Origin of the sequence: Nostoc edaphicum CCNP1411 (assembly GCF_014023275.1) — a bacterium.
In the GTDB taxonomy this organism is placed as follows: domain Bacteria; phylum Cyanobacteriota; class Cyanobacteriia; order Cyanobacteriales; family Nostocaceae; genus Nostoc; species Nostoc edaphicum_A.
This window is the reverse complement of the sequence record NZ_CP054698.1, coordinates 1,671,341-1,729,011: the sequence shown is the minus strand read 5'-3', so window position 1 is coordinate 1,729,011 and position 57,671 is coordinate 1,671,341. Positions and strand designations below refer to the sequence as shown.

Here is a 57,671-nt window from a genome sequence, read left to right as displayed (position 1 = left end):
AATGAACCGGCTTCCAGAAATTCTCAAATTCAGGAGTTTCTAGATGTCAACCGGGGCCCAGGAATTCAGCATATTGCTTTGCGGACAACTAATCTTGTAAGTGCGATCGCTAAATTTCGTGCCAGTGGTTTATCCTTACTCTCAGTTCCCCAAACCTACTATTCACAGCTGAAACAGCGTCCAGGACTGACACTATCACCTCTAGAACTGGAAGCGATCGCCCAACAAGAAATTCTCGTAGACTGGCAAGAATATACTCCCCTAGAGGGACGAAATCCCGCACCCTTATTACTGCAAATTTTTACTCAGCCAATTTTTGAGCAGCCGACATTTTTCTTTGAGTTTATTGAGCGTCGTTTCCAAGCTCAAGGTTTTGGGGAAGGAAACTTTCGCGCCTTATTTGAAGCCATTGAAAGCGAACAAATCAAACGCGGGACTTTGCAATAACGACTTCTAAGCTAAAAATATTCAATTTGTATAACCGAATGAAACATAACTCTAGTGGGGTGTACATCTTATACTAATTCACGATTTGCTAACGCCCCGCTCCGCTAACGCAATTAAAAAACTTAGATACAGCAAAGCTTTCAGAGGTTACATTTGTATCAGATTCTTCGTGAAATGGTATTACCATTGGTGTCAAGTTAAGGCTGATATCAAGTCCGGTTAATTTAGTTATGATTACCGAATCTATGCAGAAACCCAAAAACTCCTCCCCTGCTCCCCTGCTCAAGAGCAGGCTTTGAGAGGTGTGGTGAGAAATCCGGGCTTCCTCTGTGACTCTCCACCCCCCTTCTGCTGCCTTAATGATAAGTCTTTAACCGGACATGATATGACACACTGCCTCTTTCCTTCTGCCTCCTGCCTTCTCTTGTAAATCAGTTGAGAGGGTCGAAACGATTTACTATAATTGATACTCCAATCATTGGCAATCCTATAAGGAAGCAAATTAACCATTGATTTAAATTCAGTGGCGCAGTAGAAAATAAGCTATTCATTAAGTTCCACTGACTAAAAATAATCTGCAAAACTATTGTAGTAGCAATACCAATTCCCATTGCTGAGGCATCACTAAATGTCTGCCTGACTCCCCGAATCGTATTAACTAGAGCCATTCCTAATTGACTAATACTTAAAAGATAAAAAATTCTCCCGGCGACTAAAGCCTGAATTGCCATTGTTCGGGCTAAATCGATATTTCCTGTAGTTTGTCGTATCCATTCAAATACACCAAAAATCAAAATCCAGTTAAAGAGAGAAACTGTCAGAATCCGCTTGACTAAACTTTTAGAAAGTAACGGTTCGCGGGGGCTGCGGGGTGATTGTTCCATTACCCGTTCAGACTTTGGCTCAAAGGCTAAGGGTACTGTCATGGCAATAGAATTAACCATATTCAGCCACAAAACTTGTAAAGATAAAATGGGCAATTCTCTGGCAAATAAAACACTAATCAAAATCGTCATCGATTCGCCACCATTAACCGGTAGAATGAAGGCGATCGCTTTGAGCAAATTTCGATAAACAGTCCGCCCTTCCTCGACAGCAGCTTCTATTGAGGCGAAGTTATCATCAGTCAAAATCATATCTGAGGCTTCTTTGGCTACCTCTGTACCAGCACCTCCCATTGCAATACCAATATCTGCTTGTTTTAGGGCTGGTGCATCATTGACACCATCCCCAGTCATGGCAACAACCTCTCCTTTAGCTTGGAGGGCTTCAACAATGCGAAGTTTCTGTTCGGGAGCAACACGGGCAAATACTGCCCCATCTTCTATCGCTGTAGCCAGTTCTGATTGATCCATTTGAGCCAGTTCATTGCCTGTAAAAGCTAGAACTTCACCATTTTTATTGAAGCCCATACTTTGAGCGATCGCTCTTGCAGTTACAGCATGATCGCCTGTAATCATTTTGACTTGAATCCCAGCATTTTGACAGGCTTCTACAGCCTTGATAGCCTCGCTTCTGGGTGGATCAATCATCCCTTGCAATCCCAAGAAAACCAAATCCTTTTCGATATCTGCATGATCGAGTGAATCTTGAGTATGGGATACAGATTTATTCGCAAAAGCTAGCACCCGTAACCCAAGATTCGCCATCACATCAACTTCTTGATGTATGGTTTCTGCATTTACAGGGGTAAGGTTTCCCTCAGCATTTAACATCTGCTGACAACGTTTCAGAATTGCCTCTACCGAACCTTTAACGTAAATAGTTTTAACTCGTGAAGAATTTTCTCTACTCCCATCTTCATGCAAAGTTGCCATATATTGAAACTCAGATTCAAATGGGATGACATCCAGCCTGGGCATTTGGGCTTCTAAGTTATTGCGATTCAGTCCAACTTTATCAGCAACGGCGATCAATGCTCCCTCTGTCGGATCTCCAAAAACCTGCCATTGTCCTTCCTTTTGTTCTAGATAGGAGTCATTGCATAACAAACCGGCTTTGAGACATTCTGCTAAAGCTGGAAGATTCTGCCAATCTATTGGCTGTTCATCTAATAAAATTTCTCCTTCAGGTGCATATCCCGTACCAGTAGCCGTATATTGTTCACCGCCTACATAAATTGCTTGTACAGTCATCTGGTTTTCGGTTAGCGTACCAGTTTTGTCAGAGCAGATAACTGTAGCACCGCCAAGAGTTTCCACCGCTGGCAATTTCCGAACGATCGCATTTCGCCGCGCCATCCGCGAAACCCCGATTGCTAGTGTCACAGTTACTACAGCTGGCAATCCTTCAGGAATCGCACTCACAGCAAAGGCAACAGCCGCTTCAAACATTTCTGCCCAGGTATTGCCGTATGCCAGCCCAACTGCAAATGTCAACGCTGCGATGCCGAGAATGATGTACAGCAAGGTGCGGCTAAATTTATCAAATTTTCGAGTTAAGGGAGTTTTCAGACTCGTTCCTTGCTCAATGAGTTGGGAAATGCGTCCGGTTTCCGTGGCTTCTCCAATGGCCACCACAATCCCACTACCAGTACCAAAGGTGACAAAGCTACCAGCATAAGCCATATTGAGGCGTTCAGCTAGGGCTGTATCTGCATTCAATGGTTGTGTATTTTTTTCCGTAGCGACTGACTCACCCGTAAGTGCTGATTCATTCACTTGCAGATTTCGGGATTTGATCAAACGCAAATCCGCTGGTACTTTATCGCCAGAAGTCAGTAGTACCAAATCCCCTGGTACTAACTCCATTGAGGGAACTTGTACCTTTTGGCCGTTGCGAAGGATAGTTGCATTGGTTTGTACTGAAGAAGCTAAGGCTGCGATCGCACTTTCGGCTTTCGATTCTTGAATAAAACCAATAATCGCGTTAATTAGGGTTACACCCCAAATTACCCCAGCATTTACCCACTGTCCGATTAAGGCTTTGATTGCACCCGCAATCAGCAAAATGTACAATAACGGCTGGTTAAATTGCAACAAAAACCTTAATACTGGGCTAGTTCCACGTTTACCCTTAAGTTCATTAGTACCAAAACGTTCTTGCCGTTTCACCACCTCATCTGAAGTTAAACCTGTTTCTAAATTTGCGTCTAAATGTTGAGCTACCTTCTGTGCCGGTAGATTGTGCCATTCACGTGGCTGCATAATTTTTTCAGATGTTGCTGTCATTTTGTTTGCGCCAAAATTGACTATTAGCTGATCAGCAAAATTATGATAAATAAATGTGATGCAAATGTGAGCAAAATGCTGTGTTGCTCATTTACAGTATTTTAGCGGATATCATAGAACCCAGAAATGTTGAATGCTGATACAAAACTTTACATAGATAGTTACACTAACTCTAAAAAGGCTAAATTAGTCAACATAACATCATCTCCTCAAACCAATGAACATAGCTGATTTTCTGACACATACAAGATTGCAAATAGCGGAATTTATCTAATAGTGTATGTCCCCATTGTGCGGGAATAGATAAAAGCTGTAAAATCAGATAAGCTATTAAACTAACGTAAATTTGTATGGTGATACCGTTGACGTTTTTGGTAATTAATTTGTCAAGTTTTAAGTGCATCTTTAAAAAACTTCCACAAGAGTTCAACTCCCCAACGTAATCGATAAATATCCCTAATTTCATCATCATTAACAGCTGCATCTCCCGACTTTGGTAAATTAGTCACTAAGCGGAACTCAGTTTTCGTTTCTAAATCACAAAAAATTAATGACTCTATAGGCAATAGCCTCATCAGATGCACCTACTTTGACTAATCCAGTTGCATCCTCAAATTCTAGTAACGAAATTGTTTTTTAATCCGCAAAACAAAATATTTGTTTTCTTGTACCAATTCTTGAATGAATTTTAATCCCGCAAAGCCTCTATCCATTACCCCCTACAGCATTAGTTGGGAGACTAGACATCATCTTGGAACCAAATTTATAATCATGATCATGTCCAAAATTGATCAAGTTATCTTCTGGGCTACCTGTAGCTAAATTCAAAGAACTAAAAAGTTTGACTTGATGATGACCCAAAACCCATAACAATTTACTTGTCAGGGTAATAATTGTTGAATCAATAGGACAAATAGCATATTTATCGTGTAATTTTTTTGTGAATTTTCTTCTGTACTAATTCATTTAATTTTTGGTAAATTCCTTGAAATTGTTTTTGGCTTCGATGTAAATTTGCTTTAGAAAAAGTAGAAATATCTACCTCAAATCCTGTATTGTTTAATCTCTTAAATAAATCTCGCATACTTGTTAAGCTATTATCCAGAGCATAGGATAGCCAGCACTCAAAGAATAGACGACTATTCAATACTGGATAATCATTTTTTGGCAGGCTTTTCAAGATATCTTTGACAATTTTGGGAAATGAATTTATAATCACAATCAAACTAATATAGTTTAAGCCTTCGCCCAAAAATACCATATTTTGGGCTATTTTTATCGGATTTTTCTTACCGTTCAACACTTCTGCATAGAACCCCATTAATTTTGCAAGGTTTGTAGTAAGCACTTAAGTGCTTAAAAATTCAGGACTAAAGTCCTTACTACAAACTTTTATAACCCTTCAGAACTAATTGGACAGACCACTAGTACAGCACGGCGGAAATAAACCACCCATTCCCAATCAACAAAACCCTTACGCTGTCTTCATTTTTAATTTTTAATTTTTAATTTTTAATTCCGCCTTGCGGTACTAGTACTAGTTTTGCGTAAATAAACCACCCATCTGAAATGTCTAAAATTTTTACGCAATTGTAATTACAAATTACATAGCTTGCTTCTCGCCCTTAGCGAGTATTACGAATTACGAATTACGAATTACGTAACTTAGTCCCGCACCTTTTACAAAAACCAGCATCTAGATCATGAAAAGCCAAACCACAACCTGAACAAACTGTTTCTACCTGATTAGCAGTTTTTACAACTCGCTTAATTAAATCCCCTATTTGCCAAGGAATCAGAGCAATTCCCGTAAAAATCATTAATACAGTTAGCAAACGCCCTAATTCCGAAATTGGAGTAACATCGCCAAATCCAACAGTTGTCATTGTGACAACAGAAAAATAGAATGCATCCAAAAATGTACCATAATTTTGAGGATTAACTGGATGCTCGACTTGATAAATTAAGCCAGAGTAAATAAAAACAATTGCAAATAATGTAAATAATATTCGCGCAAAAATCATTCCATCTTCGGTGCTGACACTGGCGAATAAAAATTTCCGATCAATAAATCTGATTAATCGTAAAATCCGAAACCATCGGAGTAGGCGGATAAAGCTGATATCTACCATTCCGAGAAAAAATGGCAAAATCGCCAATAAGTCAATAATCGAATAAAAGCTAAAAATATACTTAATTTTGTTTTCTGCACTCCACAGCCGGAGTGAATATTCCACTGCGAAGATGATGACGATCGCAATATCAGCTACATTTAACTGAAACCGCATATCATCAGGAATATTATATGTTTCTACCACAAAAATTCCTGATGATATTAGCACCAAAGAGGCAAGTGTTAAATTAATCGCTTTACCTATTGGTGTTTCCAGGTCTTTTAAGTAAAAATCTGTTTCTTGTCTGCTCAGTAACATATTCGACCATTAATACATCTTAATTCCCAGTTATAACATTAGAAATACGATATTATTAACCATTATCCTTATGTTAACCCCAGCTTATATGAACCCAGAATATTTTATGCGTTTAGCATTGGCAGAAGCAAAAGAAGGCGATGCGCCTTATGGTGCAGTGATTGTTAAAGATAACGAAGTTGTTGCCGTGGCTCATAATACTGTGAGGAGAGACAACGATCCATCAGCCCATGCGGAAATCAACGTTATTCGTAGTTTAACAGCTAAACTTAAAAACCCCTCTTTAGAAGGTTATAGGATATATACAACTGGCGAACCTTGTCCGATGTGTGCAACAGCTTGTATTTGGAGTGGTTTATCAGAAATTGTCTATGGTGCTTCAATTGAAGATTTAGTTAGCGTAAATCAATCACAAATTAGTATATCTTGTGAAGAAGTAATTGCTAAGTCATTTAGGAACATCAAAGTCACAAAAGGAGTTTTAAAAAACGAATGTTTGGAGTTATTTAAATAAATCTGCAAATAAATAACTTACATTAACAATTACAAGATAATGTATTGTTACGGCTTCTGTAACGCACTGAAAAACCCAAAATGACGCTGTAGTTTAAGCGTTAACACACACTAAAGTTATATAAATTACGAATTACGAATTATTTAACTTAGCTCATTCAAATAGGATAAATAGGTATTTGCCCAAATTGCAGCTTGAGTGCGATCGCGCAAATTTAATCTGTTTAAAATATTCGTAACATGATTTTTTACCGTACCCTCAGAAATGTAGAGTTCCTGAGCAATTTCTCGGTTACTAGCCCCTGTAGCAATTAGTCGCAAAACTTCTTTTTCTCTAGGGGTAAGTTCAGCTAAACTAGATGGTACAGGCGGTGACTGGGTTGATGTACCATTAGAAAACTGAGTCAATAGCTTTTTAACTATACCTGGGCCTAATTGAGTATATCCTTTGTAAACTGCACGAATCGCAACAGCTAATTCCTCTGAGGGTGTATCTTTCAATAAATAACCCATTGCCCCATTTTGCAATGCGGCTGATACATATTCATCATCATCAAAAGTCGTCAGTACTAAAATTTTAGTTTTGGCAAAACGTTTTTGAATCTCCCGCGTGGCTGCAACTCCATCCATAATCGGCATTCTGATATCTAGTAATATTACATCTGGCTGAAATTCTGCAACCAAATTAATCGCCTGTTCACCATTTTCTGCTTCTCCCACTATCTCTAAATCTGCTTCTAATTCTAATAAAGCTCTTAATCCTTGACGAATTAAACTTTGGTCATCTACCAGCAACACTTTAATCATCATGTCAACCTCGTTAAGGGAATATCAACTGTAATTTTGCAACCAGAACCAAGAGCGCTATTAATATTAAACTCACCTCCAATTGCTAAAGTGCGATCGCGCATACTATGAAGCCCAAAACCAGTAGTATTTTGTCTGACATCAAAACCTCTACCATTATCCTCAATTGTCAATCGTAAACTTCCTCTTGTCGTAGTGAGTTCCAATCTAACCTCAGTCGCATAAGCATATTTAGAGATATTTGTAAAAGATTCTTGAGTAATCCGATAAATAGCAGTATTGATTTCAGGCGGCAGAGAATATTCAATGTTTATTTGATAAATTGGTAAAATGCCATTAGAGCGATGAAAATTTTCTGAGAGGCTAGCGATCGCACGCTCTAAAGACTGTTCTTGTAAGGGATTAGAACGCATAGTAGAAACAGATTGGCGGACATCATTTAGTGCTTTTGAGCCTAATTCCTTTGCTGTTGCCAGAAATGTTTCAGCTTTCCCTGGGTTAGATTGCCATAATTTTAACGCAGTCTCTAATTGTAGATTTAAAGCAGTTAGAGAGTGTCCTAATGAATCATGAATTTCACGAGCAATACGGTTACGTTCTTCTAAGGTAGCTTGATTTTCAATTCTTAGGGCATATTGACGGAGTTTTTCGTTAGCGATCGCTAGCTTTTCTCGACTGTGCCGTTCAGATAATACTGCATTCATCATCAACAACACAAAAACTAAACTTAAGCCAAATACCAGCGACCAATTCAAGCTCAGAAATCGAAATCGTTCTTGCGCCTGGGGTGATGCTTGAAAACTGAATAGCTGGTATTTTAGTTGTGTTGTAACTAGAAATAATGTAAATGATAAAGCTGTAACGAATAAACGCCCAGGCAACTGGAAAATTAGACAGCTACGAGTAACTAAAATTATGTAGAGAAAGGGGAAAAGGCGTGCAAATCTCTCGCCAAAAAGCCCAATCACTAAAATTAATAAAATTTCAATTACTGTGTAAAATATCTTAGCTTTCTGGCTATTTCTGGGTAATTTTAAGCCCATTAAGGCAAAAACAATCAGACTATAAATTGACAGTTCTGGCAATATGCTACAAACTGACAAGTCTGGAAATACACCACAAATTGATAGTTCTGGAAGTCTAGGACGAGAACGCCGTAATGGAGGTGGTATAACTGCTATCAAAGCAGTAATTGCCAGTAGTGTCCACTCCAGATAAAGTAGAGACGGAAAAGGGTGTTTTTTAATTTGAATTGGAGGACTCATTAATCGCCTTGCTCCAGTTATAAGTTATAAGTTAGAAGTTCTGAAGAATTGAGCAGCAGCGGAAGCCACTTTAGCTTTTCGCGGAATGAGTAATTAAGAGTAATTGACAGGTGAAACCCATTAATTAATAAGCTAAATAATGACTTAATAAATTAATCATAATCAAAATCTTCATTATTCCTAACTACTAACTCCTAACTATTTATTGTCAATCATCTTTGTGAAAATTCAATCATGACTAAAGTCATGGGTATAACCATGACTTTCTCCTCATGTAACTACTGAAGATAAGTTCTTATGATGGTGGCATCCAACCAGGAAAAACCCACAAGAAAAGTAATGAAACTCAAAGCATTATCGCTAGTCGCTGGAGCGATCGCTCTAACTTTAACTGCAACCTCATTTGCTGTTAACGCCCAAACAGCCTCTCCTTTATCCCTGCAACTCGCACAAACTCCACAAAAAGAAAGGGGCCCTTGGAAAGAATTGGGTCTAACAGATGCCCAAAAAACCCAAATCCAGGCAATTCGCCGCGATAGCCGCACCAAATTTGAAGCAGTTTTGACCCCAGAACAAAAAGCTAAGTTAGAGGCGGCGAAACAAGCACGTCAGGCTCAACGGCAAGCAGGTCAAGGTCAACGGCAACCCGGTCAACGTCGAGGAAAGGGTGGTTTTGCTGAATTAAATCTGACTGAAGCACAGAAAACCCAAATGCGACAAATCCGCGAGTCTGAAAAACAACAGATTCAAGCAGTCTTCACCCCAGAACAGCGCCAAAAACTAGAGCAATTCCGTCAAAATGCTCCTTCCCGCCGTCAACAAGGCAATCCTCAATAATTATCTTTCAAAAAATAGTTAATAAATCTGGGGTGGGCAGTGCCGCCCATCTCATCCCAAGATAGATTATGATGCAATCCTTTGCCGCTTCCTCAAATCCCGCTCCTCGTCTGCAACAGGTTTTAGATTTACTCGATCGCATTGCTGAAGCACAGGGGCGAGATGTTCCCCAAATTGTGGAAATAGCGAAATTGTCTGTCCTTCCGACTGGCACTTTTGGCAGAACTTGGGCAGACTTCCTCAATGAACATAATTTAAAACCCTTCACTACAGGTAGCCGCCGTAAACAACTCCATGACGGGGTTCATGTCCTCACAGGCTATAGTACAGACTTCATTGGTGAAGCAGAAGTACAAGCATTTTTATTAGGAACCAAATTTAGCATAACTAACTTGTTGCTGGGGTTAGGACTGTTGCGAGTTATCCATAAAAATTTAAATTATCAACAAAAATTTACCTGGGACAGACTTTGGCAAGCATACCAGCGCGGTTGTCACTCTAACTTTGACCCAGATACTTGGCAACCAGAATTACTCTGGCACTTACCCTTAACTGATATCCAGACATTGTTTGCCATAGTCAAAAATTAACAGACTTCTTGCAGAAGATGGGAAAGGGGAAAAACTTCATCTCCTTTCCCTTTCCCTATTTATTCCCATGTCCAATTTAGTAGACTTTCAAGATAGTTTTGAGTTATGAGTTAATCAAAACTCCTAGCTTGATTAAAATGTCCAAAGAATTCGCAATTGGTAGTAAAGTCCGTGTTGTGGCACTACCAGCCTATGTCAAAACTGCTGAACCTATGCCCATGCTGCGCCCACCCAATGTAATTCACATTGGCGAAGAGGGTATAGTCATTGACCGCAGACCCGGTGGATATTGGGGTATTCGCTTTGCGAGGGGGGCCTTTCTCCTTGATAGTCAATACATCGAAAGCACAGATACCCCTCCCGAATCTCACTTAGAATAAGATTTCTCGCAACCAAGAATTGTAAACTTGTGTAAAGTTGTGATTTTGGTTTGCACCATGATTTCCCGCCGCACTTTTTTAAGCATATTATTTGCCAGCTGTATTTCTGTCATCAGCTGGCTGAATTTTACCCCTGTTGCTGATGCTCTTGGTGGTAAACTTCCGGCAATTAATCAACCTGCACCAGAGTTTACTTTGCCAACCAACACAGGTGATGGCAAAATATCCCTCTCTGATTTACGCGGTAAGTGGCTAGTACTCTACTTTTATCCTAAAGACTTCACCTCTGGTTGTACTATAGAGGCTCGTCGTTTTCAGCAAGACTTACCCCAATACCTCGAAAAAAATGCCCAAATTATTGGCGTAAGTGCTGATGACATTGATTCTCACGCAAAATTTTGTGATTCAGAGGGACTAAAATTTCCCCTGTTGGCTGACACTGATGGTTCAGTGAGTAAAGCTTATGGTTCGTGGCTTGGCTTTTTATCTATGCGCCACAGTTTTATCATCGATCCTCAAGGTGTCTTGCGCGAGACTTTTGTCAAAGTCAACCCAACCATTCACAGTTCAGAAGTGCTGGCACGACTAGAAAAATTACAGTCCGCAGCTTCTTAGACCTAAATTAACAAGACTTGGGACTTCAGCCCGAATCGGTACTAAGTTAAGATGTAGCCCTCCTAGCTGCCGCCTCCAGTGGCTTGACCGAGGCAAAGCCTCTCAGAAGATATTCCCAGCCTTTGGGCTGGGAACGAGGCGATAAAAGCTTTTGGGCTTTTCTTAGTACGGCTGCCAAATTTAAAGCGTCAATCTAAAACCCCCGAATGTCGCATCTACAATGCTATTACCGAGAAGTTTAACTTCAAGTCCTCCAATGACTGTGGTTATATCTGCCTCAGATAGTTCCCATTGTTCAACTTGATTTTTAGGTTGCAAGTCAGTAATTTTGATTCGGGACATACTTTTTCCCTGATATTTTTGAAAGTCTAGGAAAATTTTCGTCCGATTGCTTGCCAACCTCATCAACCAAAAGTTATAAAGCTTAGTGTTTACAAGCTTTTTAAACAGACATTATAGTGGTTCTCGACAAGCGTGAAGTACAATTTTGACCTCTCTCCAAACCTCTCTCCTAAAAGGAGAGAGGCTTTGAATTTTTCCCCCTTCCCGCGACGAGTTGGGGGTTAGGGGGTTAGGTCTATTTGCATACCTGTACCTCACCTGATTGAAAATGGCTATAATCTCATTAATCTCATTTTTCTATTCCTTTAACGCACAATAAACCCATATTTTTTGAGTACATTTTTAGCTTGGCTGTCAGATAGAAACTGGACAAATTCCTTGGCGGCAGAAGCATTTTTGCTACTTTTAATTATTGCTACTGGATAGACAATTGGTGAGTGAAACTTATCATCCGCAGCGACTACTACTTTTACTTTGTTGGAAATTCTAGCATCAGTAGCATAAACTAAACCCGCTTCGGCGTTACCACTTTCTACAGCTGCCAAAACTTGACGCACATTGTTAGCAAAGACCAATTTTGACTTAACCCGATCGTAAAGGTTCAATTTCTTTAAGACTTGCTCACCATATTGACCGGCGGGCACACTTCTAGGTTCACCGATCGCAATTTTTCTAATCTTACTGTCTGTTAAATTGTAGAAGCTACTAATGCCAACAACATCCTGAGCCACAATCAAGACTAGACGGTTATTTGCCAGGTTAGTACGGCTACCTGGTAGCAACAGTCCTTTTTCTTCCAAAGCATCCACTTGTCTTTTAGCAGCAGAAATAAAGATATCCGCTGGCGCACCTTGCTCAATTTGTTGCTGCAAGGCACCAGAAGCCCCAAAGTTATAAGTAATATTGATATTTGATTTACTTTGTTGGTACAAAGGCTTAATTTCTTCTAGTGCATCTTTTAAACTGGCGGCTGCGGACACAAGTATGCTGGTGTTCGACTGTGCTATTACAGGAGAAGGAGTAAATAATGGTAAACCAATTGCTAGCAGCAAGCCAGCAACCGCTACACCCAGAAAGCCAAAAATTTGTCTTCTTTTCATGAAAAAGGCGTTTAAGAGGTTTCTTGCATAAAATTGATGTTAGGTAAAATAGTAGCAAATATACCAACTTTTAACCAACTATATCAGTAAATTTATGCCCGAAAAACAACAAGGGTGAATCACATTCCAAACCTCAGAATAGGTAAAGCGGGCTACGAAATCTTTTCGTAGCCCGCTTTACCACTCTGTAGCTTATGAAAGCGCTGGTACTGCTTCCAACTTCTCGGCTTTGTTCTTCAAGATGGTTGGTAATTCGCTGCTGAACGCTTCACCTTCTACCACTTGCGATCGGAAACCATCGGGCCCGACTGGAACATCCCCCGTGATGGTGGTGCGATAGAGCACACGCTCGACTTCCAGATGATCTAGATCCTGAGGGGCCAAATGCGAGGTGGCGCGGTTGTCCCAGAACGCAATGTCACCATTGTTCCAGCGGAAGCGGGTGGTGTACGCTGGTTTGGTGATCTGGTTGAAGAACAACTCAAGCAGCAGGTCACTCTCTTGTCGTGATACGTCAAGAATGTGCGAGGTAAAGCCAGGGTTCACGTATAATGCGCGTTCACCAGTTTCAGGATGAACTCTTACTACTGGGTGAATTGAAACTAGCGGATTGGCTGCTATGCGCTGGGCAATCTTGCTGTTGCTAGGCAGATTCAAACGCGCATTGAAGCGATGTTCGGCTTTTAATCCGTCTGCTAGTGCCCGCAGAGGTGCTGATAAACCTTCGTAGGCTGCAACTAAATTAGTCCATTGTGTGTCACCACCGAAATTGGGAACGTTAACCGCACGCAAAATTGATGCCGCAGGCGGGTTGACAACTGCTGTCACATCTGTGTGCCAGCGACTCTCGTAGCTGGAACGGCGCAGACCATTGCGGCGTTCGTAGCGGCTACGGTCAATGGGCAGAATTTCTGAGAAGCCTTCAATCGGCTCATCTTCGTGCGGATGCGCGTAGGTCACTTCGCCAAAACGAGCCGTGAACGCAACCTGTGCAGCATGGTCGATGTTTTGACCACGAAAGAACACGACTTTCCACTTCAATAGTGCTTGACGAATTTCTTTGACTGCATCATCGTGCAAAGGACGCGACAGGTCTACTCCGCTGATTTCAGCACCGATGAAACCTGCTACCTGTTTGACTTCAATGTGTTTGTTGCTCATGTGAATTCTCCATAGTTTGATCCATAAGGCAGTATTCGCACTCGTCCGTTTCGTTTGGTATGTAGCCATTAAGTGCAAGCAAGATACCAAAGGAAGCGATCGCAGTTGAAAACAATCATACTGTAACTCGATAGATTTACCGTAGTATTCAATTATCGTATTTTAAACTACTGGATTTTCCTGTCTTCTGCCTTTTTCAAAATCACTGTCGTTCAAAGATAAATATAATTGAAGCTGGTTTTTTGCTTATGGGGTGAGACGGCTCCAGTAACTTTAATAATTGATAGTTCCTGAGATGGAACTCAGCAATCCATGATTCAACTGTTCTGAAGTACCAGGGAGCAGGATGACATGACCCATCTCCGACTCCTGTCCAAGAAGTTTCGCGCCACCCACTCTCATATGGAGAATCACCACAAACAAGATGAGGATGAAGTGTTTGAATAATTATTTTGCCCTTAGACTCCAACATACTCTGACCTGCCTCAGCGATCTCACCAAGAGCACGTTCCCCAAGAATGGAAAAGTTGCAGATGAAGCAGGAGAACTGGTTAATACTGCCAAATCTCTGTGACGGAAGATCCGAATACGAAGATACAACAAAGCGGATATCGCCCATGTACCGTGCTGATTCGATAAGATTGTTAATGGCATCAACTCCCCAGCCATTAAACCCGCGATACCAGAGTTCACGGCATAACCACCCTTCACCACACCCGATATCCAAGAACGTTCTCGGTTCAAAATCAACTACAGCTTCTACAATCGCTCTATCTGTGACAAGAACACGGCTCTCAAGAAGCTTGTCACGAACTATACGTGTCCACGGTTTGGCATTCACTACCCATGAATGAAGAATTCGTTGTTCGTTCTGATCCATAAATTGAACTAATCAATTGCTACGTCAAGAAATAAATTCTTGAATCAGGGACTGGGGATTGGGAAAATTTGAAGGAGATTGAGATCCCAACCGAATCTTACTCGTATTTTCTTCCCCAGTACCCAGTCCCGGATAGCCCATTACTCACCTTCAAACTGTGCGGAAATTGGGGAATCTTCGCTACTTACATGCGTACTTACAGTACTTTCATATAAACTTTATGAAATATTTTTATTTTCAACACAAGTATTTCATGTTTTGATCAATTTATACTATAGGATAAAAAATAAACAATTGCATGTATTATGAGGTTGTTTTGCTAAAAGCTGCAAAATCCTTCTAACTCATTCTGTAGACATATCAAGAGGTTTACTTTTATCATTACCAACAGGCTATGAAAAATTGATGAATAACCTTTTATAAATTAAATATAGATAGAGTTTTTTCACTTAGTGATTTTAGTTCGCAGAATAGTAATATTAATTTGTAATTTCTGAGTTAATCTCAAACCGAGTCTGGCGATTAAATGGCATAAAAATAAAATAGTTTTAAACCTTGCAATACCTCTGAGAGTAGTATTGTAACTACAGTATATGTATGTTAAGAATCAATCGAATCTAGCGGTAATAATAACTTTTTGCCCACGTTTATTAAGGCTTTGAGGAAATTGAAAATACATGAAAAAGCAATCGCCGCAGAACTGGATTATTCCTAAATCTTGGTTACGTATTATAGTAATTATCCTAGTAGTAATAGGTGTATTTTTTCGCTTCGTTAATCTTGATCAAAAACTTTATTGGGGTGATGAGATTTTCTCCTCATTACGCACATCTGGCTATATGCAGTCAGAAATGAAGGAGCAATTAAATAATGGTCGTTTGCTCAACATAGAAGATTTACGTAAGTATCAGTATCCTAATTCTGGGAAAAATACAATTGATACAATCAAAGGGATTATTATAGAAGACTCACAAATTTTGCCGCTATACATTTTGATGGCCCGGTTTTGGGTAGAATTGTTTGGCAATTCTGTAGCAGTGATTAGAAGTTTTTCGGTATTTATTAGTCTGTTCACCTTTCCTTGTCTTTATTGGCTATGTCTAGAATTATTTGAGTCTTCACTAGTAGGGTGGATAGCCATCGGGTTAGTAGCCGTTTCACCGATTCATGTCGTGTATGCACAAGAAGCACGAGCATACAGTTTAGGGATAGTAGCCATCTTATTATCAAGCGCAGCACTGCTGCGAGCCATGCGCCTTAAAACAAAGGTTAGTTGGTTAATTTATGCAGCAACATTACCACTAGGGTTTTATACTCATCTATTTTTTAGCTTGGTTGCTTTCGCACAGGGAATTTATGTAGTTGCAATCGAACGTTTCCGATTGAGCAAAACATTGATTTATTATCTGCTAGCATCGCTTGCGGGGTTTATAACTTTTGTACCTTGGATTTGGATTATTATTACCAACCCTCATGAAGAAGCAGTAGCTTGGACGAATGCTAAACAAACATTATTTACATCAGCTGCAAGGTGGGCTGGTATCTTTAGTCGCACGTTTATTGATTTAGGTATTAGCCCTAGCGATCCAGGAAAACTTAAGCTCGTCTTAATTCCTTTTATTTTAATTATTTTAGCTCTAATGAGCTATTCAATTTATTTTCTTTGTCGAAGAACCTCTAAAGAAGTTTGGTTATTTGTCTTAACTTTGATTGGAGCATTAGGGGTTCCCCTATTGATAACAGATTTCGTCTTTCAAAAGCGATATGCTACTAGTAGATATACACTTCCTTCCGTTTTAGGTATACAGTTAGCTGTTGCTTACCTATTTACCACTAAGATCACATCTATTTATACTAAAACTTGGCAAAAAAAGCTCTGGTCATTTTTAGCATTTATGGTAATTATCGGCGGAATTATATCTTGTACAATCCACTCTCAATCTAAGATTTGGTGGAACCAATTTCCTGAAAAATACCAAGAATATCCTAAAATTGCTAACATTGTTAATCAAGCTAATAAACCGCTTTTAATTAGTGATGATAATAACTTACTTCCACCAATACAAATACTTGGTTACTTAGTTGATCCAAAAGTGCGATTTCAAATCGTAGGAAAAAATCAGTTACCAGAGATTACTAATGGCTTTAGTGATATATTTTTGTTCTTGTACGAGCCATCTGACTTCTTGAAGGCTGGAGTTGAAAAAGTTTATAACTCAAAGTTACAGCAGGTAAACGACTATCTCTGGAAAATAACAAAACCTAACTAAAATAAGGATACGGGCACATTTAGCGGTTGAGAGACTACAAAGTGGAACCTAAAAGCAGACAGTTGGTATTTGAATATCCCTCGTAGATTAAAAATTAATATCAATTCGCCGAATAAGTGGCACAATTAGAGCCAAAATATACTTTAATTAAAATCACAATTAAGTATATAGTTATACTGCCGCCGCTTATGTCATCGCCCCTTGAGCGCCCACTAAAATTTGAAATCACACTGCCATCCTCCCATCCTCAGTTATTAGAAGGATTAGATATATGGCTGCGCTTAGGTTTGATATCCGATACCCAAGTTAGGCAGCTATGCCGAGAGTTTCTGGTGTGTCCGGTGGTGTTGCAAACCCAGGCTAAAGCTAAAAACAAGGTAGTATTTGCAACTTACGAACCCGTACAGCAGTTGCCTACAGCAGCTTTACAATCTAGTAGCCGTAGACAACCGCAACCAAAAGCAGCTCAACCCAACTTTATCAGCACAATGTTGCAGTCCTTGGGGGCAGAACTGAGTGTCCGTTGGCTGCTTTTTCTAGGGGTATTTCTGGTAGTGGTATCTTCTGGGGTACTGGCTGCAAGTCAGTGGGAGAGGTTTCCCGCTTCTGGACAGTATGGAGTTTTATTTGCTTATACTTTGAGTTTTTGGGGGTTAAGCTTTTGGGTGACTAGGCAAAATAACCTCAGATTGACAGCGCAAACTTTGCTGATTGTCACGCTTTTGTTAGTGCCAGTAAATTTTTGGGCAATGGATAGCTTTCGGTTGTGGCAAAATCCTGTGGATTGGATTGTGGTTGCGATCGCCTCGCCGATTCTCACTGCTATAACTGTTTTACTCTCCAAAAATCGGACTATTTTTGCCAATTTACATACTGGCAAATTACCTTTAGCAAATATTTTGGGGCTGAGTTATCTGCATTGGGGTTGGCAATTAAGAGGATTTCCCTTGATTGCCGTTTATGTGGCAATGATCGGCACAACTATTATTACCGTCTATCACAATATTTACCAACAGCCGAATACTGTCAGCAAGCAAGATGGAAGCGATGGCAGGAGCTTAAATATTACTTTGTCTGCTGCTGTAATTATTTATGCTTTGATAGTTCTGCTAGTACGGGCAATTTTTGTTGCTGGGGTAAATGTTACCCAGTTGGGGTTAGCTATTGGTATTTGTGGCTGGTTAGTGACTTGGTTGGTACAGCGGGGATGGGAGAGGGCAGTAACATTAATATCCTCCTCATCTTCCTCATCTCCCTCATCTCCCCCATCCCCCTCATCCCTCTTACTCTGGGAAAAACTCGGTGGCATTTTAATCTTTCTGGGTTGGCTGGTTTCGGTAGTTAATTATCCTTGGCAAGCGATCGCTGTGAGTGGTTTGGGTTTGTGGTTTGTGGGAAGTCGCTTGTGGCGCTACAGTTTAAAGGTAGACTTCGCAGCGGTTTTCGTCATTGGCTTACAGACGATTTGGCTAGGTTGGCGATTAGTACCTGATAGCTTCCAGAAATTAGCGATCGCAACTGGTACTCAACTCACCAATTCTCAAAATGAACCTTGGGCGTTACTTGGTGTCGCTTTATTTCCCTACGTAGTTTTGATGGTGGCGCTCACAGATAGCTTGTATCGCAGGCAAAATCGAGAATTAGCTAAATTTGGCGAACTCCTCACCCTCTTATTTGGAACTTTTTTAACAACGATCGCTTTAGTAAACCCCACATTGCGATCGCTAAACCTGCTATTTTCTACCGCCACTCTCGCATTCGTCACCAAACGCCACTCCATTGATTCTTCCCCCTCTCTTCCCCTGGTGTATCTAACTCACATTATGGGGGTGCTGACATTTTGCTCCACCATTAACTGGCTGTTACCAACCCTAACTAATCAAGCCTGGGCAAGTATTTTATTAGCTTTAATGGTTGCAGAATGGGGATTTAGCCTGAGCGATGGACAATGGCGACGTAGTGCATGGGATATCGGTTTAGGGTTAGCCGCCGCTAGTTTTTTCTTATTGTGGATAAATGCAGAATCATCTTGGTATGGCATACCTGATAGCCAAGCTCATTGGGGAGTCTTATGGCTAGTTACGCCTTTAGCTCTCACAGGTGTTGCCAATCGGACAATTATCGAGCGTCAAATTCCTAGCCGTTACTTGAGTGTCTTGGCTGTGGCAGTTGCCCAGTTACTTACTTTACAGCTACCAGGAACTCGATTAATCGGTTTGGCTATGGGTGCAGGATTGATGTTTGCAAATACGCGCTATTTGCGAAACCAAACATCTGCGGTAATTACTGAAGGCTTTGCTCTGAGTTTCATTGCAGCGCTGCTATGGGCTGGTGTGCCTGGTTTACCTCGCCTCGCCCTAGCTGGTTGGTTTGTTGTAGGAGCGATCGCAACCCTAAGTCTATGGTTAGTGCGGACAGTTTTGAGCCAACGCGGTAACGAATTAGGAGTTATTTATGCAGCCGCAAGTGATAAATGGGCGATCGCCTTGTGTGGTTTTGAGTTGTTCGGTTTGACACTATATTCAGTGCTGATTTACCGAGGGTTTGCTACTTCAGGATTTTTGTACTTAATTGCCACTGCGATCGCTTTGGCAGCCATTGTTTATCGCAGTTGGCGCGAACCGACCAATTGGGCATTTTATGGCATCGGTTGGTGTTTGGAATTGTTGACTGCTCAGGTGTTGGGATTTGGGGAACGATCAATTGTTAGGATAGCGATCGCAAATATCGCATTAGGTTTAATTGCTCAACTTTTCGGAGAGTGGTGGCGGCGACGCCATCAATTAGAAAGGCTTCCTAGCAGTTTTCACATTTTGCCATTAATTTATGGCGCATTCAGTGTATTGCTACGTTTGAACACCTTCACCGAGTGGACTGGTTTATATTCCTTGGGTGTAGCTTTAATTATTATTGGCGTGGGGCGACGACGCGAGAACTTTAAACCCCTGCTGTACTTAGGAATTATTGGCGTATCAATTTCTGCTTATGAACTTTTGTTCTATCAAATGTTGCAAGCTTCAGGAGGAGCATTAGGTGATGGATTGATTGCCATGTCTGCTCTTGGCGCCAGTATCATGTATGCTTACCGCATTTTGTCTCCTTGGCTTGTTAGCTACTTACGCTTAACTCCTCAAGAATTGAAAGGAATTGCCCATATTCACTGGGCTTGGAGTAGCTGTTTATTAATGGCTGCCATTCCTCTTCCTATTGGAGTTAACCGTTTGGTGGGATTGGGAACGGGGGTATTTTTGATTCGTTATGCCATCTTTCAGGGACGAAATTCGCAGACTTCCCCCCGTATCTTCGGAGGAATCACAATCGCCGAGATGTGGGTTTACCTTGGGTTATTAGAGGTAGCCGGTATGAGGGTTTATTGGCGCGAGACAGCAGTAGGAAAATTTTGGGCTGGGCCATTAGTTCCTTGGAATGGTGCGATCGCCTGTGTAGTAGCCTATTTTCTGTACATTCTGCCTTGGGAAAGTTGGGGTTGGTCAAAAAGACCTTGGCAGCTTGCTGCTTACATCACACCACTGATAATTTTATGGGAAACCAGACTGCAAACTTACCCGATTACTTTGGTACTCGTAGCTGGATTTTACATCTTCCTGGCAAAAGTGGGTGAAAACATCCGTTTTACATATATCAGTGTAGCGTTGATTGATTGGGCACTTTTCCGTTGGTTTGATTCCTTACGCCTAACTGATGCTTTGTGGTATGTAACACCAATTGGGTTATCACTGCTTTATATTGCTCAAGTAGATACCCAACTGAGGCTACCAGAGTATAAAGTTGCTCGTCATATTCTGAGAGTGCTAGGTAGCGGTTTAATTTGTGGATGGGCAATTTTATTTAATCAAGACACAGCTTGGATACCCGGAATTTTCAGCCTCATCGCCATTTTTGCCGGATTAGCTTTACGAGTCCGAGCTTTTCTTTACATTGGTACAGCCACTTTTTTAATTACTACTATCTATCAATCGGTAATTTTCAGTTTGCAGTACTCTTTTTTAAAATGGATTGTTGGCTTGCTAGTTGGCATCCTACTGATTTATATCGCCGCCAACTTTGAAACCCGTCGCGCTCAAATAACTTCCTTAATTCGTAACGCTATTGATGAATTTCAATCATGGGAATAAGGCTGTTTAGGGTATGGTAATTCTGCATGTACTTTCAGATTTCATCGACTGCGATTTTACAGTCAGCGACTCATCTTGTAGTTATTGGTACGAAGGGCGTTGTCCTCAAAGTGGCGATTGCCTAAAACTACCCCGTACCTCAATGTCCGAAGCGATCGCCAACGGACTAATGAAACACCTTGCCAACAATGAAAAACTCCACCCACAAGGGGATGGAGTTTTTGGGCATGGGGAATCGGGCATAGGGCATAGGGAAGATGTTACCAATGCCCCATGCCCAGTGCCCCAAGCGACGGGGCGACTATCCCTCTCCACACACAAGGGAATGGAGTTTCCCGTCGCTTTCAATGAATGTTATTCTCGTGAAGGCAAGATGTATGGAATCCTATTGGTTGAACTGCCTAATGGCGAACAACGGGTACTCAAAGCCTTTTCCGGTCTTTTGAATGGTTGCAGTTTAGTTGAGGGCTGGGTTTCACCAATTCCAGGACGAGACGAGGTTGCTTTAGAGGAAGCCCACACTTTGGCACAGTTGGACGCAATTAAGCAGGAAATTCTTAGCTTGAAGCAACTGACCGAACGCCAGCAGTATGAAACTCTGTTTCATGAGTTTGAGCAGCAGTTGCAAGCAATGAGCGATCGCCATCGCCATTGCAAACATCAACGACAGGAAAAACGTCAGCAAATCTGCAATACACTCACTTCAGAAGCCCTGACTATTGCTCTTGAACAACTCGATGAAGAGAGTCGTCAGCAGGGAATTGAGCGACGACAACTTAAACGCCAGCAAAACGCGGTATTACAGCCTCTACAACAGTTAATTGCAGCAACGGATGCGCGAATTAGTGAACTGAAACAACAGCGTAAAGCCCTATCCCGTCAACTCCAAGCTCAGATGCACGCTACCTACAGCCTGACAAATTTTTCTGGGCGATCGCAATCATTGCAAGAATTGATGCCAGGAGGTTCGCCCACTGGTACAGGAGATTGTTGTGCCCCAAAACTGCTCCATTATGCTGCAACAAATAATCTCAAACCATTGGCAATGGCAGAATTTTGGTGGGGTGCGTCTTCAGTAAATCAAGATAAAATCCAGGGAGAATTTTATGGAGCGTGTACGGAGCGATGTCAGCCATTAATGGGGTTTTTGCTCTCAGGATTAAGACCTAACCCCCCAGCCCCCTTCCCTGCAAGGGAAGGGGGAGTAAGAAGCCTCTCTTTACCCATTATTTATGAAGACGAATGGCTGATTGCTGTAAACAAACCTGCTGGATTACTTTCGGTACCTGGTCGTTATCGCGATCGCCAAGATAGTGTGTTGAGTCGCTTACGTAATTTGTTATTTGATGGCATGGCACTTGTATCTGTGCATCGCCTAGATCAGGAAACTTCCGGGATTTTGTTGTTAGCACGCGATCGCCAAACTCATCGGCAACTCAGCCAGCAGTTTCAGCAACGGCAGATTCACAAGGTTTATGAAGCCATACTTTCCGGTGCTGTGAAAGTTGAGCAAGGTGTGATTGATTTACCACTGTGGGGAGATCCGGAAAATCGCCCTGAGCAAAAAGTTGATTGGCAACATGGCAAACCCAGCTTGACACACTTCCAGGTAATGACGAGAGAAGGAGACTACACCCGCGTAGAATTTACGCCGCGAACAGGACGCACTCATCAGTTGAGGGTTCATGCCGCTGATGCGCGAGGACTTGGGGTAACTATTTTAGGCGATCGCCTTTATGGATGCTGTGCAGTTACTAGTCGGTTACATCTGCACGCCAGAGAACTTCGCTTCGAGCATCCGCAGTTAGAGAAAACCCTGCATTTACAAGCAATTACGCCATTTTAAACTGTAATATCATGTCCGCTTAATTGCGTAAATCCCAAAAACTACAAAGATAAAAGGCTACGCTTTGTTTCCCCTAACAGCTAGTACATCACGGCGGAAATAAACCACCCATTCCCAATCAACAAAACCCTTACGCTGTCTTCATTTTTAATTTTTAATTCCGCCTTGCGGTACTAGCCTATTGCTTTTTAAATTTGTATGTGATAATTTCTGCTTGTAGTAATTCAACGGTTATCCGACCAGTTTACCGTATTTACGAAAATTAATATCACAGCTAAGAGACTTCCCAATAAAAATATCCAACTACAAATGATTGTGAGACTATCCCACAAAATTGGATGATTTATTCCTTGGAAATCCCTAAATGAGCAGTAAAAACGAGAGTGCTGGAATTGACATCTAGACTCTCATTCTTATCTTTAATAAAAGGAGTAATAAAAGAGTTGTTGAATCAGTTCAAAAAGTTCTTATTTTTATTGCCACAACGCTCAACCAAGTCCCTTAGTGCCTTATTGGTTGCTAGTTCCTGGCTAGGTTTGGCAATTTCTGGCTGCACTCCCAGTAACTCTGCAAATACTAATACCACTGCCCAAAATGTCAGTAACCAGACTCAAGAGAAAACCAGTTTGATTCGCCTGGGATACCAAAAGGGAGGTGTAGTACCAATTGCACGTCAACGAGGAGAGTTAGCAAAGAAGCTTGCAGCTCAGAATATTAAAGCGGAATGGGCTGGCCCGTTTGACCGATGTGCTACTTTACTCCAAGCAATTAGTGCTAATCAAGCCGATATTGGCGGGTGTGGAGATATTCCTGGGTTATCAGCTATTGCTGCCGGTCAGGATATTTGCATTGGGGCTGTCCAGCGTCCCAGACCTGAATCATTGTCCAGTGCGATCGTTGTACGAGGCAATTCTCCTATCCGTAAACCCGCTGACCTTGTAGGTAAAAAAGTTGCCGTAAATCAGGCTGGTGCAGGTGAGTACCTGTTATTGAAAGTATTGGAAAAAGAGAATATTTCTAAAGATAAAGTTCAGCGCGTTTTCTTAGCGCCAACTGATGCCGCACCCGCTCTATACCAAGGAACCGTGGATGCTTGGGCAGTTTGGGAACCATATATCTCAGTTGCCAAATTAGAGCATGGTGCTAGAAGAATCACCACAACCCATCCAGCTCCCACTTACAACGTAATGCTTGTGCGTAATGAGGCTGCGGCTAAATCTCCAGAAGCAGTGAAAGCAGCTTTTAGCGGTTTAGGTGAGGAATATGATTGGTTGAATACAAATACGGCAAAATCAGCAGAATTTCTGGTCAAGGACATCAAAATCTCCCCAGCCGTAGCCAAGCAGGTAATTGAGAATCAAGGGCCACAGCTACTTGTCACACCTAATGCTGATGATGTTGCCAAAATTCAGAAGACTGCTGACTGGATGCTGGAGCAAAAGATTCTACCAAAAAGGGTAGATGTTGCTGCGACTATCTGCCCCACGGCTAAGTAGGAGCAGGGGAGGCAGGGGAAGCAGGGGAAACAGAGAAGAATTATTTTATCGTTCTCTAGCTCTCTCGTTCCCAGCCTGGAGGCTGGGAATGTATTTAAAGAGGCTCTGCCTCTTGTCAAGCTACTGGAGGCGGAGCCTCCCAGAATGGGTTTCCAGCCTCTAGGCTGGGAACCAGTTAGAGCAAGGGCTGTATCTTTTCTTAGTGCCATTCAGATCGTAGGGGAATTTTCCTAATTCCCCTTCCCGAATAAGGTTTGTAATTTTTGAGGTGATACATTATGCCAATTGAATTTATTGGGATGATTGGAACGCGACAAATATCTGAGTTAGATGAACCGACAGTTTCAATCACGGGCGGTTCCATAGATCCCGCTTATGTTCGCAAGTTTGCTAAAGCACATGAAGATGGTGGCTTTGATCGGGTACTGGTTGGTTATGGCTCCACTGGCCCCGATGGCTTAACTGTGGCGTCGTTCGCGGCGGCTGCAACAGAACGGTTGAAGTTTTTAATCGCCCACCGCCCTGGTTTTGTGGCTCCTACACTCTTCGCACGCAAAACGGCAACTTTGGATCATTTTACTAATGGTCGCATTGCTGTACATATTATTACAGGTGGCAGCGATGCCGAACAGCAACGGGACGGTGATTGGTTTGACCACGATACTCGCTATCGCCGTACAGATGAGTACCTCGATATAGTGCGCCGGGTGTGGACAAGCAATACTCCCTTCGACTATGAGGGCGAATTTTACCGTGTGAAAGATGCTTACTCAGATGTGAAGCCTTTACAACAACCCCACATACCTCTGTATTTTGGCGGTGCTTCTGGTGCAGCTGTACCTGTGGGTGCAAAGCATAGTGATGTCTATGCCATGTGGGGAGAACCCATTGCGGCGGTTAAAGAACGGATACGCGAAGTAAAAGCGGTCACACCACCAGGGCGATCGCTACGCTTTAGTGTCTCGCTGCGACCGATTCTGGGTGATACGGAGAAGAAGGCTTGGGAACGGGCGCACTCGATTCTATCGCGTGTTAAGGAAATTCGGGCTGCAAAAACAGAAAATCAACCGATAACTCCTTATCTTAATTCAGCACGCCCGCAAGCTGTGGGTTCCAATCGGTTACTACAGTTTGCCCAAGAAAGCGAAATTTTCGATAAGCGCTTGTGGACGCCAATTGCTGCTGCTACTGGTGCTTATGGTAATACTACTGCCCTTGTTGGTACACCGGAGCAAGTAGCAGAGTCTCTTGTAGATTACTATGATGCAGGGGTAACTACTCTATTGATTCGGGGATTTGATCCATTAGGAGATGCGATCGCTTATGGTCGTGATGTGATTCCCCTAGTCCGCGCAGAAGTGCAACGGCGGGAGCAACAAGCCAGTATTGTCGCTTAGTGCAGCGTTGCGTAAAATCGTAGTGTTTTTCAACGCAGAGGTACGCAAAGTAACCGCAGAGGTACGCAGAGTGTCTTTAAGTAGTAATTTAACTACACCACTTTCTACTCCCTGTTTCACCTGAAAACTGCTGTAAATAATTTGATTATTTCAAAATTGCATGACCAAAGTATTCATTCTCGATGCCAACCAACAACCGTTATATCCAGTACGCATTAGCCGTGCTAGGCTGCTATTGTCACAAGGTAAAGCTACCGTATTCCAGCGATATCCCTTTACTATCATTTTAAAAGAGTCCCTTTCTCATCTCAAACTTGAGCAACTTGGCTTCAAGATTCACCCTGGCACTAAAATAGTTCGTAATTCATAGTTACGAATTACGAATTACGAATTAGTTAATCTTAGTAGCCTCCCAAATAGAGGAATATAGATGACGAACCACACCATCTTAGAACCATTGCCAGAAGACCAATGGTTTATTGAAAGCCAGGAACTACGATCCTTTGTAGCAACAGTGCGGGAAATTAGCGCTAGTACTGTTGACGATCGCACACAAACTCTAGCTAGATTAGAACCCTATTTTCAAGAACTCCTTGCCCAACAGGAATGGCTACCGGAAAAGTTTGCCCAAGTCAATCCCGAAAGCCGGATGGGCAGCGGTATTGGTCAGTGGCTACTTTATCGCGCCAAAGACCGTTCCCTGTCAGTTTTCAGCTTGGTGATTCCTCCAGGTTCCACGACTCCCGTCCACGACCATTTAGCCTGGGGATTGATTGGTTTATACAAAGGCAATCAAGAAGAAACAGTCTATCGCCGTGTAGATAACGGTGATGCTGAAGGACACGCACAATTACAAGTAACTGAAGTGCGTATGCTTCAACCAGGGGATATCTACCGCCTCTTACCCCCAGATGGTGATATCCACGCTGTCAAAACCACATCCCAAAACGCATCTGTATCCATTCATATCTTGGGTAATGATACTGGTTGCGTCTTGCGTCACCAGTTCATCCCAGAATCTCACAGCGTCAAATCCTTTCGCTCTGGATATTCCAACGCTCCCTGTAAAGAGGAGGAAGAAAAAGAACATGCCCAAGTACGATAGACCACAACCCCCAGTATTCGAGCGAGTTGAAGACGAACGTCTGCACCGCAAGCGACGCCTAGCCGCTGCCTTTCGCCTGTTTGGTAAGTTTGGGTTCAGCGAAGGAATCGCAGGCCATATTACGGCTCGCGATCCGGAGTTTACAGACCATTTTTGGGTCAATCCATTAGGCACATACTTCGGTCATATCCGGGTTTCTGACTTGATCTTAGTTAACAGAGAAGGTGAGGTGGTTAAAGGCGATGCTCAGGTAAATCAAGCTGCTTTCGCCATCCATTCTCAGATTCATGAAGCTCGACCTGATGTAATTGCAGCAGCTCACGCCCATTCACTTTATGGTAAAGCCTGGTCGAGTTTGGGGCGTCTCCTTGACCCCTTGACTCAAGATTCTTGTGCTTTTTACGAAGACCATGCCCTGTTTGACGATTTCACAGGTGTAGTTTTAGAAACTTCTGAAGGTCAACGACTGGCGCAATCTTTGGGCCCAAAGAAAGCCATAATCCTACGTAACCACAGCATTTTAACTGTGGGACATACGGTAGATGAAGCTGCCTTTTGGTACATTAGCTTAGAGCGATCGTGCCAAGCCCAACTGCTAGCAGAAGCTGCCGGTAGACCGACTATTATCAAACACGAAACAGCCCGTTTAACACAAACTCAAGTGGGATCACATACAAGTGGGTGGTTCAGTTTCCAGCCCCTTTACGACAGAATTGTGCGCGAAGAACCTGATTTGCTGAATTAACGCTGTGTTTTTTGGCACTGGGATAAATAAGTGGGGAAGGAGTAATTGACCATCGAGACTCCCTCCTGCCTCTATTTTTTGTGTCAAATTTCCCTAAATTTATTTATATACTCCGGTAAACCTATAAGTTTATAGTATTCATATAACTCAAAGAAATCATTTTGATGATTAACCTAATCTTTCGCCGTTTCATTGCCAAGTGGATATCGTGGATCAAATTCAGGAATATCCCATTTAACAACCAACAGAAGTTATTCTTCTCTTCTTCTCCTTTACCAATAGCAGGGGCTTTTGTTACAGGGCTGTGTTTAAGCTTGCTATTTGCTGCTTGTTCATCGACATCTACTGTTAATTCTTCTAATCCCAGTGCCACACCTGTTAGTAATTCGGCTTCCAGCAAAGCCACAGTAGTCAGATTTGGCTATCAAAAATCGAATATTTTGCTGAAAACCAAAGGTGTCTTAGAAAAACGTTTGTCACCAGATAGTATATCTGTAGAATGGATCGAATTTCCTGCGGGGCCACAATTGCTAGAAGCGATGAATGTCGGTAGTATTGACTTCGGACATGTAGGAGAATCACCGCCGATTTTTGCCCAAGCAGCGGGAGCATCATTAACTTACGTAGCTGGTATTGCTGCTAGTCCTGCTGGTTCAGCAATTCTTGTTCCCCAGAATTCCTCAATTCAAAAACTTACTGACCTGAAAGGTAAAAAAGTTGCCTTTCAAAAAGGTTCTAGCGCCCACTTATTGTTAGTCCAAGCTTTAGAAAAAGCGGGATTGAAATATACAGACATTGATCCTAAATATTTGCCTCCCGCTGATGCCCGTGCTGCATTTGTTAAGGGTAGTGTAGATGCATGGGTAATTTGGGACCCTTTCTATGCAGCCGCTCAAGAGGCAACTAAAGCCAGAGTCCTGGTTGATGGAACAGGAATTAATAAACAGGGAGGATATTATTTGACAACCCGCAAATTTGTCACCGAAAATCCCCAAACAGTGAAGGCAGTTTTAGAGGAAATTCAAAACTTAGAAGAATGGTCTAAACAGCATCGAGAAGAAGTAGCACAAACTCTCTCATCTGTGCTAGGAATTGACATAATAACCATGAGAAAAGCTACTAACAGGCGAACTTTTGGTATTGTGCCAATTGATGATAATCTGATAAATTTACAACAAACGGTTGCTGACACATATTATCAGTTAAAGCTGGTTCCTAAACAAGTGAATGTCAGAGATGGAGTGCTAACAAAAGAACAATATGCTGCATTTTCACCAAAGATTTAGACCAGAATAATGAAGAAGAATACAGAAGTCAGAATTCAGAATATTGCAACACATCCTTGGGTAAAGACGCGATTCATCGCGTCTCTAAAGATGGTCTATTTGTCGCATTCTTTTTTCCAATTGGTATCAGCTTTCGGCTATCGTTTGCGCAAGTCCTACTGAATTCTGACTCCTGAGTTCTGAATTCTGAGTTCTGAATTCTTCTTTATAAAACAACTGACAATTTTTGAAATGTAAATCTTGGAATTAATTATGACTAATCCAACAGAACTATTGCGATCGCGCTATGGTGAAATTCCCTTCAATCCTGAAATTGAATGGAATGATTCTCTGACAGCACTGCTATCTCACCGTTCAATCCGGTCTTATCTATCCGATCCTCTACCACCAGGAACTCTGGAGTTACTCATTGCAGCCGCCCAATCTGCATCCACTTCCTCTAATTTACAAACCTGGAGTGTGGTAGCAGTTGAAGATCAACAGCGCAAAGAGGAGTTATCCAAACTAGCGGGAAACCAAGCACATATTAAGCAAGTGCCTTTATTCTTGGTTTGGTTAGCAGACTTGGCGCGTCTAAGTTACGTTGCTGACAGTCGCGGCATATCTCATGATGCGCTGGAATATTTGGAAATGTTTGTAATGGCAACAATTGATGCAACATTGGCAGCGCAAAACGCCGCAGTTGCAGCTGAATCACTTGGTTTGGGAACAGTATACATTGGCGGAATCAGGAACCGCCCGCAAGAGGTAGCAGAGATATTAAATTTGCCGTCCTCGGTGTATGCTGTATTTGGGCTGTGTGTAGGCTATCCGAATCCGGAAGTAGAAGCAGCGATTAAGCCAAGGTTGCCCCAGTCAGCGATACTTCACCGTGAAACCTATAAATTTGCCGAGCAAGAAGAAGCGATCGCTCACTACAACGACATTATCAAAGAATTCTATACTGAACAAAAGATGAATGTCTCTGGCGATTGGTCAGAACACTCAGCCCAACGCATCGCAACTGTAGAGTCATTGAGAGGACGCGATCGCTTGCGTGAAGCTCTCAATAACCTTGGTTTCAAATTACGGTAAAGAGTGCTGAGTTGCGAGTGCTGAGTACCAAGTACTCTTCTTCTTACTCAGCACAGGTGTTGCATATTTGCGGGATGATTTTGCTAGTGTTGTGGGATGGGCAATCTTGCCCATCCCTTGTATTTCAGGGCGCTCGTGTCGCCCACCCTACAATAATCATCCCTTGATTCAGCAATGCCTTTTAATAAAGTATCGTGGATTTCCTGTGTTAAACCTTCTCTTTTGAAGAAGAATTCAGAAGTCAGAATTCAGGACTCAGAATCAAGACGCTCGCAGACTCGCTAACGCTTCGCTATCAGTCGGGGATTCAGAACCGCGAATGATTGAAGACCACCAAATTTTCAATTTAGTGGGGGTCTTAAACCCAATTATTCATCCGCCAGTCATACAGAATTCATTCTGAATTCTGATTCCTGACTCCTGAATTCTGTTCGATAAAACTCTCAATGCGCTACAACAGAAAAAACTCTCTGTTAAACCTGTGAAAAAACGAGTAACACTCACCTTCCCGAAACGCGCCGTGCAAATGCCTGTCACTTATGTACTGGCTAAAGAGTTTAACGTCGCCGCCAATATTATCCGCGCCCAAGTTGCCCCAAATCAAATTGGTAAACTGGTAGTGGAACTAGCGGGAGATATCGATCAATTAGATGCGGCGATCGAGTGGATGCGATCGCGCCATGTTAATGTTTCTTATACTTTAGGCGAAATTGCGATCGACGAGGATGCCTGTGTCCACTGTGGTTTGTGTACTGGGGTTTGTCCTACCGAAGCTCTTACCCTCCATCCAGAGACATACAAATTGACATTCACGCGATCGCGCTGCATTGTCTGCGAACAGTGTATCCCCAGTTGTCCCGTACAAGCAATCTCCACTAACCTTTAACAATCCAAAATCCAAAATTGATACTAGTACAGCTTGAACACATCCGCAATTACACCAGCATTACCCACTAGCCTAGTTTTTGCTGGAGAGTCATAAACTACCAATAGTGAAGGTATACCAGCGACATCTTGAAACAGCGTCATTCCCTCAGCATGGTCTTCCCGATTTCCGTATGGAATATCTTGCACAAAATCTGGATTTATGAAGGCATTTTCTCTCGAATTCACACCATTTACCCAACGATAAACTTGCACGGGGCCATCTAAATCCATCGTTGGCCCGGCTAAAATCAACAAATCTTTTCCATCTACATACAAATCCCGAATTCCCAAACCATTCAACCAGAGAAAATGCTTTTTATATAACTCCTTCACTTCCCCAATTTGGCTCAGTTTCATCAGTCCAGCAGTAGAGTCTTCTAACTCTATTTCCAATACCACAGCCCAACCCCGCAATACAGGGCCGCGTAAACCCAAAAAAACGCGGTTTTGATAAATGCCTATTCCTTCAATATCAAAGCCATTATCTTTTCCGGGAATTGCTGCCTTAATGAACGAGCCTAAATGTGGGTCATCTACTAAAGCTGTCATTAGCAAATTACCTTGATTCGTCACCTCTAGTTTAGCGGCATTCAATTGCACATCTGGCTTTTGGGGATGTGGGCAAGATGACAATAACTTACCATCTATCAAAGGAATGCGTCCTAAGACGTAACAGTTGGGTTCTGATTCAATTTTTGCTAGCCTTTTAAAGTTTTTGGAATCATCTTTATCAGGTTTGGGTTTTTTACGTTTGTAGCTATGAGAACCAACAAACCATAAGTAATTATCAGTGTAAGCCAGTCCTTCTATATCAATTTCTTCCTCTTCTGGTGCAGGTAAATTGATAAATTCTGCTACTCTAAATTGTTGGTGATCTGTAAATTTATCAGTATCAACCAAAGAGAGGCGTTCAATAGTTGAAGTTTCATCTGACCCTAACCATAAATACTTCTGATGTGTAAGCAGTACTGCTGATAAGTCTTCTCTATGTTCTTTAAAATTATCTACAAAAGTCAAGGAAACTTGATTTAGTAAATTTAATTTTGGCATTTCAAATCGTCTTTACGCTTAAAAAATCTTAATCATAGTAGTATAATATAAATTATAATTAGTTCAAAAGAATATTTAGAAATCATCACTTATATAAATCGCTAGGTGGATTTGCTATCTAGACCTTTGATAGATATTGAATACTTATAAAAGAGTATGCAACTATCAATAGTCATAAGAAAAGTTTACAATAATCATTGCATAAAAAAATATCACAAGTACATGCAAATATTTAACTAATGTTATTATGCAATAACCTCATGAGGTAGTCATTAAGAGCAGTTATGAAATTAGCCACACAACCCACGGTAAAAACTCTAGGGGACTACGCCTACCAAGCGATTCAAAAACACTTTAAGAAAACCTTGAAGTGGGAAAAATCAGTGAAGAAAGATGAAGATCCAGAAGCGCTGCACCAAATGCGAGTGGGAATGCGCCGCTTACGGACAGCGGTAACTCGGTTTGGACTAGCGGTGGATGTGTCGAAACCAGTCAGCGATAGAAATATTGGTAAAATAGCTCGTCGTCTTGGTAGTCTGCGAGACTTGGATGTGCTCAAAGAAAGTTTGGAAAACAATTACAAACCAAACTTACCCCGTAAAGAGCAGGAATCTCTGCAAATTGCCTTCACAGCTTTGGCTAAACAACGTGAAGATGTACTCTCAAGTGTACAGAAAACCTTAAAGAGTGAATCTTACAAGTCTTTAAAAGATGCATTAGATAAGTGGTTAGAGAAACCCAGTTATCAACCTTTTGCATCTGTTACCATTCAGCAAGTGCTACCAGACTTACTTTTACCAGAAGTGAGTAACTTCTTATTGCATCCAGGTTGGCTAATTGGCACTGAAATTGTGGACTCAGAACTGAAAGTTCAGAAAAACTGGGAACCAGAAAAAATCGAAAAACAATTGACAACAGAAGGCGAAGTTCTTCATAATTTGCGAAAAGAAGCTAAACGTGTACGCTACCAGATGGAGTTATTTAGTGACTTATATGGTGAGTCTTACGCAGCTTATATTACAGAAGTGAAAAGTATCCAAGAAATTTTGGGTACGATGCAAGATAGTGCGGTTTTAACTGAGTGGCTTGCAGATGTATTCAAGTCAGAACTTCAGACATTGCCCACTCTTGTTAGTTTGTTAACTGAAAATCGTTACCAGTCGTGGCAGCAATGGCAACCTTTGCAAGAACGGTATCTGAAAACTGAAACTAGACATAGTTTTCATTTAACAATATTGCACCCGCTTTCAGGAGTAATAAATTAAAAGTTACTCTTGGTTGGGCAAGGATTGGACTAACGAACAGATAATTGAATAGGAGCCTCTAGAGACAAAACATAAACACTGCTCTGAGGAATTTGTACAATACGGGTATTTTCGGCGGAACGCAAACCTGAAATTATTCCAACAGCGCTTCCTAGCATAGCTCCTCGGTCAAACTGTTCGGGATCACCTTGGCTAAAAAAGCCCAAGGTGCTTCCACCAATTCTGCCCCAAACAGAGCCATTCTCGACGGCTTTATCATTAGCTCGCATGTGGGTAATGGTAGTGCCGGGAATTATCTGACTTGATGCTTTAATTGAGATAATTCGACCGTTGACAACCAATGACTGCGCTACAATTTTAGCGCCTCCATCAATGGGTTTGATGGTAATAGTTACAGGGGTATTTTCTGGCGCTACAACATTACCTTGATTATCTTTAATAGCGCTAGCTAAAGGTAGCGTGAGAGGATAATCCTTTTTTTGCCCAACATCTACGGTAACGGATGCTGGAAATGAAACAATAATCGCTGTATCTTGAGGAATGTTAATCTCTTGATTGACTGCTTGAGTCGGCTGAGTTGGCTGAATCATTACTGGTTGAGCGTTCGCTGGTAGGATGATGGAACCCAATACAGATATAGAACAGGCGAGGCTCAACAACATTTGCATTTTCATGACCGTTTTTCCCTTTGATGTGAGTAGTTTTTTTAGGATTAAATCCCTTCACTCAATCAATAGGTTTGCAGTTATTGATTTATGCAAGCGGTAGTAAAATCAGAACATCCTTGGGTAAAGACGCGATTCATCGCGTCTCTACAAATGGTCTATTTGTGGCATTCTTTTTTCAAAATGGACTCAATACGACTATTCCTCCCCCCTGCTCCCTGCCCTAAATTCGATTGGATATTTTTTTAGTTAGAAGTCCCTAACGCCAGTGTTGAGGTATTTTCAGATTTTCTGGTAGGGTTGTTGTGCGATCGCCAATTGCCTGTTCAATCTGCTGTGATTCTAGGTTTTCTGAACCGCTTAAGTTGGCTCCACAGAGGTTCGCTTCTTGGAGATCAGTTTCTTGTAGGTTAGCTGTACTAAGTAATACACTTTCTAGATTAGCTCCAGCAAGTTTTGCCTTTTGCAAATTACTGCCAATCAGGTTTGCATCTTGGAGATTGCTACCCTCAAAGTTGACTTCTTCCAAATTGGCATCACAAAGGATTGCTCCTTCTAAGTTGGCATCACAAAGAACTGCCCTTGTCAGATTAGCATCACAAAGGATTGCCCCTTCCAAGTTGGCATCATAAAGAATTGCCTCAGAAAGGTTTGCTTTTCTGAGAACTACGCCTTGGAGATTGGCTTCTGGGAGGATTGCTTTTTGCAGGTTGGCTTCATAGAGGATTGACCCACAAAGATAAGTTACTGATAAGTCTGCCTCAGAGAGATTTGCTCGTGTAAAATTGACCCATTGCAAATTAGCTCCTACGAGAATTGCTCTAGAGAGGTTAGCTTCTGTTAAGTCTGCATTACTGAGGTCTGTATTGCGTAAATCCAGTTTTTGATTTACCGGATCTTTATATGAATCGCGTCGTCCAATAACAGTTAAGGCTGTTTGAATATCTGTAGGTAGTTTAGATGATTGCCGTAATTCGTCATCATATTCATGTTTCATCGGGGCATTCTCGCGGATAAAAGCAGCGAGGATTTCCATAATTGTCCAATGATCTTTTGAAGAATCTTTGGCAATTCTTTCTAAAGCATAAATTGCCGAAAATCGCGTTTCAATCTTTTCATTTCCCAACTGTTCAATTGCTTTAGAAAAGCGTTCAGGAACAATTTCTTGGTGAGTTGGTTGTGTGTAATTGATACTAGTGCCGATATTATTATCCCAAGCTAGTGTCCCAGCCAGGAGTTGAGTTAATAGACTCTGATTTTCATCTAGAGAGAGTCTGGAAGTGTAGTAAGCATTAATTATTAATGCCAATCCTCCAATGATTATGGCCAGAGTTGTTAATGCTTGGGTGATGTATTCGATTTTTTCTTGAGTAGAAAACCCTTGAATATATTCAAAAAATGAAAAAATTAAAGTTAATGATAAAATAAATATAACTGAGATAAATGCCAGCAAAGTCGTGAGTCCATTTGTTTTTATTAAAGACATGTCATAAGTCTTCATATTTGACTCCTTACGGAAATAAATTTAGGTTGATTCTAAGAGCAACTGTAGAGTTATGATAGAGTACAAACACGGATATGCTTAACCGATTCTTAAAGGCACTGCGTGATAATAATTGATGAAATGCCTGCTAAATAAGAATGCTCCAATTCAGAATTGAGGATGCTATCAGGTGTAATTACAGATAACTTCCTGTTGCAGTCGAACTATACTGCCAAACTATAATGATTAAAATTCAATACGCTTGGGTTAAGGGCTAATTGTACAAAATTGTGGGTTTTCGAGACGCGATAAATCGCCGTCTCTACAAGTTTTTTGGTCTTATCTGAACTGTATTTGATTAAAATTGCAGATTACGAGTCGTGAAGCGTAAAGCCCTCGTCATTCATGCGGGGGATATAAGCGAATGGCTGAATTTATTCAGCCGTCAAGATTAATAAAGATTTTCAACACCTCTAATATCTTATACCAGTCGTGATAGTATAAGACAGGAGGTAAAGAGATGCTAGTTTTTGAGTTCAAAGCTTATGGAAAGTCAGCGCAACTAGTTGCAATAAATGATGCAATTCGGACTGCAAAGTTCATCCGTAATAGTTGTATTCGGCTATGGATGGACGTTAAAGGCACAGGTAAAAACGACTTGCAAAAATATTGTGCTGTACTTGCAGCTAATTTTCCCTTTGCTAATGAACTTAATTCAATGGCTAGACAGGCTAGTGCTGAAAGGGCATGGTCTTCTATCTCTCGGTTTTATGAAAACTGCAAGAAAGGTATTCCAGGTTTAAAGGGGTATCCCCAGTTCCAAAAAGATTGTCGCTCTGTTGAGTACAAATCATCAGGATGGAAGCTTGCAGATAATCGTAAATCAATAACTTTCACTGACAAAAAAGGTATTGGAAAGTTAAAACTCAAAGGTACTCGTGATTTGCACTTCTACCAAATTAACCAGATTAAACGGGTGAGATTGCTAAAGCGTGCGGATGGTATGTATGTTCAGTTTTGCATTGATGTAGACCGATCTGAAAACATAAAACCAACTGGTAACACAATCGGTTTAGACGTTGGACTTAAAGAATACTACACTGATTCTGACGGCATTATGATCGAGAACCCTAAGTTTTTGCGTATTGGCGAAAAGGTTCTTAAGCGTTCACAACGTCGAATTTCTAGAAAAGTAAAAGGTTCAAAGAATAGAGGCAAAGCTAGACAGATTTTAGGTAAACGCCACCTCAAAATAAGTAGGCAACGTAAAGACCATGTTGTGAAATTAGCACGGTGCGTAGTTCAGTCTAACGACTTGATAGCCTATGAAGACTTGAGGATTAAAAATATGGTGAAAAATCATTGTTTAGCCAAATCTATTAATGACGCATCTTGGTATCAGTTTCGTGTCTGGGTTGAGTACTTTAGTAAAGTATTTAAACGTGTCACGGTTGCAGTTAATCCGCAATACACAAGCCAGGAATGCTCTAGCTGCGGGGAAGTTGTTAAGAAAACACTATCTACTCGAACCCACGTTTGTAGGTGCGGATGTGTGATGGATAGGGATGAAAATGCAGCTAGAAATATCCTTAGTCGAGGATTGGGTACGGTAGGGCATATCGGAACCTCTGCGCTAGACGTAGGCAACGCTTGGGGAGATGAAACCTCTACTCTTGTTGGTGAAAACCTGCAAGAGCAAGTTATGTCTTAGATTCAAGAATCCCCGTCGATTTATCGCGGGGAGTGTCAATTAATTCACTTTTCTCAGCACATCTGACTAAATTGGAAATCGCTACAAGCAATTCCTCTGGGGCTACAGGTTTAACAATGTGCTGTTGAAACCCGGCTTTTAGTGCTTTCTGCTGATTGATTTCACCTGCGTAAGCAGTCAGAGCGATCGCAGGAATCTGTTTTCTCCCTACTGCTGCTTCTTGAGTCCGCACCTGTTCCATCAACATATAGCCGTTCATCTCTGGCATCCCAATATCGCTGAGTAAGATATCTGGCTTGGATTGTGTTAGCGCTTGTAATGCTTCATATCCCGATGCGACTGCGGTGACGATCGCGCCAAACTGTTCCAGGACAAAGCTGAAAAAGTCGCGGGTGTCTGCATTGTCATCCACAATCAGGACTTGTATTCCCATGAGAGGAGAAGAGGTAAAAACGGCAGTTGAGGAATCAGTATTCGTGTCATCCTTAACTGTTGCACTGTCCTTGAACAGTGGGAATCTAACTGTGAAGCTTGCTCCCTGATCCTCGCCAAGACTTTCAACCCAAATCGTTCCACCATGCATCTCAATCAAGTGACGAGCGATCGCTAAACCTAACCCTAACCCACCAAACTTTCTAGTTGTTGTACTATCACCCTGACAGAAATAGTCAAACACATGAGGTAGAAAGTCAGGGTGAATCCCCTTCCCTGTATCGCTCACAGTAATTTGCGCTTGAGCGTCGATGCACTCCAATCGCACATTTACTTTTCCCCCAGTCCCAGTAAACTTAACGGCATTTGATAAAAGATTCCAGAAAACTTGCTGTAAGCGGGCTGAGTCACCCAAAACTTTCCCCACAGTTGGATCAAGCATTGTCTCAATTTGAATAGTTTTAGCCTCTGCTGCCAAACGCACCGTTTCCATTGCGGCTTCAATGGTGGATACCAGATCGACTGGGATCATATTGAGGTTGAGTTTGCCTTGGAGGATGCGAGAAACATCCAGCAAGTCTTCAATTAGTTGAGCTTGTAACTTGGCATTGCGCTCAATAGTTTCCAGTCCTTTCTGGAGCAATATCTCATCAAATTTTCGCATTTGCAACAGTTTTGCCCAACCGAGAATCGGATTCAGGGGCGATCGCAACTCATGGGAAAGCACCGCCAGAAACTCATCTTTTATTCGGTTAGCGGCCTCTGCTTCCGCCCTGGCTATTTGCTCAAGTTGCAAAAGGCGATCGCGTTCTGATTCAGTGCGTTTGCGATCGGTGATATCAGTTAGCATAGCGATCGCACCTAAGAACTCACTTTGTTTATTCAAAATCGCTCTCGCAGAAATCAGTGTCCAGATGTACGAACCATCCTTGCAGCGCAATCGACCTTCTTTAAGATCCCTCCCCTCTCCCTTGAGCCACTCCAATTTCTCTTCGACTGCTATATCATCAGCCTGATCCATAAAATCAAATATGGAACGACCAAGCATTTCTTCTGCCGCATAACCCAACATCTGAGACAACCGCTGATTCACATACTCTGTTTGGGTTTGAGAATCAATCATCCAGATTCCCTCATAAGAGGTATCAACAATTCGGCGATACCTGGCTTCACTCTTCTGTAAAGACTCCTCTACTTGCTTGCGCTCACGCCGCTCTTTAGCTTCCCGCAATGCCCGTTGCACCGAGGGAACTAACCGCCCTAGTCTTTGCTTCAACACATAATCAGTTGCACCGTTTTTCAAAGCTTCGATCGCTAATTCTTCACCTAGCACGGCAGAAACAAAGATAAAAGGAATCTCTGAACAGCGATTTCGGGCAATTTCCAAGGCAGAAATTCCATCAAAAGATGGCAGGGCATAATCAGCAAGAATTAAATCGAAACCCTCTGTTTCCAAAGCCGCTACGAAGTCAGCACCGGTTTCGACTCGGATCAGTTCGCAATTAATTCCTCCTTCAGTTAATATCGCTTGGGCAAGCTCCGCATCTAACAGGCTGTCTTCCAAAAGGAGGAAACGCAGGACATTCATCAGTTGCTCTCCTGTTGAGGATGAGGCGCTGGAGGTAAAGCACCAACGGGAGGCTGATTAATCACTGCCCAAAACAATCCCACACCCTTAATAGAATCGACAAAATCGTGATAATCAACTGGCTTGACAACATAAGCATTGACCCCTAATTCGTAGCATCGAACTAGGTCTGGCTCCTCACGAGAAGAGGTCAGTACCACAACTGGAATAACTCGCATTACTGGGTCAGATTTGAGTTGTGCCAATACTTCTAATCCATCGATTTTAGGTAATTTCAAATCGAGCAGCACAACAACAGGATACCCTTCCATTCGCAACCGAAACAACCCCCGGCGATAAAGATAATCCAGTGCTTCCTCTCCATCACGTACCACCACTACTTCGTTAGCGAGATGGTTTTCTGACAAGGCCGCTAGTATTAATTCTGCGTCGTTAGCACTGTCCTCAATTAGCAAAATTCGCTTGAGTTCTTTCATTCACCCTCCTTTCTCAACAATTTAGGCAGCGAGAAATAAAAGGTGGCTCCACTGTCAACTACAGCCTCTGCCCAGACTCGACCATTATGCCTATGAATAATGCGTTGCACGTTTGCCAAACCAACACCTGTTCCTTCAAATTGTGGGTCGCTATGCAGGCGTTGAAATACTCCGAATAGCTTGTGAACATATTGCATATTAAAGCCAACGCCGTTATCTTGTACAAAAAAGACAACTTCGTTTTCATTGTCAATACTTCCAACAGTGATTTCTGCTGGGTTTCGAGTCTGGGTATATTTTACGGCATTGCCTATCAGGTTGCGAAGCACGAGCCGTAGCATGGAGGGGTCGCCCTGCACTTCTGACAATGACTTGATGTGCCAACGGATTATCCGTCCTGGGGTTTCTGCGATCAAATCGCGTTTTACCTCTTGTACTAATTCCTCCATATTCAGGTTGATGTAGCGCATTTCGGTGCGCCCCATCCGAGAAAATGTCAGCAACTCATCGATCAATATTCCTGCCTGTTTTGCCGTTTCTGAAATTATTTTCAAATAGCGCTGACTCGTTTGATCTAAGCTTGTTGAGCTATGCCGCTTCTGAAGCAATTCGATAAATCCGCCAATGTGGCGCAGCGGTGCTCGCAAGTCGTGAGAGACTGAATAGGAGAAAGATTCGAGTTCCTTGTTAGCAGCTTCGAGTTGGACAGTACGCTCTTGAATCCGTTGCTCCAGCATTTCGTTGAGTTGTTGCAGGGCGGCTTCGGCAACTTTGCGATCGTGAATATCGCTGGCAATGCCCACCCACTTGATAATCTGTCCCGCTGCATCTCGAAATGGCAAACCCCGGACAATATGCCAACGATAGCTACCATCAGAAACTCGACGAAAGCGAATTTCTACTTCGTAGTTTGTAGCATTAGCAACAGCCTCCATCGAAGTTTTAAAGACGCGATGCCAGTGGCGGGCTACGCCTACGCGGTCATCGGGGTGAATGGCACAAATCCAGCCATAACCAGTGGTCTGCTGCATTGTCAATCCGGTGAAATCTAACCAGTATTGATTGCAATAGGTAATACCACCATCGCTATTGCCCATCCAAATAGCCTGCGGCGACACTTCCGTTAAAATTCGATATCGCTCCTCACTGTCACGTAGCGCTTTTTCTGCCAAGTTGCGATCGTGGATATCAACACAAGAGCCGATATAGCCGAGAAACTCCCCTGTTGGTGCGAATCGAGGTACACCAGTATCAAAAACCCAACGGTATTCGCCATCAAAACGTCTAAGGCGATATTCCATTGTAAATTTTTGTCGGGCATGAAAAGCATTGGTGTATGTGTCTAAGCAACGCCGAAAATCATCGGGATGAACACCTTCAGTCCATCCATTGCCCATTTCTTGCTCTAGAGTTCGCCCGGTAAAATCTAGCCAGGGTTTATTAAAGTAGTTACAGAATGTGTCAGTGGCGGACATCCATACCAGTACGGGGGCGGTATCTGCCATTTGGCGAAAACGGGCTTCACTTTCGCGCAACGCTGCTTCTGCCCGTTTGCGTTCGCGGAGCGCAGCTTGCTGTTCGCTGATGTCAGTAATCAACGCTGCATACCCTTCAACAGTTCCCTGTTGATTAAACTGGGGAACGTAAATAGCATTAATGTAGCGTGTACCACCATCTTTATAAGGAATTTGACTTTCAAAAGTGACCTGCTCTCCTGCTAGTACTTGTTCCACATAAGGACGAAGCACTTTATAAGCGGATTCACCCAAAACTTCCCAAAGTGTCTTCCCATAAACTTCTGCTGCCGGATGCCCAAACCACTCTTCATAAGCTAGGTTATTGAAGCGGTAGCGTTGTTCTGAATCTACAAAGGAAATCAGAACTGGTAGCGTATCTGTAATTAGGCGAAGTTCTGTTTCTCGTTGTCGCAGTGCTTCTTCATTGGACTCTGTTAAGCGACCAAACCGTACCTGGCTTTCGTGTAGTAACTTCAGATTTGCCTCAGCTTGCCGTTGGGCTGTGCGGCGTGATTCGTTGAGCCAACTGATTAACCCTGCTGTTAGCATGAACACAACTAGCGGGATTACAATATTCAGATTGGTAATGTTCTGCGGATAAAGTGGCTTAAAAAAGAAGTAATTGATTGCCAAAGTAGACAAAACGGTTGCAAGTAACCCTGGCCCTAATCCACCGTACCAGGCACTCACCATCACCGCAGCAAAAAATAGTGCCGCAGGTGTTGGAGTGAGATATGGATTGAGTAACAGAGTTGCCCACAGTGCTAAGGCAACGGATAGGAAAGCAACACTATAGTGCAACAGTTGCTCTCGGATGAATGTGCCCTTGTCTCTACCGCCAGCAAAGAGGTTTTGGGGTTTAGATACCTTTGCCTTACGACTCATAACCCTACTCTGCTTCTGGGAAATATTGACTTAGCAAGCTTTTGCCGGGTTCACCCATTTTCCGTAACATTTCTTCTATTAGTTTTAGCGCTATACGTGAAGGGACTGTATACTCATTCTCCCAACGGTTGACTGTTTTGAAGGAAACTCCTACTTTAGCAGCAAACTGTTTCTGAGAGAGGTTAAGTTGCTGCTGAAGTTCCCGAATTAAATCTAAAATTTCTAACCGCTTTGTTACAGGCATCTCCCTTTTTTATAGGATCATTGAGGATAGGACACCTGTCTTATTATTTGTCTCCTGCTTAGGGAATATTTCTAAGGTTATACCAGTAAGTTGGGTTTTGCTGTCACTCTAAGCAACTTTACGCGATGTGCGACTTATTCTTAAAACCCCTCTCCAAACCTCTCCCCGAAACGGAGAGAGGCTTTGATTCTTGCTCCCCTTCCCTTGTAGGGAAGGGGTTGGGGGTTAGGTCTGAGAGAAAGTCGCACACGGCGTAACTTTATCTTTTAAAAGACTCGCGTCGAGCCTCAGAAAGTCAAACTTAAGTTTCCCAATGTTCGGGTGGTTGAAGATTTTCCGGTAAGATTGTTGTGCGATCGCCTTTTGCCAATTCAATCTGGTGTTGTTCTAGGTTTTTGACCCCAGAAAGGTTTGTCTTTTGTAAATTGGCTTCAACAAGGTTTGCCAGGTGCAGGTTTGCTCCTGGAAGAAATGACCCTTGTAGGTTTGCTTTATAAAGGTTTGCTTGTTGCAGCTTGGTTTCAGAAAGGTATGCTTTGTGCAGGTTGGCTTCGAAAAAAGCCACTGACCGCAGGTTAGCGTTGTAGAATTCTGCATTTTGCAATCTAGCTTGCATGAGCAATGCTCCTTCCAAATTACTTGAAATGAAGTCTGCTCTTTCCAAGTTGGCTTTAATGAGGTCTACCCCCCTGATATCGATATTACTTAAATCCAGTCTTTGTTTTTCCTGCTCATTCTCGGTATTGCGGCGTCCAATAACGGTAAGGGCTGCTTGAATATCTGTGCGAATTTTTGGTGATTCTTGCTCCTCGTCTTTTTTCAAAGGCGCATTCACTCGCACAAAAGCCGTAAGGACTTCCATAATTGTCCAGTGATCATCTTTGGAATCTTTGGCGATTCGTTCTAAAGTATAAATTGCCCCCAATCTTGTTTCAATCTTTTCATTGCCAAGCTGTTCAATCGCCTTCGCAAAGCGTTCTGTGATTTGCTTGTCTTGTGCTGCTTCTGCATTTCTTAAAGCAGCTTCGGCACTTTTATTTGCAGCCTCAGCACTTTTATCCATAGCTTCCGCACGTTTAGCTGCATAGAATGCATTGATGAATACAGCAATTCCAACAAAAATTGTTCCAGTAGTTGTTAAAGCTTTAATTCCATAATCTAACCTTTGCTCTGTTGATAAACCTTCAACATTCACAAAAGCTAAAAAAACAATAAATAAGCAAACAATAAATATAAATGGTAGAACTATTAACCAATTTCTCAGAGAGTCTGTCTTGTGATCAGACATAAATTATGTTTCTTCCTCGTCTCCCAAATATTTACGGAGACTTTTGGTAAAAACTATAGCACTAAGTGAAACTGGTAGAATGCGCCCAAATAACGAATGATGCTGTGATAACTTAACCAGACTGCCGCCAATGTGTCGGCGCTTCGATATAATCAGGTAGACGAGTAGTGCGATCGCCAAGTGCCTTTCTAATCTGCTGCAACTCTAAGTTTTTAGCCCCTGTCAAAATTGTCCCTTCCAGTTTGACATCACTGAGGTTAGCTTCTGAAAAGTTAGCTCCCATCAAGTTTGCTTGAGTCAAGTTAGCTTGATAAAAGGTTGCCCTATATAAGTTTGCTCCGATGAGGTTGGCTTGATGCAGGTCAGCTTCCGTTAAGCTAGCTTCTGAGAGGTTGGCAAAATAAACTTCTGTTTGGTGAAGTTTGGCTGCATTCAAGTTAGCCCCTGAAAGGTTGGCTCCATTCAAGTTAGCCCCTGAAAGGTTGGCTCCAATCAAACCCGTCATTTGCAGGTTGGCTTTCCCCAATTTTGCTCCTTGCAAATTAGCTAGAAACAGCTTTGCTCCAGAGAGATTGGCAACTTTTAAGGTTGCTTGTTGCAAGTTAGCTTTATAAAGGTTCGCTCCCTGTAAATTTGCTGCACGCAGACTTGCTCCAGAGAGGTTAGCTGAACGCAGGTTTGCTCCAGAGAGGTTGGTACGATTGAGGTTAGCCCAACAAAGGTTGGCTCCACATAAGCTAGCTTTTAGTAATTTGGTTTCATAGAGAATAGACCTAATGAGTTTAGCGCCACTCAGGTCTGCTTCGCTCAAGTCAGCCCCACGGAGGTCAGCACCACTCAAGTCAGCCCCACGGAGGTCAGCTTGTTGCAGGTTAGCTTTTAGCAGGTCTGCTAGTCTAATATCGGTGCTACGTAAATCAAGTTTCTGATCTTTTGGGTCTTCGAGTAAATTACGCCTGCCGATAACAGTCAGGGCTGCTTGAATATCGGTGCGGATTTTTGGCAATTCTTCATGGAGATTTTGCTCTAACGGCTGTGTCGGACGCGACCCACCTCTACGCCGACTTGAGTACACTGCCCCTTGATATTCCGGTTTTTGTTGTTCCCCTTTTAGGTGTTTGATAGGTGCATTTTCTCGCACAAAGGCAGTGAGGATTTCCATGATTGTCCAGTGTTCTTTGGGAAAATCCTGAGCAACTCTTTCTAGTGCATAAATTGCGCCTGTCCGGGTTTCGACCTTTTCATGACCAAGCTGGGAAATTGCCCCCATAAAGCGTTCTGCAATCAATCTGTCTTGATTGATTTTTGCATTTTGAATGCCAATGTCCAGGTTTTTCTCAGCTGCGATCGCATTTTTCTGCATCGCTTGGGCACGCCTTGCTGCATAATAAGTATTAAACATTGCTGCCGATGCGAGAAAAACTATTGCAGTAGTTGTTAATGCTTGGTTTCTATACTGAATTTTTTCCTGGATTGACAATTCTTTAATACTTGACAATACGAAGAAAATTACAGTCAATGAGAAGCCAAATATAACTGTTATAGTTATTAACCAATTCAACAGAGCATCTGTCTTTTTAGAAGACATGGTAAAGATTTTCCTTACAACCTAGAATTATTACTTAGATGTTGCGGAAAAATAGTATAGCATTTAGCAGAAAATTATAATAGGTGTCAAGATACTCATTGAACTAAGGAATAATATTGAATATACTTCTATATTACGGCAGAAACAAACCACCCATTCCAAATTAATGAAACGCTTGCGGTACAAGAATTATCAATTACGCTGTACATAGGAAATGGGGAGTAGGGAGTAGGAAGTCGGGAAAATTAATCAAGCGGGGATGATATTAGTATTTTACTGAGAGAATTGGGTTTCTCTAAGGTTTGCCCCATCCAGTATGGCATCATTGAGAATTGCCCCATGCAACCTAGCTAGATATAAACTTGCACAATGCAGGTTAGCTCCAGAAAGGTTAGCTCTTTTTAGGTTGGCTACACTGAGGATTGCTCCTTCTAAATTGGCTAGATATAAGTTAGCTCCTTCTAGGTTAGCTGCACTAAGTATTGCTCCTGCTAGATTAGCTTTTATAAGATTGGCACCAGCAAGATTAGCTTGATAGAGATTTGTTTGTTCTAGATTTGCCCCATTTAAGTTTGCTCCTCTCATGTCCGTGAAGCTCAAATCAAGTTGCTCATTTTCTGGGTCTTGATTTGCATTTCTTCTGGCGATAACAGTCAGGGCTGCTTGAATATCTACACGAACTTTTGTTGACAGATTGCTTGTTACTTCCTTTTGGGGCATATAAGGAGCATTCTTTCGTACAAAAGTAGTAAGAATGTCGATGATTATCCAGTGGTACTGTGGATGATTATGGGCAATATACTCTAAATCATTAATTATAGATAGGCTGGTTTCTATTGTGCTATTTCCTAGCTGTTCACTTGCTATTTTTAAGCGTTGTTTTGGTGACTTATGCTGAGTTTTTTTGACTTTTTCCTGGAAAGCAGGTATCCACAGGAATATTTTTGCTAGATGGATGTTATTTTTTGATAAAATATCTTTCATGGCATGAAAAGCATTAATAATTACTGAAAAAATCTTCAAGTGGTTACAGTATTTTTAACAATTTATTAGCCCATGCTATTGTTTCATACATGGTCAATATTTGAATATGATAATGCAACGAGCAAAATAGAGAATATAGCGATTTTAGTGTGGATGCATTACAGTCTAACCTCTCTCATTTTCAGAGAAATACTTTGAGTTTTACTCTCCAATGCTAGCAGTGAAGGTCATGAGGGTTAGGTTTGTATTCCATGCAATTGAGAACCGCTATATAACTGTTGAGTAAGTAGACATGAACATACATTATGCTGACTGACCTCAGTTATCAATTGTACTCACTAGTCTTTATTCTTCATTGACAATTAACCCTCGTCATGATGATTTTAACAAGAAAGAATTCAGGAGTCAGGAGCTAGAATTAAATTATAAATTCTGTATGACTGGCGGATAGCGCAGCATTAGCGAGTATTTTCGAGTCGCATCTAAATAAACGGGTTTAATTCCCCCACTCAACCTCAGATTGAGTAGTCTTGAATGAGTGGCGAGTCTAAATCCTCAACTCATTGATTTTGATTCGTGAATTCTTCTTCAATTTATTCATAATTCTTGATTAACTAAATCTGAGTATCGAAATGCAGCAAAAAATACAGCCAATAGTTAAAGACCTGGTGTTAATTGGTGGGGGTCATAGCCATGCTATTGTCATGAAAATGTTCGGAATGAAACCGTTACCCGGAGTACGCTTAACGTTGATTACCGCAGCATCAGAGACAGCCTATTCTGGAATGTTACCAGGACACATTGCCGGATTTTACACCCATGACGAATGCCATATTGACTTGCGACCCCTGGCGAACTTTGCTCAGGCACAGTTGTATATTGACACGGTAGTTGCCCTAGACTTGGAAAACAACAAAGTTCTTTGTGCGAACGGACTTGCGGTAGATTTTGATGTGCTGTCTGTTGATATTGGCAGCACTCCGGCCACAATATCTGTATCAGGTGCAGCAGAATATGCGATCGCAGCTAAACCAGTATCGCAGCTATTAGAGCATTGGTATGAACTAATTGCAGCTGTAGGTAAAAATCCTCAAGAACCAATTAGTATTGCGATCGTCGGTGGAGGCGCTGGCGGTGTAGAATTAGCGCTAGCGATGCGATCGCGTTTACATCAGATTTTGGATAAAACTCAACAGCCTAATCAAAACCTGAAAGTTCATTTATTTCAGCGTGGACAAGAACTGATGCCCAATTACCATCAATCAGTACGGCATCAATTTCAGCAAATTTTAACTGACCGAGGTATTAAGTTACATCTGGGAGAAACTGTGTGTAAAATTGCACCCAAAATACCCAAGGAAACTAAAGAAGTATTTGAAATTAAATGTGAATCTGGGTTGAAAGTAGAGTGCAATAAAATTTTTTGGGTAACACAAGCATCAGCACCCGAATGGTTAAAAACCACTGGACTTGGAACTGATGAGCAAGGCTTTATTCTGGTAGAAGATACATTACAATCTCAAACGCACCCGCAGGTATTTGCATCTGGTGATATTGCCACAATGGTAAATCATCCGCGTCCGAAAGCTGGGGTATTTGCTGTTAGGCAAGGTAAGCCTTTGTTTGAGAATTTGCAGCGGATTTTATTAGGCAAGTCGCTTAAACCTTATAGACCACAAAAAGAATATTTGAGTTTAATAGGTACAGGAGACAAACGAGCCATAGCCACACGAGGTATTATCACCTTACCACCCCACAAATTATTGTGGCATTACAAAGATTGGATTGACCGCCGCTTCATGGAACGCTTTCGCTTTGAATAATATTATGTATGGATAATTTAGTTGCAATTCCCACAGTCATTGCACCCCATACCTTAATCCCTCGGTGTACACATAAGTCAAATTACCCCCCTTAATCCCCCCGATGCATTGGGGGGAAAAAGAAATCTTGTTCCCTCCCCTTTGCAAGGGGAGGGTTAGGGTGAGGTAATCAGCTATTTCAAATTTGTGTGTACACTGTAGCCTTATTCTTGGGGGGGATAGGGTTCTTCAAAGCTGTTCAATTAGCTCAATGATTTGTTGATAATACTGAATATTTCCTTCTTGATAATATAAGTCTGCGGATTTCTGGAAATCGGCAATTGCTCCTTGAGAGTCTCCCAGATTGCGGTAGACATCTGCCCGAAGGATGTAAGCTGAAGCCCAATTAGGCTGACGCTGTAAGGCTTGGTTTAAGTCTGCAAGCGCTCCTTGTAAGTCTCCCAACAGAGAACGGCTACGACCCCGATTGTACCAGTCTTCGGCAAAGCTGGGGTCGATCGCGATCGCTCGACTGTAATCTTCTATTGCTCCTTGATATTCTTCTAGGGCATAGCGAGCATTAGCCCGATCGCTGTAAAATGCAGCAGATTGGGGATTATATTGTAATGCTTGGGTGTAATCTGCGATCGCACTTTCATATTCTTCTAAAGCATAGTGGGTAGAACCCCGGTTGTAATATGCTTCAATTAAATCAGGATTAATTTTTAATGCTTGATTATAATCTGCGATCGCTCCTTGTTCATCTCCTAAAAGACGACGAGCATTTCCCCGATTGCAATAGGCTTGAGAAAAATTAGGAACAAGTTCTATGGCTTGAGTATTATCATCAATTGCTCCCTGTAAATCTTGCAGAGCTTCACGGGCAATACTCCGGCCATAATAAGCTGCGGCTAAATTATCATTAATCTGTAATGCTCGATCATAATCTTTAATTGCGCCTTTATGATCTCCTACAGAACGACGAGCCGCTGCGCGATCGCAATATCCTTCTGCTAAATTAGGATTGAGTTGTAATAGGCGATTACTATCTTCAATTGCACCTTGATAATCTCCCAATCGACGACGAGCATTAGCCCGAAAGCCGTATACTAAAGCTAGAGTGGGATTTTCTTGTAACGCCTGGTCATAATCTGCGATCGCACCCTCGTAATCTTCAAGATTACTACGAACCAGACCACGCTCACAATAGGCTTGCACATCATCAGGATTCAGCTTTAATGCTTGGTTAAAGTCTTCAATTGCTTTATGATAGTTTTTGAGGTGAGCAAGCACAAGACCCCGATTATAGTACGCTCCGGCAAAGCTGGGATTGATTTCTAGGGCGCGGTTGTAATCTGCGATCGCACTTTGATAATCTGCTAAAGCGTAGTGAGCATTACCTCGGTTATGATAAGCTTCTGCCAAGTTAGGATCTAATTGTAATGCTTGGTTATGGTCAGCGATCGCTTCCTGATAATTTCCTAAGATATGGTGAATATTGCCGCGATTGCTGTAAGCTGCGGCAAAATGGGGATGCCATTGTAAAACTTGCTGAAAATCTGCGATCGCTCCTTGATGTTCGCCACGTTCAAAACGAGTTACGCCGCGATTATGATAAGCGTTGGCAATATCAATATTGATGTTATCAGCTAACTGGGTACTCATTTCGATAGTTTGGATATAATCTGCGATCGCTTGGTCGTAGTTTTCCAAAGCAAAGTAGGCATTGCCCCGGCTGTGGTAAGATTGCGCTAAATTGGGATCTACTTGTAAAGCTTGGTTATGATCGGCGATCGCTTCTTGATAATCGGCTAAAAAGTAACGAGCATTAGCCCGGTTGTAATAGGCGATGGCAAAATTGGGATTGATTTCGATGGCGCGATTGAAGTTAGCGATCGCACTGCGATAATCTTTGAGTTGACCAGTTAAAATCAGCCCTAGATTGTGGTAAGCTTCGGCATAGTCAGGATTTAGCTTGATTGCTTGGGTGTAAGCTGCGATCGCTGCTTGATAGTCCCCTTGCGAATTGTGGTTTAATCCTTGGTTAAAAAAATCTTCCGCATTCATATAATTTTTTTTGGCTTTTGACATTCTCTAGCCTAAAGCATCAGGATTCTTAAGGATATGTTTTGAAAATTATTCCAATTAGGCAAAACCCAATTGTAGAGACGCGATTTATCGCGTCTTGAAATACCAATCATCTACACTTTGCAATTTTCACAAATAATTCAACGTGAGTTCGACCAGTCTTATTTGACCTCTCCCCCAACCCCTCTCCGTGTCGGAGAGGGGAGCAAAAAGCTGAATTTTTCGTTGCTCCTCCCTTTCCGTTTCGGAGAGGGAGGCTGGGAGGGAGAGGTTCATCGAACTCACGTTAATTCAGGATTGCTATATCTTTGATAACGGAAGAGTAGGCATAGACACCATCTGGTTAGCCTTTTCAGACTGCGGTTGCATAATTTCAAACTTCCAGTCTGAAGAATAATCAGGCAACTCATAACCAACACTCTTAACATGAGCCAACATCAACTCATCTCGTTTATGCCAAACAGCAAATATTTTCTCCCTGCCATCATCTAACGTTTCTAAATCAATTTGATAAACCTCATTTACTCGCTTTAGCTTCAAACCCAACAAATTTAATAGTCGGCTGAGTATTTTTATTGCCGAAACCTGCTCTTTCTCTCCCACTAAATTAATACCAAGCGCTCTTTTAATATGCTTACTATGCTGAAAAGCAATATTTTTCAGCAAGATTAAATCTGGATCATTCTCAGTAAATTCGCGTTTTTCTTCGATAAACTGAAGCATTCCTAAAGCTCTCATCGCCTCAACTTTGAGCGTGTAAGTTTTTAAATCTGGGAGAAAAACTTTTCCTTCACCCCAAGATAATTGCTGATGCCATTCTTGCTCGTCTCTAACGTGAAAATATTCGCTCTCATGAGTTAAATAATAGTGAATTAAAAGCTGACGATAATATCCTTGTTCATCCTGCAACTTCAGCCAAGGAGTAATTTCTACACCATATCTTTGTCTAAGAACATATTTATTAATTTGGTTGCGTTCTCCATCAGTTAGGGAATGCTTAACTAATAGCTGCTCATATTCTACATAATCAATATCTTTAGCATTGGCTACAGCAGATGCTAAAGATAGTTGATTTTGCTGCTTAATCTCTTTAATTTTGCGTTTAATTTCTTTAGCCTTTTGACGACTTTGTGCCCAATCTTTTTGAACCTTGACAATTTCTAAAATTAATCTTCTGCGAGTAGCTAAATCATCGGCGTCAGTTGCCAAAAAGGCTAGGCGTAAATCTCGAATAATATTATTGTGAACTGCATTACTCCGCACCTGAATTTGATGCCCATCAGCAATCAAACCATCTTGCATTGATTGCCGATAGAGGCGAATAGAAGCATTTACCCTTGCAGATAACTTCGCCCAAGTTCGCAAATGAATCGGGTCATAAACTAAGGGTAAATCTACATCTATTTTATGCAATGGACTCAGCAAAGCTAAGTTTTCCTTTTGATTTTCCTGATACCAATCAGATAGCAAGCGATAATTTGTACTCCCGCTACCAATTAAACCAATACCTCGTTTAGCGCACCAGACAACACGCGGTACATCATCCCTAACTCTTGCTAAAGCTTGTCTTGCTTCCGAATCAGGAATTACCCCTTGAAAAATACCATAAACTCGGTCGAAATGTTGGACATCAATACTAATTCCTGTACCAAGGCTAGGGGTAACAAAAACGCCGTCATATTCGGATATTTTTTGGTTAATCGCTGCAATAAAATCAACTGCTGCGTGACCAGGTGTGTTTGTAGTGTGACTACTAACTACCAGAGTTTTAGGAAATTGTCGCCGTAATTTTTGTAGCCGTTCTTTCAGATAACGTTCAATTGTTTCACAACTGTAACGCCCAGCCCGACTATCGGTAGTAACGTAACATTTACGTCCCGCAAGTAAATCTAATTCCAATTGATGAATTAGCGGTGTTGGGTTTGGTGAATCATAAAAAGTCACATCCCAACCTTGCTGAGGTTTCCACTGGTTGAGAACTACCCAAGGTGTTAATTTAATTCCTGCTAATCCCTGTAAATATTCAAGTGAAACATCTGATAAATCAGCATCTTGGGCAATTACTAACCCTCCGCTAGTTAAAACTGTTGCAATAAGTTGCTGGAATAACTTTAATATTTTTACCCGTTTGTGCTTACAAGTATTACTATTTAACAGATGCCATAAAGATTGCTCTACTTCATCTAAAATTACTATTGCCCCGCGCCAATTTTCCGGGTTAAGTTTCCAAATCGAATCAACGCACAAGCCGAGGGAAGGCTGAGGAAAGAGAGAGCGAAGAATCGGAGGAGCAGGAGTAAGTGTTTTATTAATCCTTTTTTCGCCATCTTCTTTATGTGTTCCCCATTGAATACCAATTTTTTCACATAAAAATCGTCCAAGTAGGATTCTATGAGTAATTAATAAAACGGGTTGATTTCTACTTTTTGCTTGCTGAACAACACCTTGCAATGCTGTCGTTTTCCCCGTTCCTTTCGCTGATTTTACTCCTACTAATCCAGAAGTGGGGAAAGGTATTTCACCTATATAAGGACGGTTGAAGGTAAGTGCCGCAGGAATGCTTAACTCGGTGTGGGGTTTAGTTTGAGCAAGATAAATTTCTAAATCAATACTTTGGCGATAAACTTTCTCGAAACTACTTGCACCCTTAGCAATAATAAATTCATCAACCCCTTTTTCTATTCCTGGAAGTTCGATGACTTTCACAGGACAATTTTTTTGCTGGAATAAACAACCAAGTTGAGAAATGGCATTATTTACAGCAGCAATTGTCTTGGGTTGAGTTTCAAAATCAAAGCAAATGTAAAAGCTGCGCTTTGTAAGCGTAAATGCTGCTAAATCAGGAATTAGCTGACGACGGGTAACTTTGCCAAATTCATCTTTCACAACCCGATAACCACTGGTAATTCCGGGAATGGCAATAGCTACATATCCTTGCGTTAACAAAGTGGCTGCTTTCTTTACACCCTCGCAGATGATAAGGGGAATATTCTGTTGCATCACCCATTGCCAAAAGCCTCTAGCTTCACCATCAGCAGTAATGGTGATATTGTCGGGCATGACCAGATTGTAACGCCCAGCGACTTGCTGCCACACTTGCAACGTTACCCGCAAACAAAATACCCGCGTTGGCGTGCTGGGGGGATGCTCGTACTTGATGGATTTGCCATTGTGGTTTTGTCGGGGTTGGTTTGGCTTAAAGCATCCCCATTCCATCATTTGCCAATTATTCAAAGGGTCTAGTCCCGAACACCACCAACCACCTTCTGTGATGTGAGCGTAACGCTGCAACCATCCGGCTTTCACCATTCCGGTATTTGTGCGGGGGAGTAGCTCAGAAATCAACAGGTACTCATAAGCTGTTACACCTTGGAGCGACCTAAAATTGAGATGCACTAAGTGTAAGTCTATACCACTACTCTTGACTAATTCTTCAAGGTGTTGGGGGTGTAAATAGTGCAGATGCATAGGGAAAGGCGCGAAGGGAAGACAATGAGATTAAAACAGTAACACGCATCTGCTTTTTTTTAATACGCGAGATTGCGAGGCTTTTATGATGCTTTTTTTACTTCGTTATAAGAAGCACATCGGTTAAGGCTCTAGTGGGTTATTCTGCCTATTAGATCCCCAAAGTAATAATTTTGTATTGTGATATTTGTTCGCTTTTAATTTTTATTTATCAGTAAATTTCTGCGTTCAGGAATGCGATCGCTGCATGACATCGCTATGAGGTAATATCTTTATCAAGTTCAGCAAAGGCTTTACACTGAGCATCCACCTGTACCACGCCTCATGTGTGAGATTGTCACCTCTCTGAATGAATAGAGACAAAACTCCTCACTCTACAGAATCCTTTAACCTCACTCCAAAGGTTTGCTAACAAAGGTTTGAGATAGCCTTAACTGTTAATTTTTCTTTGCGATCGCAGTTAATACAGATAACTTGACGTAACACTTTTACCCAAGTAACACGGTAACGACTAAAGCTGATTGGAGGTAAAATAAACAACAGCTTTTAAAATAAGTTCAATCTGCTTTATAAATCTTTTGCTTTTAGTTACGAATGTAGGAAATATGGCTTTGTACCTTTTGATTCTACCGTGTGCTTTTTTCATCACTGGCTATTTTTTATTAAAAAGAAATAATAATGAAATCTCACATTTAGTAGCTGTATTTGCAGCTATCAGTCTGATTTTGGGTTTAATGTTAGCTCCTTGGCAGATTTTACTTCTACTATTAATTCTTATTCTTATCAGTACAAGCTACGAATACTATACAAGCAAAATAGTCAGCAGGGAAACACAATATCCACAACAGCCTGTTCCCAAATCGGAACCAGATTATAACTTAATCTACCGTGGGGCTTGCTATCGTGCTGACCCCAATGCCAAATCAGATGGAGTCACCATAGCACCAGTAACCCATAAACTGAGCTTTCGAGGATGTACCTATTTTGTTTGTGCTGATCCTAATGCCAAATCAGATGGAGTCACCATAACTCCTGTAACCCATAAATTGAGCTTTCGGGGAAGTACCTATTCTATAAATAGAACTGCACACAGAGAAATTAAAGAGTAAGGTAGCTAGAAACTCTGTACAAGTCTCTTAAAGTTGAAATTTTATCAGGAGAGGCAGAGGGTAGGAGGAAGAAAATATATTTTTGCCCTCTGTCAAGCGGGTTTAGAGCAAGTAAATTTATTTATGAAAAACAAAAAAATATCTATTTCGAGACGCACAGCGCAAGAAATACAGCGTCCTTAGGGACTTCCAAATATAAAAAATATCCCATCGCTTTTAGGGCAGGGGAGCAGGGGGCACTTAGCAGGGGGAGGAAAAGTCGTTGTGATTCCAAAAATTGGATAATTTCTTTTTTGGAGTTCCCTTATTAAATCCCCTAAATTTATTTATGGGGATTCCTTCTGCCTTCTGCCTCCTGCCCCTGCCTCCTGCCCTCTGCCTTCTGCCTCCTGAAGAAATACCTGATGCAGATACTTGGAGAAATGGTACTAATATATGGCTTTGTCAAGATTCCTAGACGCAGAAATAATGTTAAAAAATAAGAATATCTTCTGTAAATTGCTGTTGACAAAGTTTATTTTCTATAGTGAGTGGAGAGGAACGAGGAACTTCCTTGGTAAAAGAGGGATCTAGTTAGCTTGTTCCTTGACTATTCACTCCTTGGGGAGGCGCTTAGTCTCCGAAAAACTCTGCTTTATCTGATGTCTCCATTAAATTAGAAGCAACTCAGAAATCGTTAACATATTTTTAAACTATCAAATTATGTGGAAATCAAAGTTAATATTTAGATTTATACTATCGGTTGCTGCGATCGCAACTAGCGTGCAGCTAAGTTCAGGGAGTGACTATGCTATTGCTGAAAGTGCATCTTCCAATCCGACTATTGAACCTGGACAACAAAATCAAGCTTTAGAAGATGCCAAGGTTGCGATGGTAGGAGTTGGCATCGGAGCGATCGCAGGCTTACTCATTTCTGGTTTATGGTATCAGAAACGTCGTTACCGCAAAATCCAGTCACGTGCCAAAATAATCCGCTTTCGTGAAGAGTTTCTCTGCGGCTCTTTAGCAGATTATTACTTATCTAATTCTAAAGCAAATGCATCACCGACAAATTCTCGGAAAACTTTAGCAACACCAACTAAAGAAGAAATATCCGATTCCCCTGCTTCTGAGGAAACTTTAGTAACGCCAAATAAAGAAGAAATATCCGATTCCTCTACTTCGGAAACAAATAATCTAGCAGCAGAACCTACGCCAGCCGCAGAATTTAATTTATTATCTGACTCATACCACAAGTTAATTGAGGAAATTGTTGATACCGCTCTCAAAGGTCAAATTAGTTCCAAAGAGTATATATATTGCCAATTAGTAGAAAATGTGAGTAGTGGTAATGGTGAAATCTTTGAACGCTGTTTGAGCGATCGCTTGCATTCCACCCAATCTGAACTAGATCAGGTGATAAATTCTCCGAGTTTGTTCCAAAAAGAGACTCCTGAATTAAAGAAAGCTCGTTTAAATCGTACCTTAAAAGCATTACAAAGTATTCAAGGAGAATGGGAACGAGTCCAAAAACAAAAACAGAATCAAGCCGCAGTCACCGCAGCCGTGCAACAAATTCTCACAGCCTCAGAAGCTTCTCGCTTTTCAGTCTTGTTACAAATTATTGACCCTAACCAAAACCAAGTTTTCAGCCAAAGTCAATTACAACAACTGGCGCAAGAGTTAAAGGAAGCGGCGTCTTCTCACGACGATCTCCACCGAAAACAAGAAATACAACAACTAGCGATCGGCATTGCTAATGGCGTAGAATCCTATCAGCAATTGGAAGGTTCTCTTGTCAGTTGGATTTACGAGCCAAAAGCAACTCCATTAGGATTGAAAGAGTCCAGAGCAAAGCAAGATCCTTGGGCTTCATGGGCACTAAAAGTCAGCAGTCCCTTGCCAAAACTATTATTTTCTACATTGGCAGATGGCGGTTCTGCAACAGAGATAGTTGTTCACCAATCTGATATAAATCTGAAAGATTGGGTGGAATTGACAGTAATTCTGCAAAGAATGCAGCAAGGTTTGGTGACTTGGTTTGAAAGACAACCTTATGATTCCAAATGGGGTACATCTGCGTCCATTGCCACTTTTCTCAGTTTCGCTGTAGTTTGGTGCGAGTTATCTAATGGTTTCCGCAGCAAAGGCGAAGAATTAGCGAAAGCCTGTTTTCAGATCGTCTTACAAATTCTCAGAACTTTTGCCCATCGTGAATACTTTCCCCTTTACGGTGGGGCATTTGCCTTTTTCGGTAGAGATTCGCTGCAAGATGCGATCGCTTATTTAGATACACCACTCAAAGAAGTGGAAGGTACTCAAGAAAAAGCGCGGATATTAACGCTGTTGGGTTATTCCCAGTTTATTTTAGGTAAATATCCAGAGGCAAACTCATTTCACCAGGAAGCCTTAGAAATTGCCCGCCAAGCCGGGGATCAACCCTGTGAAATTGCCAATCTCAACCACAGTAGCCGTGTTTGCGTTGCTCAAAAAGATTATTCTCAGGCGATTAACTACAGCCAGAGGGCATTAATTTTGGCTCGTCAAGCAGGCGATCGCTTGGGAGAAGCTCACGCCCTGGCAACTTTAGGCTATAGCGAAGTATTTGCAGCACAGCAGATAGAATGCGTAGAACCAGATGTCTATGAACAAGCAATAGAATACTTGCGCCGAGGTTTGGAATTGTCAGAAAAATTCAGTGATTCACGATTTGGTATCACCTTGGCTGCTCGTCAAACTCAAGCCCTTTGTTACATCAGTCTTGGAATTGCTCACGTCGCCTTAGAAAAACCCCAAGCTGCTGTAGAATACCTCGAAAAAGGCACTGAGGCGGTGCAGTTTTCTAGTGATAAATATCTGCAAGGGGTGAACTTTTTGTATTTGGCGGAAAGTTACTACAACCTGAATAACTATGAAAAAACTGTATACAATAGCTGCCTGGGGATGTATTTATTAGAGCAAATTACGGCGGTGGAATGGCGGCAAGCGGCTGGGTTACTAACAATTTTACAGAGTAAATTAGGAGATGAAGCTGTACAGCAATTAATAGTAAAGTCCCGAACGAACATCATGAAATTTATTGGTGTTGACGGTTATGATTACTTGCCGCAATTGCTAGAAAAATACAAGCGATCACACTAATTTTTTGCAATAGATAGAAGTGCATAAGCACAGCCCTCCGCAGGTATCATGATTTTATAAATGTAATAAAAACAGCCGTAAAGTCAT

42 protein-coding genes and 1 pseudogene (1 of these 43 cut by a window edge) are annotated in these 57,671 nt (G+C 41.7%); 22 read left to right on the top strand and 21 right to left on the bottom strand.

The genetic code is table 11. The features are described from left to right. Positions 1 to 447, top strand: partial view of a 4-hydroxyphenylpyruvate dioxygenase gene (gene hppD, locus HUN01_RS09950; RefSeq protein ID WP_181931121.1) — the end only. The gene continues 609 nt to the left of window position 1, outside the view; only the last 447 of its 1,056 coding nucleotides appear in the window; its start codon lies off the left edge, out of view; it ends in the stop codon at positions 445 to 447. Positions 448 to 878: 431 nt separating this feature from the next. Here hppD and HUN01_RS09945 read toward each other — a convergent pair whose 3' ends face one another. The 3 genes and pseudogenes from HUN01_RS09945 to HUN01_RS09935 form a co-directional block, all read right to left on the bottom strand. After that, positions 879 to 3,617 carry a cation-translocating P-type ATPase gene (locus tag HUN01_RS09945; protein ID WP_181931120.1) on the bottom strand — a complete coding sequence of 913 codons (2,739 nt, stop codon included), beginning with the start codon at positions 3,615 to 3,617 and terminating at the stop codon, positions 879 to 881. 190 nt (positions 3,618 to 3,807) lie between these two features. Continuing rightward, positions 3,808 to 4,836, bottom strand: a pseudogene (locus tag HUN01_RS09940) (IS4 family transposase). 430 nt (positions 4,837 to 5,266) lie between these two features. After that, positions 5,267 to 6,049, bottom strand: coding sequence for an ion transporter (locus tag HUN01_RS09935; protein ID WP_181931119.1), 783 nt, complete (start codon positions 6,047 to 6,049; stop codon positions 5,267 to 5,269). An 88-nt stretch (positions 6,050 to 6,137) separates the two neighbouring features. On the opposite strand from HUN01_RS09935, the gene HUN01_RS09930 reads away from it, so the two are divergent. Next, positions 6,138 to 6,563 (top strand): nucleoside deaminase, encoded by a 426-nt coding sequence (locus HUN01_RS09930; protein WP_181932635.1) that lies wholly within the window; start codon positions 6,138 to 6,140, stop codon positions 6,561 to 6,563. A gap of 143 nt (positions 6,564 to 6,706) precedes the next feature. Here the strand turns inward: HUN01_RS09930 and HUN01_RS09925 are convergent, their stop codons facing one another. Further along, entirely contained in the window at positions 6,707 to 7,369 is a 663-nt protein-coding gene (locus tag HUN01_RS09925; protein WP_181932634.1) for a response regulator, read from the bottom strand. Further along, complete coding sequence (locus tag HUN01_RS09920; RefSeq protein ID WP_181931118.1) at positions 7,369 to 8,634, bottom strand: sensor histidine kinase; 1,266 nt, start codon at positions 8,632 to 8,634, stop codon at positions 7,369 to 7,371. Before HUN01_RS09920 ends, HUN01_RS09925 begins: the two co-directional genes overlap by 1 nt. Positions 8,635 to 8,973: 339 nt before the next feature. Here HUN01_RS09920 and HUN01_RS09915 point away from each other — a divergent pair, with 339 nt between their 5' ends. From HUN01_RS09915 to HUN01_RS09900, 4 genes are all read left to right on the top strand, one after another. Then, positions 8,974 to 9,471, top strand: a complete 498-nt coding sequence (locus HUN01_RS09915) for a Spy/CpxP family protein refolding chaperone (protein ID WP_181931117.1) — start codon at positions 8,974 to 8,976, stop codon at positions 9,469 to 9,471. Between the two features lie 68 nt (positions 9,472 to 9,539). Then, entirely contained in the window at positions 9,540 to 10,061 is a 522-nt protein-coding gene (locus HUN01_RS09910) for a Coq4 family protein (protein WP_181931116.1), read from the top strand. 137 nt (positions 10,062 to 10,198) lie between these two features. Then, a complete protein-coding gene (sipA, locus tag HUN01_RS09905) occupies positions 10,199 to 10,441 on the top strand; it encodes a regulatory protein SipA (protein WP_181931115.1) in 243 nt (80 codons plus the stop codon). A 57-nt stretch (positions 10,442 to 10,498) separates the two neighbouring features. After that, positions 10,499 to 11,056 carry a peroxiredoxin gene (locus HUN01_RS09900; protein ID WP_181931114.1) on the top strand — a complete coding sequence of 186 codons (558 nt, stop codon included), beginning with the start codon at positions 10,499 to 10,501 and terminating at the stop codon, positions 11,054 to 11,056. A 180-nt stretch (positions 11,057 to 11,236) separates the two neighbouring features. Here the strand turns inward: HUN01_RS09900 and HUN01_RS09895 are convergent, their stop codons facing one another. The 4 genes from HUN01_RS09895 to HUN01_RS09880 form a co-directional block, all read right to left on the bottom strand. Then, entirely contained in the window at positions 11,237 to 11,398 is a 162-nt protein-coding gene (locus HUN01_RS09895; protein WP_181931113.1) for a hypothetical protein, read from the bottom strand. A gap of 305 nt (positions 11,399 to 11,703) precedes the next feature. Next, complete coding sequence (gene modA, locus HUN01_RS09890) at positions 11,704 to 12,498, bottom strand: molybdate ABC transporter substrate-binding protein (RefSeq protein ID WP_181931112.1); 795 nt, start codon at positions 12,496 to 12,498, stop codon at positions 11,704 to 11,706. A 192-nt stretch (positions 12,499 to 12,690) separates the two neighbouring features. Then, positions 12,691 to 13,659: a TauD/TfdA dioxygenase family protein gene (locus HUN01_RS09885; RefSeq protein WP_181931111.1), complete on the bottom strand. Its 969-nt coding sequence runs from the start codon at positions 13,657 to 13,659 to the stop codon at positions 12,691 to 12,693. Between the two features lie 202 nt (positions 13,660 to 13,861). Next, on the bottom strand, positions 13,862 to 14,539 hold the full coding sequence (locus tag HUN01_RS09880; RefSeq protein WP_181931110.1) for a class I SAM-dependent methyltransferase: 678 nt from the start codon (positions 14,537 to 14,539) through the stop codon (positions 13,862 to 13,864). Between the two features lie 677 nt (positions 14,540 to 15,216). On the opposite strand from HUN01_RS09880, the gene HUN01_RS09875 reads away from it, so the two are divergent. The 11 genes from HUN01_RS09875 (at position 15,217) to HUN01_RS09825 (ending at position 30,780) form a co-directional block, all read left to right on the top strand. After that, a complete protein-coding gene (locus HUN01_RS09875; protein WP_181931109.1) occupies positions 15,217 to 16,809 on the top strand; it encodes a glycosyltransferase family 39 protein in 1,593 nt (530 codons plus the stop codon). Between the two features lie 188 nt (positions 16,810 to 16,997). Further along, positions 16,998 to 20,945 carry a DUF2157 domain-containing protein gene (locus tag HUN01_RS09870; RefSeq protein WP_181931108.1) on the top strand — a complete coding sequence of 1,316 codons (3,948 nt, stop codon included), beginning with the start codon at positions 16,998 to 17,000 and terminating at the stop codon, positions 20,943 to 20,945. A 13-nt stretch (positions 20,946 to 20,958) separates the two neighbouring features. Further along, a complete protein-coding gene (locus HUN01_RS09865) occupies positions 20,959 to 22,791 on the top strand; it encodes an RluA family pseudouridine synthase (RefSeq protein ID WP_238846133.1) in 1,833 nt (610 codons plus the stop codon). Positions 22,792 to 23,234: 443 nt separating this feature from the next. Next, positions 23,235 to 24,287, top strand: coding sequence for an aliphatic sulfonate ABC transporter substrate-binding protein (locus tag HUN01_RS09860; protein WP_238846124.1), 1,053 nt, complete (start codon positions 23,235 to 23,237; stop codon positions 24,285 to 24,287). 278 nt (positions 24,288 to 24,565) lie between these two features. Next, entirely contained in the window at positions 24,566 to 25,684 is a 1,119-nt protein-coding gene (locus HUN01_RS09855; RefSeq protein ID WP_181931107.1) for an LLM class flavin-dependent oxidoreductase, read from the top strand. 160 nt (positions 25,685 to 25,844) lie between these two features. Continuing rightward, positions 25,845 to 26,054, top strand: coding sequence for an RRXRR domain-containing protein (locus HUN01_RS09850; RefSeq protein ID WP_181931106.1), 210 nt, complete (start codon positions 25,845 to 25,847; stop codon positions 26,052 to 26,054). Positions 26,055 to 26,114: 60 nt separating this feature from the next. Beyond that, positions 26,115 to 26,789: a cysteine dioxygenase family protein gene (locus HUN01_RS09845; protein ID WP_181931105.1), complete on the top strand. Its 675-nt coding sequence runs from the start codon at positions 26,115 to 26,117 to the stop codon at positions 26,787 to 26,789. After that, positions 26,773 to 27,534 (top strand): class II aldolase/adducin family protein, encoded by a 762-nt coding sequence (locus HUN01_RS09840; RefSeq protein WP_181931104.1) that lies wholly within the window; start codon positions 26,773 to 26,775, stop codon positions 27,532 to 27,534. Before HUN01_RS09845 ends, HUN01_RS09840 begins: the two co-directional genes overlap by 17 nt. 164 nt (positions 27,535 to 27,698) lie before the next feature. Further along, entirely contained in the window at positions 27,699 to 28,820 is a 1,122-nt protein-coding gene (locus HUN01_RS09835; RefSeq protein WP_181931103.1) for a sulfonate ABC transporter substrate-binding protein, read from the top strand. 252 nt (positions 28,821 to 29,072) lie between these two features. Beyond that, complete coding sequence (locus HUN01_RS09830; protein ID WP_181931102.1) at positions 29,073 to 29,894, top strand: NADPH-dependent oxidoreductase; 822 nt, start codon at positions 29,073 to 29,075, stop codon at positions 29,892 to 29,894. Positions 29,895 to 30,375: 481 nt separating this feature from the next. Further along, entirely contained in the window at positions 30,376 to 30,780 is a 405-nt protein-coding gene (locus HUN01_RS09825; protein WP_181931101.1) for an NIL domain-containing protein, read from the top strand. 23 nt (positions 30,781 to 30,803) lie between these two features. On the opposite strand, the gene HUN01_RS09820 is transcribed toward HUN01_RS09825, so the two are convergent. Continuing rightward, positions 30,804 to 31,871 (bottom strand): DUF3616 domain-containing protein, encoded by a 1,068-nt coding sequence (locus tag HUN01_RS09820; protein WP_181931100.1) that lies wholly within the window; start codon positions 31,869 to 31,871, stop codon positions 30,804 to 30,806. A 284-nt stretch (positions 31,872 to 32,155) separates the two neighbouring features. On the opposite strand from HUN01_RS09820, the gene HUN01_RS09815 reads away from it, so the two are divergent. Then, complete coding sequence (locus HUN01_RS09815; protein WP_181931099.1) at positions 32,156 to 33,136, top strand: CHAD domain-containing protein; 981 nt, start codon at positions 32,156 to 32,158, stop codon at positions 33,134 to 33,136. A 29-nt stretch (positions 33,137 to 33,165) separates the two neighbouring features. Here HUN01_RS09815 and HUN01_RS09810 read toward each other — a convergent pair whose 3' ends face one another. After that, positions 33,166 to 33,810 (bottom strand): hypothetical protein, encoded by a 645-nt coding sequence (locus HUN01_RS09810; RefSeq protein ID WP_181931098.1) that lies wholly within the window; start codon positions 33,808 to 33,810, stop codon positions 33,166 to 33,168. 250 nt (positions 33,811 to 34,060) lie between these two features. After that, a complete protein-coding gene (locus HUN01_RS09805) occupies positions 34,061 to 35,302 on the bottom strand; it encodes a pentapeptide repeat-containing protein (protein ID WP_238846122.1) in 1,242 nt (413 codons plus the stop codon). 502 nt (positions 35,303 to 35,804) lie between these two features. On the opposite strand from HUN01_RS09805, the gene HUN01_RS09800 reads away from it, so the two are divergent. Then, a complete protein-coding gene (locus HUN01_RS09800) occupies positions 35,805 to 36,995 on the top strand; it encodes an RNA-guided endonuclease InsQ/TnpB family protein (protein ID WP_181931097.1) in 1,191 nt (396 codons plus the stop codon). Here the strand turns inward: HUN01_RS09800 and HUN01_RS09795 are convergent. From HUN01_RS09795 to HUN01_RS09765, 7 genes are all read right to left on the bottom strand, one after another. Next, positions 36,985 to 39,015 carry a hybrid sensor histidine kinase/response regulator gene (locus tag HUN01_RS09795; protein ID WP_181931096.1) on the bottom strand — a complete coding sequence of 677 codons (2,031 nt, stop codon included), beginning with the start codon at positions 39,013 to 39,015 and terminating at the stop codon, positions 36,985 to 36,987. The genes HUN01_RS09800 and HUN01_RS09795 overlap by 11 nt on opposite strands. Continuing rightward, positions 39,015 to 39,491, bottom strand: a complete 477-nt coding sequence (locus tag HUN01_RS09790) for a response regulator (protein WP_181931095.1) — start codon at positions 39,489 to 39,491, stop codon at positions 39,015 to 39,017. The genes HUN01_RS09795 and HUN01_RS09790 overlap by 1 nt, the downstream gene beginning before the upstream one ends. After that, complete coding sequence (locus tag HUN01_RS09785; protein ID WP_238846113.1) at positions 39,488 to 41,893, bottom strand: PAS domain S-box protein; 2,406 nt, start codon at positions 41,891 to 41,893, stop codon at positions 39,488 to 39,490. The genes HUN01_RS09790 and HUN01_RS09785 overlap by 4 nt, the downstream gene beginning before the upstream one ends. 4 nt (positions 41,894 to 41,897) lie before the next feature. After that, positions 41,898 to 42,137 carry a helix-turn-helix domain-containing protein gene (locus tag HUN01_RS09780; RefSeq protein ID WP_181931094.1) on the bottom strand — a complete coding sequence of 80 codons (240 nt, stop codon included), beginning with the start codon at positions 42,135 to 42,137 and terminating at the stop codon, positions 41,898 to 41,900. Between the two features lie 301 nt (positions 42,138 to 42,438). After that, on the bottom strand, positions 42,439 to 43,425 hold the full coding sequence (locus HUN01_RS09775; RefSeq protein WP_181931093.1) for a pentapeptide repeat-containing protein: 987 nt from the start codon (positions 43,423 to 43,425) through the stop codon (positions 42,439 to 42,441). Positions 43,426 to 43,537: 112 nt separating this feature from the next. After that, the gene (locus HUN01_RS09770; protein ID WP_181931092.1) at positions 43,538 to 45,013 is read right to left on the bottom strand and encodes a pentapeptide repeat-containing protein; all 1,476 of its coding nucleotides are present in this window, start codon (positions 45,011 to 45,013) and stop codon (positions 43,538 to 43,540) included. Between the two features lie 273 nt (positions 45,014 to 45,286). After that, a complete protein-coding gene (locus tag HUN01_RS09765; protein ID WP_181931091.1) occupies positions 45,287 to 45,997 on the bottom strand; it encodes a pentapeptide repeat-containing protein in 711 nt (236 codons plus the stop codon). 632 nt (positions 45,998 to 46,629) lie between these two features. Here HUN01_RS09765 and HUN01_RS09760 point away from each other — a divergent pair. Further along, a complete protein-coding gene (locus HUN01_RS09760) occupies positions 46,630 to 47,820 on the top strand; it encodes an FAD-dependent oxidoreductase (protein WP_181931090.1) in 1,191 nt (396 codons plus the stop codon). Positions 47,821 to 48,048: 228 nt separating this feature from the next. On the opposite strand, the gene HUN01_RS09755 is transcribed toward HUN01_RS09760, so the two are convergent. Continuing rightward, positions 48,049 to 49,866, bottom strand: a complete 1,818-nt coding sequence (locus tag HUN01_RS09755) for a tetratricopeptide repeat protein (protein ID WP_181931089.1) — start codon at positions 49,864 to 49,866, stop codon at positions 48,049 to 48,051. 321 nt (positions 49,867 to 50,187) lie between these two features. Further along, the gene (locus tag HUN01_RS09750) at positions 50,188 to 53,355 is read right to left on the bottom strand and encodes a plasmid replication protein, CyRepA1 family (RefSeq protein ID WP_181931088.1); all 3,168 of its coding nucleotides are present in this window, start codon (positions 53,353 to 53,355) and stop codon (positions 50,188 to 50,190) included. A 605-nt stretch (positions 53,356 to 53,960) separates the two neighbouring features. On the opposite strand from HUN01_RS09750, the gene HUN01_RS09745 reads away from it, so the two are divergent. Together HUN01_RS09745 and HUN01_RS09740 are read left to right on the top strand one after the other, a co-directional pair. Further along, the gene (locus tag HUN01_RS09745) at positions 53,961 to 54,464 is read left to right on the top strand and encodes a DUF4278 domain-containing protein (protein ID WP_181931087.1); all 504 of its coding nucleotides are present in this window, start codon (positions 53,961 to 53,963) and stop codon (positions 54,462 to 54,464) included. A gap of 702 nt (positions 54,465 to 55,166) precedes the next feature. Then, positions 55,167 to 57,584 (top strand): tetratricopeptide repeat protein, encoded by a 2,418-nt coding sequence (locus tag HUN01_RS09740; RefSeq protein WP_338044534.1) that lies wholly within the window; start codon positions 55,167 to 55,169, stop codon positions 57,582 to 57,584. Positions 57,585 to 57,671: the final 87 nt, after the last annotated feature.

What these genes read in the sequence shown, in the direction of transcription:
- HUN01_RS09945 (WP_181931120.1), bottom strand. Translation starts at nt 3,617, where the DNA reads ATGACAGCAACATCTGAAAAAATTATGCAGCCACGTGAATGGCACAAT.
- HUN01_RS09935 (WP_181931119.1), bottom strand. Translation starts at nt 6,049, where the DNA reads ATGTTACTGAGCAGACAAGAAACAGATTTTTACTTAAAAGACCTGGAA.
- HUN01_RS09930 (WP_181932635.1), top strand. Translation starts at nt 6,138, where the DNA reads ATGAACCCAGAATATTTTATGCGTTTAGCATTGGCAGAAGCAAAAGAA.
- HUN01_RS09925 (WP_181932634.1), bottom strand. Translation starts at nt 7,369, where the DNA reads ATGATTAAAGTGTTGCTGGTAGATGACCAAAGTTTAATTCGTCAAGGA.
- HUN01_RS09920 (WP_181931118.1), bottom strand. Translation starts at nt 8,634, where the DNA reads ATGAGTCCTCCAATTCAAATTAAAAAACACCCTTTTCCGTCTCTACTT.
- HUN01_RS09915 (WP_181931117.1), top strand. Translation starts at nt 8,974, where the DNA reads ATGAAACTCAAAGCATTATCGCTAGTCGCTGGAGCGATCGCTCTAACT.
- HUN01_RS09910 (WP_181931116.1), top strand. Translation starts at nt 9,540, where the DNA reads ATGATGCAATCCTTTGCCGCTTCCTCAAATCCCGCTCCTCGTCTGCAA.
- sipA (WP_181931115.1), top strand. Translation starts at nt 10,199, where the DNA reads ATGTCCAAAGAATTCGCAATTGGTAGTAAAGTCCGTGTTGTGGCACTA.
- HUN01_RS09900 (WP_181931114.1), top strand. Translation starts at nt 10,499, where the DNA reads ATGATTTCCCGCCGCACTTTTTTAAGCATATTATTTGCCAGCTGTATT.
- HUN01_RS09895 (WP_181931113.1), bottom strand. Translation starts at nt 11,398, where the DNA reads ATGTCCCGAATCAAAATTACTGACTTGCAACCTAAAAATCAAGTTGAA.
- modA (WP_181931112.1), bottom strand. Translation starts at nt 12,498, where the DNA reads ATGAAAAGAAGACAAATTTTTGGCTTTCTGGGTGTAGCGGTTGCTGGC.
- HUN01_RS09885 (WP_181931111.1), bottom strand. Translation starts at nt 13,659, where the DNA reads ATGAGCAACAAACACATTGAAGTCAAACAGGTAGCAGGTTTCATCGGT.
- HUN01_RS09880 (WP_181931110.1), bottom strand. Translation starts at nt 14,539, where the DNA reads ATGGATCAGAACGAACAACGAATTCTTCATTCATGGGTAGTGAATGCC.
- HUN01_RS09875 (WP_181931109.1), top strand. Translation starts at nt 15,217, where the DNA reads ATGAAAAAGCAATCGCCGCAGAACTGGATTATTCCTAAATCTTGGTTA.
- HUN01_RS09870 (WP_181931108.1), top strand. Translation starts at nt 16,998, where the DNA reads ATGTCATCGCCCCTTGAGCGCCCACTAAAATTTGAAATCACACTGCCA.
- HUN01_RS09865 (WP_238846133.1), top strand. Translation starts at nt 20,959, where the DNA reads ATGGTAATTCTGCATGTACTTTCAGATTTCATCGACTGCGATTTTACA.
- HUN01_RS09855 (WP_181931107.1), top strand. Translation starts at nt 24,566, where the DNA reads ATGCCAATTGAATTTATTGGGATGATTGGAACGCGACAAATATCTGAG.
- HUN01_RS09850 (WP_181931106.1), top strand. Translation starts at nt 25,845, where the DNA reads ATGACCAAAGTATTCATTCTCGATGCCAACCAACAACCGTTATATCCA.
- HUN01_RS09845 (WP_181931105.1), top strand. Translation starts at nt 26,115, where the DNA reads ATGACGAACCACACCATCTTAGAACCATTGCCAGAAGACCAATGGTTT.
- HUN01_RS09840 (WP_181931104.1), top strand. Translation starts at nt 26,773, where the DNA reads ATGCCCAAGTACGATAGACCACAACCCCCAGTATTCGAGCGAGTTGAA.
- HUN01_RS09835 (WP_181931103.1), top strand. Translation starts at nt 27,699, where the DNA reads ATGATTAACCTAATCTTTCGCCGTTTCATTGCCAAGTGGATATCGTGG.
- HUN01_RS09830 (WP_181931102.1), top strand. Translation starts at nt 29,073, where the DNA reads ATGACTAATCCAACAGAACTATTGCGATCGCGCTATGGTGAAATTCCC.
- HUN01_RS09820 (WP_181931100.1), bottom strand. Translation starts at nt 31,871, where the DNA reads ATGCCAAAATTAAATTTACTAAATCAAGTTTCCTTGACTTTTGTAGAT.
- HUN01_RS09815 (WP_181931099.1), top strand. Translation starts at nt 32,156, where the DNA reads ATGAAATTAGCCACACAACCCACGGTAAAAACTCTAGGGGACTACGCC.
- HUN01_RS09810 (WP_181931098.1), bottom strand. Translation starts at nt 33,810, where the DNA reads ATGAAAATGCAAATGTTGTTGAGCCTCGCCTGTTCTATATCTGTATTG.
- HUN01_RS09805 (WP_238846122.1), bottom strand. Translation starts at nt 35,302, where the DNA reads ATGAAGACTTATGACATGTCTTTAATAAAAACAAATGGACTCACGACT.
- HUN01_RS09800 (WP_181931097.1), top strand. Translation starts at nt 35,805, where the DNA reads ATGCTAGTTTTTGAGTTCAAAGCTTATGGAAAGTCAGCGCAACTAGTT.
- HUN01_RS09795 (WP_181931096.1), bottom strand. Translation starts at nt 39,015, where the DNA reads ATGAATGTCCTGCGTTTCCTCCTTTTGGAAGACAGCCTGTTAGATGCG.
- HUN01_RS09790 (WP_181931095.1), bottom strand. Translation starts at nt 39,491, where the DNA reads ATGAAAGAACTCAAGCGAATTTTGCTAATTGAGGACAGTGCTAACGAC.
- HUN01_RS09785 (WP_238846113.1), bottom strand. Translation starts at nt 41,893, where the DNA reads ATGAGTCGTAAGGCAAAGGTATCTAAACCCCAAAACCTCTTTGCTGGC.
- HUN01_RS09780 (WP_181931094.1), bottom strand. Translation starts at nt 42,137, where the DNA reads ATGCCTGTAACAAAGCGGTTAGAAATTTTAGATTTAATTCGGGAACTT.
- HUN01_RS09775 (WP_181931093.1), bottom strand. Translation starts at nt 43,425, where the DNA reads ATGTCTGATCACAAGACAGACTCTCTGAGAAATTGGTTAATAGTTCTA.
- HUN01_RS09770 (WP_181931092.1), bottom strand. Translation starts at nt 45,013, where the DNA reads ATGTCTTCTAAAAAGACAGATGCTCTGTTGAATTGGTTAATAACTATA.
- HUN01_RS09765 (WP_181931091.1), bottom strand. Translation starts at nt 45,997, where the DNA reads ATGAAAGATATTTTATCAAAAAATAACATCCATCTAGCAAAAATATTC.
- HUN01_RS09760 (WP_181931090.1), top strand. Translation starts at nt 46,630, where the DNA reads ATGCAGCAAAAAATACAGCCAATAGTTAAAGACCTGGTGTTAATTGGT.
- HUN01_RS09755 (WP_181931089.1), bottom strand. Translation starts at nt 49,866, where the DNA reads ATGAATGCGGAAGATTTTTTTAACCAAGGATTAAACCACAATTCGCAA.
- HUN01_RS09750 (WP_181931088.1), bottom strand. Translation starts at nt 53,355, where the DNA reads ATGCATCTGCACTATTTACACCCCCAACACCTTGAAGAATTAGTCAAG.
- HUN01_RS09745 (WP_181931087.1), top strand. Translation starts at nt 53,961, where the DNA reads ATGGCTTTGTACCTTTTGATTCTACCGTGTGCTTTTTTCATCACTGGC.
- HUN01_RS09740 (WP_338044534.1), top strand. Translation starts at nt 55,167, where the DNA reads ATGTGGAAATCAAAGTTAATATTTAGATTTATACTATCGGTTGCTGCG.